Raw genomic sequence first — 56,055 nt, 5'->3', positions numbered from 1 at the left:
CGACGAGGCACGCACCTTCGGCATGGCCAACCTGTTCAAGCAGGTGGGCATCTACAGCAGCGTGGGCCAGCGTTATGCGCCCGAGGACATCGGCTCGGTGCTCTCGTACCGCGAGGCGCTCGATGGGCAAATTCTCGAGGAGGGCATCAGCGAGGCCGGTGCTATCGCCAGCTGGACGGCCGCCGCCACCAGCTACAGCGTGCACGGCCTGGCCATGCTGCCGTTCTACATCTACTACTCGATGTTCGGCTTTCAGCGCGTGGGCGACGCCATCTGGGCCGCCGCCGATCAGCGCGCGCGCGGCTTCCTGCTGGGCGCTACCTCGGGTCGTACCACGCTGGGCGGCGAGGGCCTGCAGCACCAGGACGGCTCCAGCCACCTCGTGGCCGCCACCATTCCCAACTGCAAGGCCTACGACCCGGCCTTCGCGGGCGAGTTGGCCGTGATCGTGGACGCCGGCATGCGCGAGATGGTCGCCGAGCAGCGCGACGTTTTCTATTACGTCACGCTCATGAACGAGAACTACGCCCAGCCGGACCTGCCGGCCGAGGCGCATGCAGGGGTGCTGAGCGGATGCTATGTATTTAATAGCTATCAGCGCTTGCTGGATGGGCGCGGTGGCTCAAATTCATCTCAAGAAAACGTGACCCTGCTGGGCTCCGGCGCCATCCTCACCGAGGTCATAAAGGCGGCGCAACGGCTGGCCGATGAGGGTATCGCGGCCACCGTGGTCAGCGTGACGAGCTGGAGCGAGCTGGCGCGCGACGGCATGGCCTGTGAGGCCGGGCGTGACAGGGGGGATGCAGGCGATGCCAAGCCCTGGCTTACGCAGGTACTGGAGGGAACGAGCGGCCCGGTCATTGCCGCCACGGACTATGTGCGGGCCGTGCCCGAATCGGTGCGCGCTTATGTGCCCGAGGGGCGCCGCTACCGCACGCTGGGCACGGATGGCTTTGGCCGCAGCGACACGCGGGCGGCGCTGCGTGCGTACTTTGGGGTCGATGCCGCCAGCATTGCGCAGGCGGCGCGGGCCGCGCTGACGGGCGGTTAAGGGGCGGTTGAGGGGCGGGAACGAAGCCGCCTCAGCCGGACAGGGGCCGGCCGAAGAACGCATCCAGCGCGGGCAGCAGGGTGGGGAATTCCTGCCCGAAACGTTCACGGTGCACGAAGTACGCCTCGCAGGCCACGGCGAAGAACTCCGCGGGCGCGGTGGCGCCGTACGCATCCAGCCACGGCCATGCGCCGCCGAAGCGCTCGGCGATGATGACCTGCTCGCGGAACTGCTCGTACGCGGGCTCCCAGGCGTCGCGCCAGGCCGCGTGCGCGGCGCGCGCGCCCCGCGTGCCCATGAATCCCGGAGGCAAAGGCGGGCAGCCGTCGGCCGGGCCGTTGCGCATGTCGATCTTGTGCACGAACTCGTGGATCACCACGCTGGTGGCGACCGGCTGCCCGTCCGATCCGCCCTGGCCAGCCCCGTCCACGGCGGGCCAGCTCAGCATGACGGGGCCGCGCTCCATGGCTTCGCCCAATAGCACCTCGTCGTAGTGGTGCACCACGCCGGCGGCATCCACGGCCTGGCGGCGCGCCACGGCCTCGGCCGGATGCACCACGATGCCCACGAAGTCGTCGTACCAGGCCAGCGCACGCTCGGGCGAGCCCCAGTGCAGCAGCGGCAGGCAGGCTTGGGCCGCAATCGAGACCGCCATGGCATCGGTCACCACCAGCCCATGGGCGCCGGTGAACTCCTTGCGGTCCAGGAACAGCGCACTCAGGGCGCGCAGCTTGCCTTGGTCATGCAGTGGCAGCGCCTGCAGGAATGGGTAGCGCCGCAGGGTCTGCAACCACAGTTGCGCGGAGATGTCGGGGAGGGGAGCCACGGTGGCGCGTATGCGCAGGGCCAGTTGGCGAAGGAAGTGCAGGGGTGCGCGGGTACGTGCCATGCCGCTACGTGGGGACGAGCGGCAGGCGCTGCAAGCCCTCGGCCGTCAGGCGCAGCACGCCGGCGCGCGGCGGGTGGGCGTCCAGGTCCCAGTCCGTGAGCACGTGGCGCGCCAGGCCGGGGGCCAGTACATGGTCTGCCGGCAGATGGGTGTGGCCGTGGATGAGCGCCTGGGCCCCCGCGGCGCGCAGCCACTCGATGGCGGCCGGGCTGTCCACATCGGCATAGACCGCGGCGCCGGCCTGCTTGCGCGCCTCGCTCTCGCTGCGGGCGCTGCGGCCCTGTGCGCGGCGCTCGTGCAGCGGGCGCGCCAGCAACTGGGCCTGCCATTGCGGGTTGCGTGCCAGGATGCGAAAGCGCTGGTATTCCACATCGTTCAGGCACAGCGCATCGCCATGCGACAGCAGCCAGCGTCGGCCAGCGAACGTGAGCACCGTGGGATCGTCCAGCACGGGTATACCGGTGTGGCGCGTGAAGCCCTCACCCACGAGGAAGTCGCGGTTGCCGTGCATGAAATACAGCGGCCTCGCGTGCGCGGCCTGGGCCAGCAGGGCGCAGCAGGCGCCTTCGAAGCTGCCCGGCTCGTCGATGGCGTCGTCGCCCACCCAGACCTCGAACAGATCGCCCAGCAGGAACACCGCGTCGGCGGGCGTGCTGTGCAGGTACTGCCGCAAGGCGCGCACCGTGGCGGGCTGGGCCGGCTCCAGGTGCAGGTCGGAGATGAAGTCCACCGTGCGCCACGCGGCTGGCGCGGCCAGCTCGTCCATCGGCGGCACGGATGGTGTCATCGCAGGGCTTACAGCGCCACAGCCTTGTCGATCACCACGGCGTCGAAGGGCACGTCGTCGTGGAAGCCCTTGCGCGTGGTGCGCACCTTCTTGATGGCGTCGACCACGTCCTCGCCCTTGACCACCTTGCCGAACACGGCGTAGCCCCAGCCCTGGGGTGTGGGGGAGGTGTGGTTCAGGAAGGCGTTATCCACCACGTTGATGAAGAACTGGGCCGTGGCGCTGTGCGGGTCGCCGGTGCGGGCCATGGCGATGGTGTACTTGTCGTTCTTCAGGCCGTTGGCAGCCTCGTTCTCGATGGGCGCATCGGTCGGCTTTTGCTTCATGTCGGCCGTGAAGCCGCCGCCCTGGGCCATGAAGTTCTTGATCACGCGGTGAAAGATCGTGCCGTCGTAGAAGCCCTTGTTCACGTAGTTCAGGAAGTTGGCGGTGGACTTTGGGGCGTTCACGGCGTCCAGTTCCAGCGTGATGACGCCTTGGGTGGCCGTTTCGGCAACGTTGATGGTGACGTGCAGTTCGACTTGCGGGTTGCTCATGGCGGGTGTCCTTTCAGGTTACTTGACCAGGGTTGCGGATTGGATGACCACGGGGGTCGTGGGCACGTTCTGGTGCATGCCGCGGTTGCCGGTGGCCACGGCCTTGATCTTGTCCACCACCTCGGTGCCGCTCACCACCTTGCCGAACACGGCGTAGCCGTGGCCGTCGGGTTGGGGCGCGTTGAGCATGGCGTTGTTCGCCACGTTGATGAAGAACTGGCTGGTCGCCGAATTGGGGTTGGCCGTGCGGGCCATGGCGATGGTGTACTTGTCGTTCTTCAGCCCGTTGGCGGCTTCCAGCGGGATCGGGGCCTTGGTGGGCTTTTGCTGCATATCGGCCGTGAAGCCGCCACCCTGGATCATGAAGCCATCGATCACGCGGTGAAAGACCGTGCCGTCATAGTGCTTGTCGGCCACGTAGGCCAGGAAGTTCTCCACCGTCTTGGGCGCCTTGGCCGGGTCCAGTTGCACCACGATGTCACCCAGGCTGGTGGCGAGCTTGACCTGGGGTGCTGCGGCACCGGCGGTCTGGGCATTTGCTACTGTAACAATAGCTGCTAGCGCACATCCAGCAAGCGTTTGAGTGATATTTCTTCTGGAAATCATGGTTGCTCCTTGATCGAAAGGGATAGGGGACCCGCGGCGCCCGGCTATGCGGGGCCGGGCAGGTGTGCAAGGCAGCGTGCCTTAGCGGCTGGCCGGGGTGGCGGCCTGGGCTGCTGCGGGCTTCGATTCGGTGGCGAACAGCTCGCGCAGCAGCTTGAGCTTGGGCGCCACCGAGGCGGCCGTGGCACGGTCCAGCTGTTGCGCGCGCAGATACGACTGGCTGGCCAGCTTGGCGTGGATGTCGCCCAGGTTCTCGTGGGCGGTGGCGTAGTCGGGCTTGGTGCGGATCGCCGTCTCCAGCGCTGCGCGGGCTTTTTCCAACTGGTTCTGGCTGGCGTAGAGCACGGCCAGGTTGTTGTAGGGCTCGGGCAGCTCGGGGTATTCCTCGGTCAGCTGCACGAAGGCATCGATGGCTTCGGCCTGCTTGCCGGAATCGGCCAGCGCCACGGCGCGCAGGAAGCGCAACTGCGGATCACGCGGGGTGGCGGCCAGGCGCTGGTCCAGCTTCACGATGGCTTCGGCGGGCTTGCCCAGCTGGAGCAGGCGGGAAATGTCGGCGTACTCGTCCGCCTGGGCCCATGAAGCTGCGAGCAGGGCCACAGTGGCGGCAAGCAGATGCAGGCAGCGGAGGGCGGGTCGGCGTGCAGGAGTCATGGAGGAGGGGCTGGAGAGACGGAGCAGCGCGGTCGGGCCGCGGTGCGGGCTTATACTGCGGCCGATTGTAGCGGAGGGGTTTTGTCATGCCGGTACGCTGTTGCCGCTCCTAATGGCGGGCCCGCCGCCCTTGCGGCAGACCGCCTGCACGCCCCGCGGCACCGCCCATCGCGCGCACCCGCCCTGAGTCGCGCGCCGCACCGGGCGCGCACCGCACCCATCCGCCCCCACCGATTCCCTGGACCCGTCATCCATGAGCTTGCGTATCTACAACACGCTGTCGCGTGCATTGGAGGAGTTTTCCCCGCTCGAACCCGGCCATGTGCGCATGTACGTGTGCGGCATGACCGTGTACGACCTGTGCCACCTGGGCCATGCGCGCTCCATGATCGCCTTCGACGTGGTGCAGCGCTGGCTGCGCGCATCCGGCCTGGCGGTGACCTACGTGCGCAACATCACCGACATCGACGACAAGATCATCAAGCGCGCGGTGGAGAACGGCGAGACCATTCGCAGCCTGACCGACCGCATGATCGACGCGCTGCACCAGGACGCCGACGCGCTGGGCATCGAGCGTCCCACGCACGAGCCCCGCGCCACCGCCTATGTGCCGCAGATGCTGGACATGATCGGCACGCTGCAGGGCAAGGGCCTGGCCTACCAGGCGGGCAACGGCGACGTGAACTATGCGGTGCGCAAGTTCCCCGGCTACGGCAAGCTGTCGGGCAAGTCGCTGGACGAGCTGAATGCCGGCGAGCGTGTGGCCGTGCAGGACGGCAAGCACGACCCGCTGGACTTCGTGCTGTGGAAGTCCGCCAAGCCCGAGGAGCCGGCCGATGTGAAGTGGCGCAGCCCCTTCGGCGAGGGGCGCCCGGGCTGGCATATCGAATGCTCCGCCATGGGCTGCGCGCTGCTGGGCGAGAGCTTCGACATCCACGGTGGTGGCGCCGATCTGCAGTTTCCGCACCACGAGAACGAGATCGCCCAGAGTGAGGGCGCCACGGGCAAACCGTTCGCGCGGCTGTGGATGCACAACGGCTTCATCAACGTGGACAACGAGAAGATGTCCAAGAGTCTGGGCAACTTCTTCACCATCCGCGATGTGCTCAAGGAATACGACGCGGAGACCGTGCGCTTCTTCGTGGTCCGCAGCCACTACCGCAGCCCGCTGAACTACAGCAACGTGCACCTGGACGATGCGCGTGCCGCGCTCAAACGCCTGTACACCGCGCTGAGCCTGGTGGCACCGGCCCCGGTCGAGGTGGACTGGGCCGAAGGCTACGCCGCCCGCTTCAAGGCGGCCATGGACGAGGACTTCGGCACCCCCGAAGCGGTGGCCGTGCTGTTCGACCTGGCCGGTGAGGTGAACCGCAGCAAGTCGCCCGCCGCGGCGGGCTTGCTGAAGGCGCTGGGCGGCCACCTGGGGCTGCTGCAGGCGGACCCGCAGGACTTTCTGAAAGCAGGCGCCGGGCTGGACGAGGCGGCCATCCAGGCGCAGATCGCCGCGCGCGCCGCCGCCAAGGCAGCCAAGAACTTCGCCGAGGCCGACCGCATCCGCAATGATCTGCTGGCGCAGGGTATCGTGCTCAAGGACTCCGCCACGGGCACGACCTGGGAGGCGGCTCAGTAAATGGGTTTCGATTCAAATTGGCATGTAGGGCTTGTGGGGTAAGCGGTGGCAGCTACTAAAAAAATAGCGGATGCACCTCCGTCCCTCACGCCCCCCAGCTATTGGGAAGAGGCCTGCCGACATCTGACGAAGAAGGACCGCGTGATGCGTCGCCTGATTCCCCAGGTGGGCAACGTGGCCCTGACCCAGCGCGGCGACGCCTTCACCACGCTGGCGCGCTCCATCGTGGGCCAGCAGGTGTCGGTGGCATCGGCGCAGCGCGTGTGGGACCAGTTCGCCGCGCTGTCGCGCAGCATGACGCCGCGCAGCGTGCTCAAGCTCAAGGTGGACGACATGCGTGCGGCCGGCCTGTCGGCACGCAAGGTGGAGTACCTGGTGGACCTGGCGCTGCACTTCGACAGCGGCCGGCTGCACGTGAAGCAGTGGGACGAGATGGACGACCAGGCCATCGTTGCCGAGCTGGTGGCGATCCGCGGCATCAGCCGCTGGACGGCGGATATGTTCCTCATCTTCCATCTGGCGCGGCCGAACGTGCTGCCGCTGGACGATGCCACGCTGATCCAGGGCATCAGCCAGCATTATTTTTCGGGCGACCCGGTCAGCCGCAGCGATGCGCGCGAAGTGGCTGATGCGTGGAAACCCTGGTGCAGCGTGGCGAGTTGGTATATTTGGCGGTCGCTCGCCCCCCTGCCGGTGGACTACTGAACAACGCAGGGCGGCCGGTACCGGGCACCGCCCCGAGGAGAAAACAAGTTGGCGAAAAAGACCTTTCTGGACTTCGAGCAGCCCATTGGCGAGCTGGAATCCAAAATCGAAGAACTGCGCTATGTGCAGAACGAGAGCGCGGTGGACATCTCCGAGGAGATTGACCAGCTCAGCAAGAAGAGCCTGCAGCTCACCAAGGACATCTACAGTGACCTGACCCCCTGGCAGATCACGAAGATCGCGCGCCATCCGGAGCGCCCGTACACCATGGACTACGTGCGCGAGATCTTCACGGATTTCGTGGAAATGCACGGCGACCGGCACTTCGCGGACGACCAGTCCATCGTGGGGGGCCTCGCGCGCTTCAACGGTCACGCCTGCATGGTGCTGGGCCACCAGAAGGGCCGCGACACCAAGGAGCGCACCGCGCGCAACTTCGGCATGAGCCGGCCCGAGGGCTACCGCAAGGCCCTTCGCCTGATGAAGACGGCCGAGAAGTTCAAGCTGCCCGTGTTCACTTTCGTCGATACGCCTGGTGCGTACCCCGGCATCGACGCCGAGGAGCGCGGCCAGTCCGAAGCCATCGGCCGCAACATCTACGAGATGGCCCAGCTGGAAGTGCCGATCATCACCACGGTGATCGGCGAAGGCGGATCCGGCGGTGCCCTCGCCATCAGCGTGGCCGACCAGGTCATCATGCTGCAGTACTCGATCTACTCCGTGATCAGCCCCGAGGGCTGCGCCTCCATCCTCTGGAAGACCAGCGACCGCGCGCAGGATGCCGCCGAGGCCATGGGCATCACGGCGCACCGCCTGAAGGCCCTGGGTCTGGTGGACAAGATCGTGAACGAGCCCGTGGGGGGCGCGCACCGCGACCACAAGCAGATGGCCGCTTTCCTCAAGCGTGCCCTGGGCGACGCCTACCGCCAGCTGTCGGACCTCAAGCCCAAGGAACTGCAGGACCGCCGCTACGAGCGCCTGCAGAGCTACGGCCGTTTCACGGACACCAAGGCGGACAGCCGCTAAGGCGTGAGGCGAACGCGCTCAGCGTCGCGCCGATCCTTGAAAAAAGGTGGGGGAATCCCCGCCTTTTTTTGTCACTTACTTGTATCAAAACGTATTATCTTTCCTCGTGCGGACGCGCATCGCCGCAGGAAGAAGGGTTACGTATGTCTCTGTGGAAGTCTCTCAAGGGCCAGATTCTGCTGGTATCGCTGGCCTGCCTGGTGGTGGCGTTGGTCGCGCTCTCGGCGGCGAATCTGTGGACCGCCCGCTCGCACGCTTATGCGTCGCTGGCGTCCGAAACGCAGCTGCTCGCGCACAGCCATGTGGAAACGCTGCGCGCCTGGGCCAACGCCAAGGCGGCCATCGTGGAAGCCGCAGGCGCGGCGCTGGATGACGAGCAGCCTCCCAAGGCGCTGCTGATGCTGTCCAAGGCGGGGGACTTCCTGGTCAGCTACTTTGGCTACGCCGACAAGCGGACGGCGTTTTCATCGCCCCAGAACCTGCCGCCCGATTACGACCCCACCACGCGGCCCTGGTACCAGCAAGCCGCCCAGGCCAGCGGGAGCGTTCTCACCGCCCCGTATGCGGACGCGGGCGGCAACGGCCTGGTGGTGACTTTCGCGCGCGCCGCCCGCGAAGGGGGCCGCGTCAAGGCCGTGATGGCCGGCGACGTTTCGCTGGCTGCGGTGATTGCCAACGTCACCTCCATCAAGCCCACGCCGTCCAGCTACGCCTTTCTCGTCGGAGGCGACGGCGCCATCATCGCCCACCCCGACGCCAAGCTGGCGCTGAAGCCGGCGACCGACATCGCCCCCGCGCTGTCGGCGCAGGGCCTGGCCGGCATTGCGCAAAGCGGCGCGCTGCAGGCCATGGAACTGCAGGGCCGGCCCATGCTGCTGCATGTCTCCAAGGTTCCGGACACCCCTTGGATGCTGGTGATTGCCCAGGACCGTGACGAGGCGCTGGCCGCCATCTCCAGCATGCTGCGCGTTTCGCTGGTGGCCGGCATTGCGGTACTGGTGATCGCCACCCTGCTGCTGGCCGGCGTATTGGCACGGCGCCTGCGCCAACTCACCCAGGTGCGCGACGCCATGCACCAGATTGGCGAGGGCGACGGCGACCTGTCGCGCCGCATCGACGCGCAGGGCGAGAACGAACTCGCGCAGATCGCGGGCAGTTTCAACAACTTTGCCACCAAGCTCTCGGGTGTGCTGGCGCAGATCCGGGATGCGAGCCAGTCGGTGCGTCTGGCGTCGGAAGAGATCGCCACGGGCAACCAGGACCTGTCCAGCCGTACCGAGCTGACGGCCTCCAGCCTGCAGCAGACAGCCGCCTCGATGCAGCAGCTCACCGAGACGGTGCGCCACAACGCCGACGCGGCCCGCCAGGCCAACCAACTGGTGGCGCAGGCGGCGGGGGTGGCCCAGCACGGCGGCACCGTGGTGGGCAACGTGGTCAGCACCATGGAGCAGATCAATGCGGCGTCGCGCAAGATCAACGACATCATTGGTGTGATCGATGGCATTGCCTTCCAGACCAACATCCTCGCGCTGAATGCGGCCGTCGAGGCAGCGCGCGCGGGCGAGCAGGGCCGGGGCTTCGCCGTGGTGGCGGGCGAGGTGCGCAACCTGGCGCAGCGCAGCGCCGAGGCCGCGCGCGAGATCAAAGCGCTGATCGGCTCGTCGGTGGCGCAGGTGGAAGAGGGCTCGCGGCTGGTCAACGATGCGGGCACCACCATGGCGGACATCGTGCAGTCGGTGCAGCGCGTCACGGACATCATGGCCGAGATCACCGCCTCCACGAACGAGCAAAGCACCAGCATTGGCGAGGTAGGCCAAGCCGTGGCGCAGTTGGATCAGATGACCCAGCAGAACGCGGCACTGGTGGAAGAAAGCGCCGCAGCGGCGGCCAGCCTCAAAGACCAGTCTGTGCGCCTGTCCGACGTGGTGGGTACCTTCCGGCTGCACGACGAGGCCGCAAGCGCCGGTCGGGCGGCGCCGCTGGCACTGCAGCGCTAGCGTGGCGGGGGGCGCTGGCGCGCGCCGATAATCGGGCCGTCATGCCTGCCCATACGCCACCGCGCCCGCACTGCCGCCGCAGGAGGGACGCTTGACCCAGTCGTTCGACGCCGCAGTCGCGGCCTTCCGGCCCCGTCTGCCCCTGGCCGTGGCCCTCAGCGGCGGCGCAGATTCGACGGCACTGCTGTTGGCCTGCGCAGCGCGCTGGCCGGGGCAGGTGGTGGCTTTCCACGTGCACCATGGGCTGCAGGCGGCGGCCGACGGGTTTGAGCAGCATTGCGTGGCCTTGTGTGAGCGGCTGGGCATACCGCTGTGGGTGCGCCGCGTGGATGCGCGCCACGCCGCCGGACAAAGCCCTGAAGACGCGGCGCGCCAGGCGCGTTACAAGGCTTTTGAGGCGTTGTCGCTTGACTGTCAATCGCTAGTAGCTATAAAAACAATAGCGTTGGCGCAGCATGCGGATGACCAGGTCGAGACATTGCTGCTCGCCCTATCGCGGGGCGCGGGCGTAGCCGGGCTTGCCGCCATGCCGGCGCAGTGGCAGCGCGCGGGCATGGACTGGTGCAGGCCGCTGCTGCGCGTGGCAGGCGCCGACGTGCGCGCCTGGCTGGTCGCGCGTGGCGAACGCTGGGTGGAAGACCCGACCAACGCCGACGAGCGCTTCACGCGCAACCGCATCCGCCGCCAGCTGCTGCCGGCGCTGCAGCAGGCGTTCCCGCAGTTTCGTGACACCTTTGCGCGCAGTTGCGAACACGCGGCGCAGGCCAGCGAGCTGCTGCAGGAACTGGCCGCCGCCGATGCAGCGGCCATCGGCCAGCCGCCCCGCATCGCGGCGCTGCGTGCGTTGGGAAGGGCGCGCCAGGCGAACGTGCTGCGCCACTGGCTGCGTGTGCACCACGCCACCACGCCTACGGCCGCACAGCTGAACGAATTGCTGGACCAGTTGGCCGCATGTGCCACGCGCGGGCACCGCATTCACCTGAAGGTGGGCGAGGGCTATGTGGTCCGCGAGGCGGAGGTGCTCGGTTGGTACAATCAACAGGTTTTGGTCCCCATTTCCGCACGGGACGGCGGCGCGCCAGAACAGCTTTTGCAATAGCGCCGCGCATCTGCGTCCCTGCCATTCCAGAAATTCCATGGCACTGATCGTTCATAAATACGGCGGCACCTCGATGGGCTCCACCGAGCGCATCCGCAATGTCGCCAAGCGCGTGGCCAAGTGGGCGCGGGCCGGCCACCAGATGGTGGTGGTACCCAGCGCCATGAGTGGCGAGACCAACCGCCTGCTGGGCCTGGCCAAGGAGCTCACGCCCTCGCGCATTACCTCCGCCTACCACCGCGAGCTCGACATGCTGGCCGCCACGGGTGAGCAAGCCTCGTCGGCCCTGCTGGCCATCGCGCTGCAGGCCGAAGGCATGGAGTCGGTGAGCTACGCCGGCTGGCAGGTGCCCGTGCGCACCGACAATAGCTATACCAAGGCGCGTATCGAGTCCATCGACGACAAGCGCGTGCGCGCCGACCTGGACGCGGGCAAGGTTGTTATCGTCACGGGCTTCCAGGGCATCGACGAGGGCGGCAACATCACCACGCTGGGCCGCGGCGGCTCCGACACCTCGGCCGTCGCCATCGCCGCCGCGATGAAGGCGCACGAATGCCTGATCTACACCGACGTGGATGGCGTGTACACCACCGACCCGCGCGTGGTGCCCGAGGCGCGGCGCCTGACGACGCTGAGCTTCGAGGAAATGCTGGAGATGGCCAGCCTGGGCAGCAAGGTGCTGCAGATCCGTTCGGTGGAATTTGCCGGCAAGTACAAGGTGCCGCTGCGCGTGCTCTCCAGCTTCACGTCCTGGGACATCGACATCAACGAGGAAGCCAAGTCCGGCACCCTGATCACCTTTGAGGAAGACGAACAAATGGAAAAAGCCGTCGTATCCGGCATCGCTTTCACCCGCGACGAAGCCAAGATCTCCGTGATCGGCGTGCCCGACACCCCCGGTATCGCCTACCAGATCCTGGGCGCGGTGGCCGACGCCAACATCGATGTGGATGTCATCATCCAGAACATGGGCAAGGAAGGGAAGACCGACTTCAGCTTCACGGTGAATCGGAATGACTACCAACGCACCATCGATCTGTTGAAAGACAAGGTGCTGCCCCAACTGGGCGCCGAGGAAATCGTGGGCGATGCCAAGATCGCCAAGGTCAGCATCGTTGGCATCGGCATGCGCAGCCATGTGGGCGTGGCCAGCAAGATGTTCCGCGCGCTGAGCGAAGAGGGCATCAACATCAAGATGATCTCCACGTCGGAAATCAAGACCTCCGTGGTGATCGACGAGAAGTACGTGGAACTGGCCGTGCGTACGCTGCACAAGGCGTTCGAGCTGGACCAGGCTGCCGCCTGAAGTTTCGCCGAAATGGCCTTGAAATGAGGCTACAATAGCGGGATTGGAAACGTGACCGAGTGGCCGAAGGTGCTCCCCTGCTAAGGGAGTATGGGGTGTAGAGCCTCATCGAGGGTTCGAATCCCTCCGTTTCCGCCAATGGGCCTTATAAATCAATAACTTACGAGAGTTTTTGAAATCTGTCCCACATAAAAGCCCACAAAAAACAAAGCCACCATGCACTAGCTCGGTGGCTTTTGTCTTTCTAGCTGGCGTAGTTTAGGCAATCGCCTTGCACATCAACACCAATTCCCGGTGCCCTGAACGCACGTCGATCACGCTCACGATGTTGTAGGTCTTGCCATCGTGGATCACGCGATCCTGCGCCGTCATCCAAGGGCGAAAGCGCATCCTTATCCGCGTCGTCACCTCAGACTGCAACGCCTGCGCCGCGATGTACTCCCGGCCTACCAGCGGCTCTACAGCGGCCCAGCAGGTGAACAGGGGGGCCCAGCTCTCGATAGGGGTTCCCCAGTCGTCCACTGTGCTGGTGAACCGCTCCACCGTCACGCGCTGGTCTAGCTTGCCCGCGTTCATGCGTACACCCGGTACGGTGCCAGCAGGCGTTCAAACGTCGGGTTCTTGGACAGCGGGCGCTCCACCAGGGCTTCCCTGTTGGCGTACAGGTCGCCCACCAGCAGCATGGCGGCGGCCTTCACCGGAGCGGGTGCGGTGGCGTCCAATGGCTCGGTGGCGTTGATGTAGTCGCCTACCGATGCCGTGGCGGCGTCGATCATGGATTGCAGCAGCGTATCTTCGTCGCCGTGGTCGATGCGGCAGTGCAGTTTCACTTCGGGCAGGGTCAGCATTTGAATCTTTCAAATGGTTTGAAAAAGGGGTGCCAGCGCCGTGGGCGAAAGGTCAGGGCCATGGTCGCATCGGGGAATCACTCACCTTTGCGCCCATGCCGTGCGCTCCCACTCGCTGGCTGTCGGGGTTTTTGCAATGCGCGGCACTCACCGACTAATCCGCGTCCGGGCCTTCCACTCGCGTGGCCCCCCCGGCAAGGGTTAAACAAACGTGAACTCTGTGAAGCCCACCGACTGGCCCTCTGTGGCCCTCGATGCCACGCCCATACTCATGGCCAGGGCCTGCAATCCGTCAATGCGGCCCGTGCTGCGCGATTTTTCTAACTTTCTATTGCCCGCTGGGTCTTTCACGATCACGGCGTTGGCGGCGCACATGGTCAGCACTGGGTGGCCACCGTGGGCAACCCGCCCATTCAGTAGCTCGGCTTCCAGCGCGTCGAGCGCAGGGGCCATTGATGCAAAGCCCTGGCCATGCTCCACCAGCGGCAGTTCTGCCCCCAGGCGGTCTAGCTCGCGTTGCAGTTCGGCAACTCGCCACCTATCGAAAGCGATCCCACGCACATCAAGGCCGTCGAGGATTTCCAGCATGTCGGCTGCTACGTGCGAGTAGTCCACGGTGGCCCCTGGCGTCGTCCGCAAAAAGCCCTGGCGGTGCCATACGTCATAGGGCGCACGGTCGCGGCGGGCGCGTTCCTCCAGGCCCTGCTCTGGCGTCCAGAAGTGGCTCTGCACCTGCCACACGCCATCCACTTGGCCGACGACGACAAGGGCGCTTAAATCCACACGCGCAGACAGATCAAGACCGCACCACACCGGGCCATCAAACGGCAGCACCGGGCCTGCGCAGGACTTCCACACCGATGGGCTGATGAATGGGCTTACCGTGGAAATTCGTTGGTTTAAAAGGAGGTTCCTTGCTGTCGCCTCCATGCTCGGCATGCGCTGGGCCTGCGTCATCTGTTCGCGCAGGTCGTCCAGGCTGCGGAACAGGCCCAGGGCGGGGTTTGCCGCCTTCCATGCCGCCTCGTCCATGAGGTCGCAGCCTTCGGGCGCGGCGTATAGGTGGCACACGATGCGCGGGTCTGCGCTGCGCTGGGCGTCGTCGATCCATGTGGAAAACAGGTCTGCGTCCCCGCTCGCTTGTGTACTGATGGCGATCAGTAGCGGTGCTTCATGTGCCCCCTGGCTGGTGGTGATAGCGTCGATGAAGTCGCTTTGCGGGCCACGCACCTGGCCCACCTCGTCCAAGATGGCCAGCACTGGAGACAGGCCGTGCGCCGTCTTGCCGTCAGCAGCAAGGGCGCGGAACTCCACGTTCAGCGGCAGGCCGATCAACCGTTTACCCGATGGAATGATCCGCACCAGGCTAGACAGCTTGGGCGACTGTTGCACCATCTTGCTGGCCAGATTGAACACCAGGGCGCTTTGCTCACGGCTCATGGCACCCGACACGATTTGGCTGTTTTGCTTCGCCTCCGGCCCCACCAGGTGCGCCAGCAGCAGGCCAGCGATAAGCCCGCTCTTGCCGTTCTTTCTGGCGCATCCCAAGATGGCGCGGCGCGTGCCTGCGGGGTTGTCGTACACGTCGCGCAGGAACTGCTTTTGGAACTCTGCCAGCACCAGCGGCTGGCCTACGTGGGCGCCCTCGGGCGTCACGCAGTAGCGCTCGATGAACTCGATGATGCGGGCGGCTCTGCTCATTCGGATTTCAAATCTGATTAGACAGCGCGCAGCCGTGGTATTAGGTCGTCGCCATCGTCCTGGCGTGCCTTGCGCTCCAGCTCGGCACCCTTGGCAATGTCCGCCGACCGTCCGACCGTGGCCACCGTGTTGACCGCGATAGCGCGGGTCAGTGCCAGGGCAAGGCGGGTAAGCTTGATGTGGTCGTCTGAGCCTACGGGCGCGGCCTCCAAGGCGCATTGCACGCGGGCAAGGTTCGCAGCCGATGCCAGATCAACCGGGTTCCATGTGTCCCTTGGCCTGGCCTGCACGATGGCATCCCAAAACGGGCGGGCCTCGGGTGGCACCAGCACATGGGCGGGCGGCTCCAAGGGCGGCAGGGCTGCGGCTTGGGTGGCGGCGATGGCTGCGGCGGCGCTGTCGGAGCGTTTGCGCTTGGGGGTCAGCTTCATGGTTGCCTATTTTTTAAGCAGTGAGCATTAAAAGAAGGGGAACCGGTCGGTGTTGCGTCCTCGGTTGCTGGTGATTTCTGAGAGTCGCCTACAACGTCCCCAGCAAGGCCCTTAGCAGCCTCTACAGTCGATTGATTCCAATGGTGCGCAGGGTTGATAGGGTTGCCGCTCTCATCGCAACCCATGCGCGCCGGTCTGCCATACAGGTCGGCCATCGTCTTGATGCTGTGACAGGGCTTGCACAGTGCCTGTAGCGCGTCCCGGCTGTTATCGGCAGCTCCCCGCATGTGATCCACTTCGGTGGCTGGCACCGTCAACCCTTGGGCGGCGCAGTGCCTGCAAAGTGGTTCTTCAGCCAGCACCTGTTTTCTGAGCTTGCGCCATGCTGCGGAGTTGAGCGGCAGCACCCGCCCGTTGCTGTCCTTTGTCCAACGCATTGGCGGCTTCACCAGGTAGCCATTGACGCGGCGCGGCTCGGCCTCGGGCAGTGGGTTGCCGTTGCTGTCCAGGCCCTTGGGCGGCTGTTGCCTGGCGTCACGAAAGAACGTGGGCGAACGTGTCACGCCATGGCCTCCTGTTGCTTGCTCGGGTACGGCAGCGGCGCCGGGGTGGGTACTGAGTGCCCACCCTCTTTTTCGTCGTCCAGGCCCTCGATGGCGGGCAGGTTCTCCAGCTTGCGGGCTTCGCTCTTGAGCATCCATCCGTCGCTGATGCCGGAGCTGTAGAACGCTGCCCGCTCGGTGCTGGCACCGCGCAGCAACCCTTCCAGGCTGAACTCTGCGTACATGGTGCGGGCTGCGGCTGGCGTCAGCAGTTGGCGGTTGATAGCGCCTTCAATGGCCGATAAGTGCCTGCCCAAAGTGTGCTTGGCAAAGAACATATCCATGGCCACGCTGTTGGAATATGTCGAGTGAGACAGATCACCGATCAGGACGGGCGGCACCTTGAATATGCGGGCCACTTCTTCCACGCTGAACCGGCGTGAAGCAACCCACTCGCTATCGGCAAGGGACAAGCTGATGGGCACGAACGAGGAACCCTCTTCCATGATCGGCACCTTGCCCGCATTGCTTCCACCGGCATACTGGCTTTGCCAGCTTTGCGCGATGGCTTGGCGTTGCTCAGGCTTCAAACGTCCGGGCATGGTGATGATGCCGCTGGCCTTGGTGCCGTTGTCGAAGGTGCTTTGCCCATGTTGCGCTTCAGCTTGTGCGAGCTGGATCACGGCGCGGGCGGCGGCGATAGGACTGACGCCCACCAATGGATCATTGCCAGCACGGTGGCGAAGGTGGAACACCTCGGCAGGCAATAGGCGCTCCCTCACGCCGTCCCTGTTGGTGTACTCATACCCGGCGATGGTTTCGCCCTTGCGCATGATGGTCACGCGATCCGTCACCATGGGGTCAAGGCTGCGCACCTGGCCATCAAAGCCTCGGGTAACTTTGGCGTAGGCGTTGCCCGTCAGCAGCATGGATGAAACCATCCACTCCCAGAACTCGGTGGCCGATTGCTGGCCATTTGGTGCACGGTGAAGAACGGTATGCAATGGATGCTCGGTGGCGGCTTTGCGGTCGTCGCCGTCCTGCCGATACAGCTTCAAGGGCAAAGAACCGATAGCCTCGGCAATCAAGGCCACGGCGGCATAACAGGCTCCAACACCTTGGGCGCTTTCAGGCGTCACGGCGGTGGCAGACAGCGGCACAGGCCAGCCGTTGACGCCGATGGTGCTGCGCTTTTCCAGGCCGATGGCCGACAAGATGCGGTTCAGCATTTGACTGTCTCCATCCATGCGCGGTTGCAGTCCCAGAAAGAGCGCTCAGGCGGGCGGCTGCGCAGGTTGATTTCGGTGCTCTGGTACGCTGGCCAGGACTGCACCACGCTGATTTCGTGTAGCTCTACCTGGCGTAGCTCGCGGGTGTTCCCGTCCCAGGCTTCATCAATGGCGACAAAGCCAAACGACATGCCGCCCAGGTCGCCACGCTCGGCAAGGGCGATCACATCGCGGGCGGCGGCGGTGTCGGGCAAGCTCAATTCAAAGCGCAGGCCCTTTGCATCCTCGGACAGTTTCAAAGAGCCTGAGCGGGTACGCCCCAGCAGAACATCAGCGCGATGGTCTAGCAGGGCCAGAACGTCCCTCCCACTTGCCAGCGACTTGGTGAATGCACCGGGCGCGATGCGCTCGGTAAATCCGCCGATGGCCGTTGGGTCGTTGTAGCTTGCGGCGTACCCGCTCAGAGTGCGGCCGCTGGCAGTAACACCAGCGACAGCACCCCGGCGCTCAATGTCCGGGGTGCTCATGGACTTACAAGGCCACGTCAGAAGCCACAACAAAGCTCTCGGGATGCCGCACAGCCACATCAACCGTCGCCATCGCACGCACCAGCACATTGCCCTTGCTGTAGGCGGTTTCGCTGTACGGGTTCACCAACAGATCAATCTCGCTCCAAATTCCCAGCAGGGCCTGGCTCCAATCGCCCGCGATCAGGTGGCCAGTGTTGGGAGTGCCGGTCTTTTCGGGAACTTGGTTGCTGAAAAACGCGGGCAAGTCGGCAACCCGCCCGTTTTCCATCAAGTAGCCCGCAATGCCTGCGGCCTTCAAGGTGCCTTGCAGCTTGGCTTTCACCTTCATGGATGCCACGATGTTGGCGGCGCTGGTGTTGCTGATATCCAGCTTTTGCAGCATGGCCAGAATGTTCTGCCAGCTCAAAGTTGCCAAATTTGCGGTTTGAATGCCCACCGTCGACAGAACGCCTTTCGGCTCATTGGTGCCGCCTCCCTTGATAAGCGCAGAGTCAATCGCCTGAGCCAGCAGTGCAGACAGGTCATTGCGCACCAACGCTTCAATGTCAGGAGAGCTTTGTTGCAGCAGTTGACGGCTCATCTCTTGGATGCCGCCCGCGTGCTTCGGTGCCATGGGCACGCTGTCAAAGCTCATATCACCAGTGGGCAGTGCCGCATTCTCTGCAACCCAGCCAGTCGTGCCGCCCGTCGCGTGCTTCGGAATGGACAGATTCCCGGAAAGGCCGGATAGCACCTGAACACCCAGGCGGCGCGCCAGCAGGTTGTTGCGGAACGGCTGGATATAGAGGTCTGCGCGGTGGGTCGTCGGCACGATTTCCGGCGCGGTCACGGTGGTGTTGACGGCGCGAGATTCCAGCGCAGCCAGCGGGACAAACACGCCCTGAGCCTTGCGGCCCGTCCGGCGTTCGCTTTCTTGCGCGAACTCGGCAGCGGCACCCGTAAGGCTGCGGCCCTCCATCTGAGCGCGCATCACTTCCACCACGCTAACGCGGCCTTCCAGCTCGTTGCGGGCCTTGTCCGCCGGCTGGCCCAGGCTGCGGCGCTCCCAGTCCTCCACGAGTTGGGCGCGGGCTTCCTGGCCTTCCAGGCTCACGATTTCGGCCTTGATGGCGTCGAATTTCGTCTGAGCTTCAGGCGTCAGGGTTGGCATGGATGCCAGCAGGGCGCGGGCCTCGTTCACTTTTTGGCTGCGGGCTTCTCGGATGGCGTGCAAGGTTTGCATTTGTGGGCTTTCTTGAAAAAGTGCCCATGCAATCGCCGGGCGGGTTGTCTCCACATTTCATAATGCGGAATGTGCCTATTATCACATTTCACAATATGAAATCAAGTGGGCATGAAAAAACCCGCTCGGGGCGGGTCGGTGGTTCATTTCAAGCTACCGGGATCACTGAGAAAGTAATCCAGCAAGTCCGGGCGCAAGTGCGGCGGTGTCCCTAATATCTCCTCCCGCATGTCCTGGCGGGCCTTGTCGCTGTCGGGTCGCTCGTCGCAACGGCGCATGGCGGCTTCCAGTAGCAGCGCGGTGACGCGGGCCGATTCCAAGATGCACGCGATCAGCGCGGGCTTGTGGCCCAGGACGGCGGCGCGCTGCGCTTCCGTCAGCTTCCCGGCTGGCACCACGATGCCGGTTTTGTCCGGCGTCACGCTGGGTTCAATGCCGCACAGGATCAGGTCGGCAAGGATGGCTTCGGGCGTCATAGAACCTCCGTGCTTTGGGCAACTTGCTCATCAACTTGCTCAACTTGCTCATCGTTTAAAGGTTGAGCATCTTGAGCAACTTGATTGAGCAACTTGGGTCGGAACCAGTACCAAGCGTCGTTCATCTTGCGCTTCGTCACGCCGATGGTGTCCGCTGCGCGGCGCACTGTCGCCCATGAAACGCCTGCCGCCCTGGCCTCTGTCTCCACATACTTGGACGGTGCGGAACCGTCTTTCAGGATCTCCACCAGGAAATCAATGGCGGCATCTTTGGCGCTGGCGTCCGACTGCTCCTGTTGCGGCTCGTCCGGGTCGGTCAGCAGCTCGCGTGCCGTGCCTTCCACCGCCTTACCCCATGCGATGTGTGACGCATGAATGCCGGGTATGGGTTCGGACTGTTCAAGGTGGTACTGAAACCCGCCATCGTCCGGTCCGACGTTGCTTTTGCTGCGGGCGAGGATGCGAGTGTCCTGGCCTTCTTCGTCGCCCTTCACCTTTGCTGCCACCATTACCACGCGGGCCACAGCAGTGAATGCCACGCTGCCCACCACGCGCTGCGACGGGTCGGTGCCCTGGCCACCTTTGGCAAAGTGGGTGATGCCCAGCACCGCGCAGTCGCACTTTGCAGCCAGATCAACCAGGGGTTGCAATGCGCGTCGAACCTCGCCGTTCTTGTGAGTGTCGCCAGTGACGGCGCTCACCACAGGATCAATCACCAGCAGACTGATGCCGCCGATTTTCTCGATGGCCTCCAGCAGTTGCCCCAGGTCGCGGGCCGGGTCGAATGGCACCACTTCGCCGCCCCGGCGTGCGCCCTCGATGAAATAACACCGGGCACGATCCGCACCAGCCGCCATGAGGCGCGGCACCAGCGTATCGGCGGGGTCATCTTCACCGCTCCAGATCAGCACGTTGCCGGGTGCGCAGCGAGAACCATCTGGCCAGCGTCCGCCGATGGTGATGGTTGCCGCCATTGCCAGCGCGATGGTGGTTTTGCCCTGCCCAGGTGCGCCAGCGAGGATATGCAGCTTCCCCATGGCCAGCCAGTATTGCCACAGCCAGCGGTATGGCTCGGGCGTCAGGTCTGAGCCGCATGTCAGGATCACCTTGTCGCGCGGCCCCAGGCCCGATATATCCGGCGAATCTGGCAGTTCGGGAAAGATTGGCCCGCGCTCGCGGTCGTCCAGCACCGATGCCATGGCGTTGTGCTCTGCAATGCCGCGCTTCATGCGAACACCTCCACCAAGCGAGTGATGCGGCCCGATGCAGTCAGCACGCGGGACAAATCCACCTGCGACAGCACCACGCCGTGCGCCACGTTCGCGGCGGCGATGGCCACAAGGTTGGCTTCCACTGCCAGCACTTCCAGCGCCTGGCGCGGAGACAGTGGCGAGGGCTTGTGCTGGGTGGCGGGGCGTCCGTCATCAATCCACGCGCCCAGGGCCTTTGCGGCCTCCACGAACTCCAGGCCATGCTGGGCCATGTGGTAGGCCAGTACATCGCCGCCACGGGCGCCGCAACCGGCCATGCACACGAATGCGCCGCTGTCGGTGTTGATGCGCAGGCTGTCGGTGCCGCCGTGGAAGTTGCAGGCCGTGGTGCGCCACTTACCCCTGCGCTCCTTAAACGCCAGGCCCAGGCCCTCGTAGTAGCTCACCGGCTCGGGAAGTCGGGTACGGTCGAAGCTCATGCTGAACCGCCTTTCTTCGCCAGGTGCTCCCGCAGCTCTTCGTTGATGTAGTCCGCAATCCATTCGCGGGTGTCTGCCCAGGCGGTGCCGTGCTTTGCCGCGTAGTAGTCCATGCGGCGCTGGAACCAGGCGCGGGCCTTGGGCAGCAGTTCGGGCGGGATGTTGTTTTCGTTCAGCCCCCATGCGAAAATTGGGGTGGAGTCTTTGGAAGTCGCCGCGGTGGTCTGGTAGCCCCCGGCGACTTTTGTTTTTTCGGGCACGCTTGCGCCCACCTTGGTGGTGTTGGTGCTGTGCATGTGGCCCCCTTACTTGCCAAGGTTGGCAATGAGGGCGTCGATATCGCTGGATTTCCAGACGGTCACACGGGGGGACAGCTTGATCCCAGGCGGGAACTTGCCATCCTTCACGCCCTTCCACCAGCCGCTGCGGCTGATGCCCATGCGGTCGGTGATGTGGGGGACTACGCGAAGCAAGGTGTCCGGCTGGTGTTGGTGATGCTGAGTAACTTTTGCTGGCATGGTTGGTCTTTCGTAGCTGTTGTTACGGAAAACCAAAACCCGGCTGTACACGTTGCTAATGCCGCCTGCTCCAAAGAATAGGTCGGTCGTGTTACCCTTCAAGTCCCGTCGCTGGGAGACTTTCAAGGCCCTCGGGTTTTGGCAGTCTAGAAGGCTCCTTGGTTGCACCCTTGGGGCCTTCGCCTTTTATGGACTCTCTCGTTCGTCCATGCATTAAATGTAGCGAGTATTTTTTGAGCATCAATCCAGCAACTCGATTAGCAAGCTGTGGATAACTTGTTGACAGCTTGTGCGCGGCACTGCGCAAACTGCTTTCCGAGTTCTTGATAAATGGTGAATTGATGCAAGTCGTTGATTCATAAGGGGTTAGCCAGCGTTTTGAGCTGGTCGAAGCGGTTTTGGTAGTAGTCGTGCTGTACATGTCGGTCACGCCATAGAAAAAGGCCCCGAAGGGCCTCTTTAGTTGGTGGTCGGCGTCAATATGAACTTGCTCCACTCCTGCATCATTTCCCGGCGCTTTTCTAGGGCGTCGCTGCGTCGATAGGCTTCCTCCACCTTGTTCTCCAGCTTGTGCGCCAGCGCAGCTTCGGCCATGTCTCGCGGGTAGTTTGTGCGGTCGCCTGCCCAGTCCCGAAAGGTTGAGCGGAACCCATGAGGCACAGCATCAACCTCCATGCGCCGCATTACTGCCGTCAGGCTCATGTCTGACAGTGGTTGTCCCTTGGTGCCCGGAAATACAAGGTCTGTCCCTTCCATGCGGGGCATGGCCTCCAGCAGCTTGATGGCGGCGTCAGGCAGCGGGACGCGATGCTCCTTGCCCATCTTCATGCGCTCCTTGGGAACAGTCCACACTTTCGCCTCCAGATCAATCTCTCCCCAGGTTGCCCCACGCACTTCTCCAGAACGGGCGGCAGTCAGGACGGCAAACTCCAGGGCACGAGCTGCAATACCATCCCGCTGGCGCAAATCGGCCATGAAGGCGGGCATCCCGTCGATAGGCAGGGCGCGGTGGTGCTCAGTCTCGGCAACTTTCTTGGGGGATGGCAGCACCTTATCCAAGTGGCCCTTCCAGCGGGCCGGGTTGTCGCCGCTGCGGTACTTGCGCACGGCGGCCCAATCCAGCACCGACTCGATACGTCCGCGCACGCGGGTTGCTGTCTCCGTCTTGCTGCGCCAAATTGGCTCTAGGCAGGCCAATACATGCGGCAGATCAATGGCATCTACCGACAAGCTGCCCATATGCGGGAAGGCGTATTGCTCCAGCGTGTTTTCCCATTGCTGGCGGTGCTTCGGGTTTTTCCATTCGCCCGACTTGTCGCCCATGAAGGCCTCTGCGCACTGCTTGAACGTCTTGCGAACTGGTTGCTGCACCAGCGCCTCCATGCGCTGCTTTGTTGGAGTGGCGGGCACGATGCCGTTGCGCAAGCTGGCGTGTATCTCCCTGGCCTTCTCCCTGGCCTCTGCCAGTCCGACTTCGGGGTAAGGCCCCAGGCCCATATCCCGGCGCGCTTCACCCACCTTCACGCGCAGCACCCAGCCCCTATGCCCGGTGTCTGTCACGCGAATGTGAAGGCCGGGAACTCCGCCCACCGGGTGCCTGCCCTCCGCCTTGATAGCGGCCACGGCACGATCAGAAAGTTGCTTTGCAATCTTGGGCATAAAGTCTCCGCCAAATGTTTCTTGTCCCACATCCTGCCCACATAAAACAATGGCTGTTAGTGGACTATCTTGGATGATGTGGGACAAACTGGCGGGAATTATGCGTTATGAATCAATGCTTTAGTGGACTAATTAGGATTAATATGAACTAGAACTTAGCGGACTCCGTTTCCGCCAAACAAAAAACGCGCCTTCACGGCGCGTTTTTTTATGCCGGCGGCGTTGTGGTGCCGCCGCGCGTCTCACATCAGCAGCGTCAGCACCACAATCACTACGCCGATGAGCAGGTTCACGCCAACCCACGTGCGGATGCTTGCCAGCGCCAAGCCGCCTGCAGGCCAGTCGGAGGCGGCGACGGCCTGCTCCAGGCGGCTGAGCAGCGCGAAGTAGATGTAGGCGAAGATGCCCATCATCACGATGCCGAGGGTCGCCATGATGGTCCAGTCCAGCGGCATCGAGAAGGCGCCGCCCGCGCCGATGCTCACCGCGCCGATCATGCCCAGCCCGCTGGTCAGCACGGCCACGATGGCGATGGCGACCGCGCCCAGGAAGCGTTGCAGCACGCCGTGCATCAGCGCCACGCGCTGCGGCGGCTCCAGCATCTGTACGGCGGGGCGCAGGAAGAAATGGGCGAAGACCATGCCGCCGATCCAGACGATGATCGACAGCACGTGGGTGAGCTTAAGGGCGTTATAGAGCATGGCGGCGCATTGTGCCGCCATGCCGGTCGATGCGGGCCATGCACTGACGCGGCGCAGGGTTGATGGTTGCCCACCGTCAAGCGGAGGCCATGGCGGAGCGCAGTGCCCGCGCGGCCTGCACCATGTGGCGCAGCGCGGCCTCGGTCTCGGGCCAGCTGCGGGTCTTGAGGCCGCAGTCAGGATTGACCCAGAGGTTGCGTGCGGGCACCACCTCGGCCGCCTTGCGCAGCAGGCGCGCCATCTCCTGCGAGCCGGGTATGCGTGGCGAATGGATGTCGTAGACGCCGGGGCCGATCTCGTTGGGGTATTTGAAACTGCCGAAGCCCCGCAGCAGTTCCATGTCGGAGCGGCTGGTCTCGATGGTGATGACGTCGGCGTCCATGGCGGCGATCTCGGGCAGGATGTCGTTGAACTCGCTGTAGCACATGTGGGTGTGGATCTGCGTCGTGTCCTGCACGCCGCAGGCGCTGATGCGGAAGGCCCGCGTGGCCCAGTCCAGGTACGGCTTCCAGCCTGTGCGGCGCAACGGCAGGCCTTCGCGGATGGCGGGCTCGTCGATCTGCACGATGGCGATCCCGGCCGCCTCCAGATCCACCACCTCGTCACGAATGGCCCAGGCAATCTGCTCGCAGGTGCGGCTGCGCGGCTGGTCGTCGCGCACGAAGGACCACTGCAGGATGGTCACCGGCCCCGTGAGCATGCCTTTCAGGGGTTTGTCCGTGAGGCTTTGGGCGTAGACGGTCCAGTCGACCGTCATGGCATGCGGGCGGGCCACGTCGCCGAAAAGCACAGGGGGCTTGACGCAGCGCGAGCCGTAGCTCTGCACCCAGCCATTGGCCGTGAAGGCGAAGCCGTCCAGCTGCTCGCCGAAGTACTCCACCATGTCGTTGCGCTCGGCCTCGCCGTGCACCAGCACGTCCAGGCCCAGTTCCTCCTGCTTGCGCACGGCGTGTTCGATCTCGGCGCGCATCTGTGCCTGGTATGCGGCCTCACCCAGTACGCCACGGCGGTGGGCCGCACGTGCGGCGCGGATGGCCGGGGTCTGCGGGAAGGATCCGATGGTGGTGGTGGGCAGCGGCGGCAGACGCAGGCGCGCGCGCTGCGCCTGCTGGCGTGTGGGGTGGGGCGAGCGGCGCCGGTCGCAGCCCTCGGGTGCCGCCTCCAGGCGGGCGGCCACGGCGGGGCGGTGCACGCGCGGGCTGGCGCGGCGGCTGGCGATGGCGGCGCGCGCGGCGGCCAGGCGCGGGTCGCTGTCGGCTACGCGGCCGTCCAGCAGGCCGGCGATCAGGGCCACCTCGTCCAGCTTCTCGGTGGCGAAGGCGAGCCAGCCGCGCAGCTCGGGGTCCAGCGCATCCTCGCCCGCCAGGCTGACGGGCACATGCAGCAGCGAACACGAGGGCGCCACCCACAGCGGTCCGGTGTGTTTGGCGGCCACGGGGCGCAGCAGGGCCAGGGCCGCGTCGGGGTCGGTACGCCAGATGTTGCGACCGTCCACCACGCCCACCGACAGCACCTTGTAGGCCGGCAACCAGTCGGCCACGCCCGTCAGCTCCTGCGGGGCGCGCACGGCGTCCACGTGCAGGCCGGCCACGGGCAACTGGCAGGCCAGGCGCAGATGGTTCTCCAGGGGCGAGAAGTAGGTGGCCAGCAGCACCTGTGGGCCGGCCTTGCCGAGCTGCCAGTAAGCGGGCTCGAAGGACTGCGTCCAGGTGGCGGGCAGGTCCAGGCCCAGGATGGGCTCGTCGATCTGCACCCACTCCACGCCCTCGGCCTTCAGGCGCGCGAGTATCTGCGCGTACACGGGCAGCAGGCGGTCCAGCAGGTCCAACCGGTCGAATGGGGCTTCGCCTTTCTCCTTGGACAGCCAGAGGAAAGTGAGCGGCCCCACAAGCTGCGCCTTTACGCGGTGGCCCAGCGCCTGGGCTTCGGCCACTTCCGCGAACAGGCGCTCGCTGCCCAGGCGGAACGCAGTGTCGGCGTGCAGTTCGGGCACGAGGTAGTGGTAGTTGGTGTCGAACCACTTCGTCATCTCCAGTGCGGGCTGGCCTTCGCCGGGATGCGGCGCGTGCGCACAGCCTGCGCCGCAGGTGCCACCGGGGGCGTGGTCGCCATGGCCCGACAGCGTCTGCACGCCCCGCGCCATGGTGAAGTAGCGCGCCAGCTCCGGCGTGCCGGGGGTGAAGCCAAACCGCGGGCTTTCGCAACCCAGCAGTTGGATGTGGTGGGCCATGTGGTCGTAGTAGGCGAAGTCGCCCACGGTCGCGAAGGCCAGGCCTGCGTCGCGCTGGGCCTGCCAGTGGCGTGCGCGCAGTTGGGCGCCCACGGCTTCGAGCGCGGCGGCGTCGATCTCACCGCGCCAATGGCGCTCCAGCGCCAGTTTCAGTTCGCGCTGCGCGCCCATGCGGGGAAAGCCCAGCGTATGGGTGAGGATGGGGGAAGCGGCCATGGTGCGGAAGTCCTTGTGCAAGAGAAAACCGCGATGGTCGGCTAAGCGCGTTTATGATTCAAACGAAAGTTTTGTCTTTTCAACATGAATAGTTTTAATGATGCAATCCATCCTGGAGATCCGCCATCTGCGCACGCTGCAGGCCCTGCGTGATAGCGGCAGCCTGGTGCGGGCGGCGCAGCTGCTCAACCTCACGCAATCGGCGCTGTCGCACCAAATCAAGCTGCTGGAGGACCGCTACGGCACGCCGCTGTTTGAGCGCAAGTCCGTGCCGCCGCAGTTCAGCGCCACCGGCGCGCGGCTGCTGCAACTGGCCGATGCCGTGCTGCCGCAGGTGGAAACGGCTGAGCGTGACGTGGCGCGCCTGTCCCAAGGGCAGGGCGGGCAGATGCGCATCGCCGTGGAGTGCCATACCTGTTTCGACTGGCTGATGCCCGCCATGGACGCCTTCCGCGCACGCTGGCCCGAGGTGGAACTGGACATCGTGAGCGGCTTCCACGCCGACCCCGTGGGCCTGCTGCACCAGGGCCGGGCGGACCTGGCCATCGTCTCCGAGCTGGACGCTGGGGAGGCGGGCGCCGTGGACTACCACCCCCTGTTCGGCTTCGAGATCCGCGCGTTGCTGGCCCACGGCCACCCATTGCTGGACAAGCCCTTTCTGCAGGCGCAGGACTTCGCGGACCAGACCCTCATCACCTATCCGGTACCCGACGAGATGCTGGACCTCGTGCGCCAGGTGCTGGAGCCCGCCGGCGTGCGCCCGCCCCGGCGCACCACCGAGCTGACGGTGGCCATGCTGCAGCTCGTGGCCAGCGGCCGGGGCGTGGCCGCACTGCCACTGTGGGCGGTGCAAGGCTACCTGGACCGGGGCTACGTGGCCGCGCGCCCCATCGGCGCGCGGGGCCTGCGCGGCGAACTGCACGCGGCCTGCCTGCCGCAGCTCTCGCCCAGGCCCTTCCTGCAGGACTTCGTGCGGGTGACGCGCGAGACGAGTTTCGTCACGCTCAAGGGGGTGGAGTTGCTGTAGTTTTGATAGCTGCTTGCGCTTGTCAGGTAAGCGCTAGCGCCTGATTTCATGCGTATTTCTTTTCAAGCGCATCCCAGAATGGTTTGCCCACCAGCCGCTGGCGTTCGGCGAACGGGGCGACCAGCGTGGGGTCTTCGCGCACCTCGCGCGCGTCGCGCAACTGGGCCAGCACTTTTTGCATGCCGGCCACGGCGCCTTGCAGCGCGGCGTTGGCGTACAGCACGAAGCCGTAGCCGAGCCGGCCCAGTTCGTCCGCGCCCACGATGGGCGTCTTGCCGCCGATCACCATGTTCATGAGCTGGGGCACTTGCAGGCGCTGGGGCAGGGTGCGCACTTCGTCGGCGGTGGTGACGGCCTCGACGAACAGGATGTCGGCGCCCGCCTCGGCGTACGCCTGCGCGCGCTCCACGGCGGCGTCGAAGCCGTGCACGGCGGCGGCGTCGGTGCGCGCCATGACCAGCAGGCCGTCGCGCCGCGCATCCACAGCGGCGCGGATCTTGCCCACCATCTCGCTGGTCTCGATCACGGCCTTGCCGCTGAAGTGGCCGCAGCGCTTGGGGCTCACCTGGTCTTCGAGCTGGATGCAGTCGGCGCCGGCGCGCTCCAGGGTGCGCACGGCGTGGTAGGTGTTGAGGGCGTTGCCGAAGCCCGTGTCCGCGTCCACGATCAGCGGTAGCTCCACCGCGTCGCGGATGCGGGCCGTGTGGTCGGCGATATCGGTCAGGCCCACGAAGCCCTGGTCGGGCAGGCCGAACCCCATGTTGGTGACGCCCGCGCCGGTGATGTAGAGGGCCTCGTAGCCCAGATCTTCGATGACCTTGGCCGACAGTGCGTTGAACGCGCCCGGCACGATGACGCCGCGCCGGGCTTCGGCCAGGGCCTTGAGTTGTTGCTTGGTGGACTGCATGGCTGTTTCCTTCAGGGAGGGTGCTCTGCGCGCGCATGGAACGCATTGCTGAAATCGGGTGCGCCCCCGGCCGGGGCTAGCGGCCGCGGTGCGGGGGCCTGTGCCGGCCGCGCCGCGCTGCCGCGCTGGCGGCGTCCCCCTTGCCGCGCGAAGCGTGGGAGAAGGGGGACATGACGAAGTTGCTCACGGGGTTGGCGGCACTCTCACCCAGCCTTCCATCAGGGTGCGGGCGCTGCGGCTCATGAGGGCCTTGGTGACGCGCCACTGGCCGTTCACCAGCGCGGCCTCGGCCCCCACGCGCAGCGTGCCCGAGGGGTGGCCGAACCGCACCGATCCCGGCACGGCGGTGCGCGGGCCCCCGCCGGCCGCCTGGTGGACCAGCGTGCCGGGGACGGCGGCAGCGGCGCCGATGGCCACGGCCGCCGTGCCCATCATGGCGTGGTGCAGCTTGCCCATGGACAGTGCGCGCACCAGCAGGTCGATGTCGGCCGCGCGCACCGCCTTGCCGCTGGAGGCGACGTAGTCCGCCGGCGGCGCGACGAAGGCGAGTTTGGGCGTGTGCTGGCGCGTGGCGGCCTCTGCCACGTCGTGGACCAGGCCCATCTTGACTGCGCCCCAGGCGCGGATGGCCTCGAAGCGGGCCAGGGCCGCGGCATCGCCATTGATCGCGTCCTGCAGCTCGGTGCCGGTGCAGCCGACGTCCCTGGCGTTCAGGAAGATGGTCGGGATGCCCGCGTTGATGAGCGTGGCCTGCAAGCGGCCCACGCCTGGCACGTCCAGCGTATCGACCAGCTGTCCGGTGGGGAACAGGGCACGGCCGCCGCCTTCGCCTCCTTCACCGCCATCGGCGGGGTCGAGGAATTCGAGCAACACCTCGGCGGCGGGGAAGGCCACGCCGTCCAGCGCAAAGTCGCCCGTCTCCTGCACCTGGCCACCTGCGACGGGTACGTGGGCCACGATGGTCTTGCCGATGTTGGCCTGCCAGATGCGCACGGTGCACACGCCGTCGTGCGGAATGCGCCCGGGCGCGACCAGGCCGCTGGCGATGGCGAACGGCCCCACGGCGGCCGACAGGTTGCCGCAGTTGCCGCTCCAGTCCACGAAGGGGCTGTCGATGGCGACCTGGCCGAACAGATAGTCCACGTCATGCCCGGGCCGGGTGGAGGGTGAGACGATCACCGCCTTGGACGTGGACGAGGTGGCGCCGCCCATGCCGTCGATCTGTTTGCCGTAGGGGTCGGGGCTGCCGGTCACGCGCAGTAGCAGCGCGTCGCGCGCTGCGCCGGGCTGCTGCGCCGCCGCGGGCAAATCCTGCAGGCGAAAGAACACGCCCTTGCTGGTGCCGCCGCGCAGGTAGGTGGCGGGGATCCTGATCTGTGGTGCCATGTTTGCTCTTGTTTCAATAGCTGGTTGCGCTTGTCAGACGGGCGCTGGAGGCTGATTGGGCCAGGAAGTCCTGGGCGAAGCGCTGCAGCACGCCCCCCGCTTCATAGACCGAGACTTCCTCGGCCGTGTCCAGCCGGCAGGTGACGGGCACCTGCTGCGTCTCGCCCTGCGCGCGGCGGATGACAAGGATGACGGTGGCGCGCGGCGTGAGGGCACCGGCCACGTCGTAGGTTTCGGTGCCGTCCAACTGCAGCGTGTGGCGGTTGGTGCCGGGCAGGAACTCCAGCGGCAGCACCCCCATGCCGATGAGGTTGGTGCGGTGGATGCGCTCGAAGCCCTCGGCCACCACCGCCTCCACCCCCGCCAGCCGCACGCCCTTGGCGGCCCAGTCGCGGCTCGACCCCTGGCCGTAGTCGGCCCCGGCAATGATGACCAGCGGCTGGCGGCGGTGCAGGTAGGTCTCGATGGCCTCCCACATGCGCGTCACGCGGCCCTCGGGCTCGATGCGGGCGAGCGAGCCCTTTTGCACCTGGCCGTTCACCACCGCCATCTCGTTGACGAGTTGCGGGTTGGCGAACGTGGCGCGCATGGCCGTGAGGTGGTCGCCCCGGTGCGTGGCGTAGGAGTTGAAGTCCTCCTCGGGCACGCCCATGCGGGCCAGGTATTCGCCCGCCGCGCTGGCGGGCAGGATGGCGTTGGACGGCGAGAGGTGATCGGTGGTGATGTTGTCGCCCAGCAGCGCCAGCGGGCGCATGCCCTGGAGGGTGCGCGGGTAGGCGGCCAGCGCGCCCACGCCTTCGGCGTCCCAGTAGGGCGGGCGGCGGATGTAGGTGGACTGCGGGCGCCAGTCGTACTGCGGCGCGGCGCGCTCGCCATCGCCCTTGCGCAGGGCAAACATGGGTTGGTACACGGCGCGGAACTGTGCGGGCTTCACGGCGCGGGCGACGATGGCGTCGATCTCCTCGTCGCTGGGCCACAGGTCGTTCAGGCGGATTTCGCGGCCCTCCACCACGGCCAGCACGTCGCGCTCGATGTCGAAGCGCACCGTGCCCGCGATCGCGTAGGCCACCACCAGCGGCGGCGATGCCAGGAAGGCTTGGCTCGCATAGGGGTGGATGCGCCCGTCGAAGTTGCGGTTGCCCGAGAGCACGGCGGTGGCGTAGAGCTTGCCGTCAAGGATCTCCTGCTGGATGCGCGGGTCCAGCGCGCCGCTCATGCCGTTGCAGGTGGTGCAGGCAAAGCCCACGATGCCAAAGCCCAGCGCCTGCAGATCAGAGAGCAGGCCGGCCTCCTGCAGGTACAGCTCCACCGCCTTGGAGCCGGGCGCGAGCGAGGTCTTGACCCAGGGCTTGCGCCGCAGGCCCAGGCGGCGGGCGTTGCGCGCCAGCAGGCCGGCGGCGATCACGTTGCGCGGGTTGCTGGTGTTGGTGCAACTGGTGATGGCGGCGATGACGACGGCACCGTCGGGCAGCAGGCCCCTGGCTTCCTCGGCGCGGGCCCTCTCCAGCATGCTGGCATCGGCAATGCCGCGCTCCACCAGCGCGGTGGTGGGCAGGCGCCGGTGCGGGTTGCTGGGGCCGGCCATGTTGCGCACCACGCTGGACAGGTCGAAGTGCAGCGTGCGCTCGTACCGCACCTCGCGCAGGGTATCGGCCCACAGGCCGGCGGCTTTGGCGTAGGTTTCCACCAGCCGCACCTGGTCTTGCGCGCGGTCCGTCAGGCGCAGGTAATCGCTGGTCTGCGCGTCGATGTAGAACAGCGCGGCGGTGGCGCCGTATTCGGGGCACATGTTGCTGATGGTGGCGCGGTCGCCGATCGAGAGGCTGTCCGCGCCCTCGCCGAAGAATTCCACATAGGCGCCCACCACCTTTTGCTGGCGCAGGAACTCGGTCAGCGCCAGCGCGATGTCGGTCGCGGTAATCCCCGGCTGGCGTTTGCCGCGCAGTTGCACGCCTACGATGTCGGGCAGGCGCATCCAGCTCGCGCGGCCCAGCATCACGGCCTCGGCCTCCAGCCCGCCCACGCCCACGGCGATCACGCCCAGCGCGTCCACATGGGGGGTGTGGCTGTCGGTGCCCACGCAGGTGTCGGGAAAGGCGACCTTGCCCTGTTCATCGTCCTGCACATGCACGACGGGCGACATTTTTTCCAGATTGATCTGGTGCATGATCCCGTTGCCCGCCGGGATGACCTGCACGTTGGCGAAGGCCTTCTTCGTCCACTCGATGAAGTGAAAGCGGTCCTCGTTGCGGCGGTCCTCGATGGCGCGGTTCTTGGTGAACGCCTCGGGGTCATGGCCGCCGCACTCCACGGCCAGCGAGTGGTCCACGATGAGCTGTACCGGCACCACCGGGTTCACGGCGGCGGGGTCGCCGCCCTGCTGGGCGATGGCGTCGCGCAGGCCCGCCAGATCGACCAGCGCGGTCTGGCCCAGGATGTCGTGGCACACCACGCGCACGGGGTACCAGGGAAAGTCCAGGTCGTGCCGGCGTTCGATCAGCTGGCGCAGGTAGTCCGGCAACTGCGCCGGGTCGGCGCGGCGCACCAGGTTCTCGGCGTGCACGCGGGCGGTGTAAGGCAGCGTGGCCCAGGCGCCGGGGCTGAGCTGCTCGACGGCCTCGCGCGCGTCGTAGAACTGCAGCGCCGTGCCGGGCAGGGGTTTGCGGTGGGCGGTGTTCGTGGTCATCGTGGTGCTCTTGTTGTGATAGCTGCTGGCGCTTGCCTGTCAACAGATTTCATGCAAAAAGTGCTGGGAATCCAGTAACGGCAAGCGCTGCCAGCTATGGTTTTTGTCAAACGCGTTCCTCGATGGGCACGAACTTCTGGTCGTCGGGGCCGGTGTAGTGGGCGCTGGGGCGGATGATCTTGTTGTCCGCGCGCTGCTCGATCACGTGCGCCGCCCAGCCGCTGGTGCGGGCAATGACGAACAGCGGCGTGAACATGGCGGTGGGCACCTGCATCATGTGGTAGCTCACGGCGCTGAACCAGTCCAGGTTGGGGAACATCTGCTTTTCCTGCCACATCACGCGCTCCAGCCGCTCGGCGATGTCGTACATCTTGGTCGAGCCGGCGGCATCCGACAGGCGCTTGGCCACGGCCTTGATGACCCCGTTGCGCGGGTCGCTCACGGTGTAGACCGGGTGGCCGAAGCCGATCACCACCTCCTTGGCCTGCACGCGGCGGCGGATGTCGGCCTCGGCCGCATCGGGCGTGTCGTAGCGCTTCTGGATCTCGAAGGCCACTTCGTTCGCGCCGCCGTGCTTGGGCCCGCGCAACGCACCGATGGCGCCGGCGATGCAGGAGTACAGGTCGCTGCCCGTGCCGGCGATCACGCGCGCGGCGAAGGTGCTGGCGTTGAACTCGTGCTCGGCATACAGGTTCAGCGACGTGTGCATGGCGCGCACCCAGCCGTCCGAGGGCTTGTCGCCGTGCAGCAGGTGCAGGAAATGCCCGCCGATGGAGTCGTCCTGTGTCTCCACCGCGATGCGCCGGCCCGAGTTGCTGAAGTGGTACCAGTACAGCAGCATGCTGCCCAGCGATGCCAGCAGCCGGTCCGCGATGTCGCGGCTGCCGGCCAGGCTGTGGTCGTCTTTCTCGGGCAGGGCGCAGCCCAGGGCGGATACGCCGGTGCGCATCACGTCCATGGGGTGGCTGGCCGCGGGCAGTTGCTCCAGAGCGGCCTTCACGCTGCCGGGCAGGCCGCGCAGCGCACGCAGCCGGGCCTTGTAGGCGCGCAGTTCGGCGCGCGTGGGCAGCTTGCCGTGCACCAGCAGGTGGGCGATCTCCTCGAACTCGCAGACCTCGGCGATGTCCAGGATGTCGTAGCCGCGGTAGTGCAGATCGTTGCCGCTCCTGCCCACGGTGCACAGCGCGGTGTTGCCGGCGGCCACGCCCGAGAGGGCGACGGATTTCTTGGCCCGCGGGAGGGCGGTTGCGGTGTCGGTGGTGCTCATGGAGTCTCCTGTCGGAAGGGGTGTGGCGGGGTGTTCAGGTAGGTATGCGCGATGGCCGTGGGCCGCCCGTGGGCGTTCACGGCCACCATCTCGAAGACGCCTTGCAGGGCCAGCTCGTCGGGGCAGCCCGGTGCCTGGGCCAGGCCGTGCACGCACACGGTGAGCGAGCTGCGCCCCACGCGGCTGACCCAGGCGCGCAGCGCCAGCGCCCGCCCCACGGGCACGGGGGCGCAGAACTGCACGCCGGTGACGGCGGCCATCACCACGTCGCAGCCGGCGGTGTCGCGCGCGGCCAGGAAGGCGGCGCGCGCCATGCGCTCCAGCCCCTGGCCGGCGAACAGCGTGCCGTGGTGGTTGGCATGGGCGGGGAAGACCATGTCGCGGGTTTCGAGGGTGCCTGCGGGGCTTGTCATGCTTCGCAATCTACGCACAATGGATGCCCCCCGTAAGCCCTGAATTGGCGAACGATTGCGAAGGCTTGCGGGGTGTTTTGCAAAGTTTGCGAAAGATTGGAATGAAAAAAACCTTCATGGGTGTGCGCTTGCGCCGCCTGCGCGAGGAGAGGGGCCTGACCCAGGTGGCGCTGGCGCGGGCGCTGGAGATTTCCGCCAGCTACCTGAACCAGATCGAGCAGAACCAGCGCCCGCTGACGGTGCCGGTGCTGCTCAAGATCAACGCCGTGTTCGGCGTGGACGTGCAGCACTTTTCTGAGGGCGACGAGGCGCGCCTGATCGCCGGCCTGCGCGACGTGCTGGCCGATCTGCCGCCCGGCGCGCCGGCCGATGCCGTCTCGCTGGCCGAGGTGCGCGAACTGGCCGCCAACATGCCCGCCGTGGCGCGCGTGCTGCTGGCGCTGCACCGCGGCCGCGCCGAGGCGCGCGAGCGCCTGGAGGCGCTGGCCGCGCACTACGGCGACGAGCGCGGCGGCGCGGCCAGCACGGCGCAGACCCCGCCCATGGCGTATGAGGAGGTGCGCGACTTCTTCTTCGCGCGCCACAACCACATCGCCGAGCTGGATGACGCTGCCGAGCACCTGGCCGCCCAGTGGCGGCTGGTGCCTGGCGCGGCCGGCGCCGCGCTGCAGGCGCGGCTGGAGCAGGCCCACGGTGTGCGTGTCGCGCTGCTGCAGGGCGGCGACGGCGATGAGGCAGGCGAGGGCGCCGCCGTGCAGCGGCGCTTCGATGCCGCCGCACGCGTGCTGTACCTGTCGCCCACGCTGCAGGGCGCGCAGCGCGCTTTCCAGATGGCGACGCAACTGGCCTTTCTGGAAGTGCCGCACCTGCTGCAGCACAGCGTGCAGGGAGCGGCGCTGTCGGGCGAGGCGGCGCGCACGCTGGCGCGCATCGGCCTGGCCAACTACTTAGCGGGCGCGCTGCTGCTGCCCTACGGCGCCTTCTTGCGGACGGCCGAGGCGCTGCACTACGACATCGAGCGCCTGGGCCAGCACTGGGGCGTGGGCTTCGAGACGGTGTGCCACCGCCTGTCCACCCTGCAGCGCCCCGGCGCGCGCGGCGTGCCGTTCTTCTTCATCCGCGTGGACCGGGCGGGCAACATCAGCAAGCGCCAGTCGGCCACGCACTTTCACTTCAGCAAGATCGGCGGCACCTGCCCGCTGTGGAACGTGTACGAGGCCTTTGCCCAGCCCGGGCGCATCGTGCGGCAGCTGGCGCGCATGCCCGACGGGCGCGTGTACCTGTGGATCGCGCGCACCGTCACGCGCAGCACCGGCGGTTGGGGCGCGCCGGGCAAGACCTTCTCGGTGGCGCTGGGCTGCGACGTGCAGCACGCGGGCCAACTGGTCTATGCGCGCGGGCTGGACCTGGCCGACCCCGAGGCGCCGGTGCCCATCGGCATGGGCTGCAAGGTGTGCGAGCGCACCGCGTGCCCGCAGCGCGCGTTTCCGCCGGTGGGCCGGCCGCTGGAGGTGAACGAGGATATGGCGGGCTTTACGCCGTACCGGGTCAGCGGGGCGGCCAAGGGCGCCTGACAGCGCGGAAGCAGGCGCCGGCACAACGCCGTCAGGCCGGCTGTGTCCTACACCGTGATGCGCCCCTGGCGAACCGCCCCGCCGCAGCGGGCGTGTCTACCATGCGTGCATCTTTTTTCGGCAAACGAGGTGGGATGTGAGCCATTGGTACACGCTGCAACTGGGCAACGAACAACAGGCCTTCGAGCCCCTGCGGCAGATTCAACAGGTTTTCATGGCGAGGTTCCTCATGGCGCAGCCCGGCACGGGGCGGGCGCTGTTCTCGCACTTCGATGCGGCCGAGGACCGCGTGGTGCTGTTCTTCTCGCCCGCGGCCGCGGACATTGCCGTGCGCTTTCGCGCATCGCCGTGTGACCGGCCCGCGCAGGACCTGGTGCTGCTGGCGGGAGAGGGTGACGCATGGCATGACGCGGCGCAGGATGAACGCCTGGCGGCCTGATCTTTGGGCATAGCGCTTTGGGCATAGCTTCGGGCATAGCGCACACGGCCCGTGTGGGCGCGCTGTGCTTTCGCGTCGTGGGGCTTTGGCGGCTGGCTGCCACAGGCTGCGGTGCTGTGCCCAAGCCCTGCCCATCTCAGTCGTCGATGGAGGCGCTCCAGCGGTCGTCCCAGTCATGGCGCAGGTGGTCCATGGAGCGGCGGTCGCGCTTGGTGGGGCGGCCCTCGCGCAGCGCGGCGGCCGGCTCGGGCGCCAGGCGGCGCGCTTCGGCGGCCTGGGCGCGCGCGGCGAGGCTCTCGGGCGTTTCCTCATAGAGCTGCTGCGCCACGGGCGCCGGGCCGCGGAAGTTGCTCAAGGCGCGCACTACGACCGTGCGGGCGACCGCGCCCTGGCGCAGCGCGACGGTGTCGCCCGCGCGCAGTTCACGCGCGGCTTTGGCCGCCTGGCCGTTGACGGTTACGCGGCCTTTGCCGATCTCTTCCACGGCGAGGCTGCGGGTCTTGTAAAAGCGCGCGCACCACAGCCATTTGTCCAGGCGCATTGCATCGGGTGGTGTCGTCATCGGCGTGATTTTGCCTGGGGCGGCGTGCGTGAAAAACGGTTCAGGCGTCGGCCAGTGGCAGCCGCACCACGGCGTCCAGGCCCAGCACGCGGCCGTCCGCCTGGCGATTGGCGAGGGTGATGCTGCCGCCCAGCGCGTGCACGATCTCCTGGCAAATCGCCAAGCCCAGGCCCGAACCCGTGCGCACGTCGCCGGCCGAAAACGGTTGGAACAGCCGCGCCGCCAGTTCGTCGTCGATGCCGGGGCCGGCGTCGGCCAGGGTGAGGACCGCCTCACCGTCCTCGCGGTGCAGCGTGACGGCGAGTTCGGTGCCGGGCGGCGCATGGCGTATGGCGTTGTGCAGCAAGTTGCGGCACAGCTCGCGCAGCATCCACTCGTGCGCGTGGATGGGCGCGGCGTCGGTGGTGATGCCGAAGTCCAGGTCGCCCTGTGCGATCAGCGGCGACAGTTCCAGCGCCATCTCGCGCAGCACTGTGTCCAGCCGCGTCACGGGCACCTCGCCCTGCTGGCGCAGCTGCTCCACTTTGGCCAGCGCCAGCATCTGGTTGGCCAGCTGCGTGGCGCGGTCCACGGTGTCTCCAATCTCCCGCAGTGCCTGCGTGGGCGGCAGGTCGCCGCGCAGGGCGGACTGCACCTGCGTCTTGAGCACGGCCAGCGGTGTGCGCAGCTGGTGTGACGCGTCGCGCACAAAGCGCTGCTGGTGGGCGAGCAGGCGCGACAGGCGCTGCATGACCGCGTTGGTGGCGTCGATCAGCGGCTGCAACTCGCGCGGCGCGGTGGGGGCGGCAAGGGGGGCCAGGTCGCCTTCGGTACGGGCCTGCAGGTCGCTGCTCAGCTGGCGCACCGGTTGCGTGGCGCGCTGCACCACCAGCACCACGATGCCCGCAATCAGCGCCAGCAGCAGCGCCTGGCGTGCCAGCGTGGTGTGCAGGATCTGCAGGGCCGCCGCCTCGCGCAGCTCCAGCGTTTCCGCCACCTGGATCACGGCCATGCCGCGCCCCTCGCTGCTGGCCACGGGCTGCAGCAGCACGGCCACGCGCACGGGCTGATCGCGAAAACGGTCGTCATAGAAGTCCACGAGCGCCGCATAGGGCGGGCGCTGCGGGATGGTGCCGTGCCAGGCGGGTAGTTCGGCAAAGCCGGAAATCAAGTCGCCGCGCAGGTTGGACACGCGGTAAAACATGCGGCTCTGGTTGTCGGCCTCGAAGGCCTCCAGCGCCGCGTAGGGCACGATGGCGCGCAGCTCGGCCATGTCGTCCCAGCCGCGCACGTCCAGCTGCTCGCTGATGGTCTTGGCCGAAGCCAGCAGCGTGCGGTCGTAGGCAGTGTGCAGCGCGGCCAGCGCCTGGCGGTGCAGGCTGTAGGTGTTCACGCCCACGAAGAGCAGCGTGGGCAGCAGGATGCCCACGAGCAATTGGCGGCGCAGCGACTGCGGGCGCGTCATGCCGCCACCCGGCTGCGTTGCGCGTGGTGGGGAGCCTGGCGCACAGGCGCGCTCGCTCTTGTCCGGCGGCGGTGGCGCAAACCATGCCAGCGCGCGCCGCGCAGCGGGCCCGGCCGGGCCTGCGGCATCGCCCGCCTGGGGGGGGAAGGCGCGCAGCGACTCGCGGGCTGTTTCATGTCTCTGGCTTGAGCAGATAGCCCAGGCCGCGCAGCGTCATCAGGGCCACGCCGGTGCCTGCGAGTTTTTTGCGCACGCGGTACACCACCACTTCGATGGCCTCGTACTGCACCTCGCTCTGGCCGGGGAAGACCAGTTCATACAGCCGCTCCTTGGCGACTGCGCGCCCCGGCTGGGCCAGCAGGGTGCGCAGCAGCGCCAACTCCCGCGGGGTGAGGTCCATGGGCGCATCGTGCAGATAGATGGCACCGCTTTCTTTTTCATAGCGCAAGGCGCCCATCACCAAGGCGTTGGAGGCCTGTTTGTCATCTGCCGCATCGCCGCTGCGGCGCAGCAGGGCGCGCAGCCGGGCCTCCAGCTCGTCCAGGTCAAAAGGTTTGGGCAGGTAGTCGTCGGCCCCCGCGTTCAGGCCCAGCACACGGTCGCCCACGGTGCCGCGCGCGGTCAGCAGCAGCACGGGGGTGCGCAGGCCGCCGGCGCGTGCCTGTTGCAGTACCTGCAGGCCGTCCAGGCCGGGCAGGGTGAGGTCCAGCACCACGGCGTCGGGCGGGTGCGCGCGCCATTCGGCCAGCGCGGCGCGCCCGTCCGCAAGGGCGGTGACAGCCATGCCGCGGCGCGCCAGCGAGCGCTGCAGCGTAGCCTGCATGGTGGCGTCGTCTTCGACGAGAAGCAGTTGCATCCGCGGATTAGAACGCGTTTGCGGCGGGTGGCGGTTGGCGCGCGGATCTCGGTGTTAACCCTGGTGCCGTGGACAGCCGTTTGACAGCTTGCGCGCGCATCATCGCGCCGGTCAGCGTTCCCTTTTTCTAACAAGCAAGGAGACAACATGCGTCGCGATACCTTTCTGAAGTCGCTGGCGGCACTGGCCGCCGCGGGCAGCCTGCCGCTGTCGGCCCAGGCCGCCGTGGCCGTCAAGATGATGCTGCCCGCCAACCCCGGCGGCGGTTGGGACACCACGGGCCGCGCCCTGGGCAAGGCCCTGCAGGATGCGGGCGTGGCCTCCAGCGTGACCTATGACAACAAGGGCGGCGCGGCCGGCGCCATCGGCCTGGCGCAGTTCGTGAACGGCTCCAAGGGCGACCCGAACGCGCTGATGGTGATGGGCGCCGTGATGCTGGGCGGCATCATCACCGGCAAGCCGCCGGTCAACCTGAGCCAGGCCACGCCGATCGCGCGGCTGACCAGCGAATACAACGTCTTCGTGCTGCCCGCCAACTCGCCCTTCAAGAGCATGGCCGAGGTGGTGGCGCAGCTCAAGAAGGACCCCGGCAGCGTGAAGTGGGGCGGCGGCTCGCGCGGCTCCACCGAGCACATCGCGGCGGCCATGATCGCCCGTGAAGTGGGGGTGGACCCGGCGCGCATCAACTATGTGGCTTTCCGTGGGGGCGGGGAGGCGACGGCGGCCATCCTGGGCGGCAACGTCACCGTGGGCGGCAGCGGCTACAGCGAGTTCTCCGAGTACATCGCCGCGGGCAAGATGAAGCCCATCGGCGTGACCTCGGGCCAGCGCCTGAAGGGCGTGAACGTGCCCACGCTCAAGGAGCAGGGTATCAACGTCGAGATCGGCAACTGGCGCGGTGTGTACGGCGCGCCCGGCATCACGGCCGAGCAGCGCAAGGCGCTGGTGGCAATGGTGGAGAAGGCCGTCAAGAGCAAGGCGTGGGCCGAGGCGCTGGAGAAGAACGGCTGGACGCCCGCGTGGCTGGCCGGCGACGACTTCGCCAACTTCGTGGACAGCGAGTTCGCCAGCCTGCGCGCCACCATGGTGAAGTCGGGCATGGTCTAAGCCCGGCGGCGCCGCAGTGTGCTGCGGCGCTCCTCTTTTGAGAGCTGTCAGCGCTTGATGGATAAGCGCTAGGGCCGTTTTTTGTTTGAAACCTGCGCCGCCGCGGTGCGGCGCCTTCCCGGAGGCCGCAGCCATGTCTGAGCTTTCCTCTTCCCCTCCCTCCATTCCACCCACAAGCGCCGTGCCTTCACCCGGCTGGCAGGCCGCCGTGGGCGCCGGCGTCATCCTGGTGGCCGCGGCGATGGCCTGGGGCGCGCTGGAGATCCCCGGCAACGCCGGTTATGGCGGCGTGGGGCCCAACTTTCTACCGTGGGCCTGCGCCCTGGTGTTGGCCGTGTGCGGCGGCTGGCTGATCTGGGAGGCTGCCACGGGCGGCTACCGCCAAGCGGCCGACCCGGGCGGCGCGCCGCGCGCGGCGTGGGGGCCCTTTGCATGGGTGTCGGCGGGGCTTCTGCTGAATGCGGCGCTGATCGTGGAGCTGGGCTTCATCGTGGGCTGCACGCTGTGCTATGCGCTGGCCGTGCAGGGGCTGCGCCGCGCGGGCGGGCAGACGGGCCTGCTGTCGCCGCGCGTGCTGGCCGTGGATGTAGCGACCGGGCTGGCCATCGCCGCGCCGGTGTTCTGGCTGTTCACGCAGTTCCTGGCGATCAACCTGCCGGGCCTGACCGCCAGCGGGTGGCTGTAGGCCAGGGCGCGGGAGAGTGCACATGCATGCTGACTTTGGCTGCTTCGATGGCGCCGGCGCAGGCCGCGTTCCAAACAGGGATTGAGTGCTATGGAAATCTTTGACGCATTGCTCGCAGGCTTTGCCACGGCGATCACGCCGGCAAACCTGCTGTGGGCCCTGGTGGGCTGCGCGCTGGGAACGGCCGTGGGTGTGCTGCCGGGCATCGGGCCGGCGGTGGCGGTGGCCATGCTGCTGCCCATCACGGCCAAGGTGGACATGACCGCCTCGATGATCTTCTTCGCGGGCATCTATTACGGCGCCATGTATGGCGGCTCCACGGCGTCCATCCTGCTGAACACGCCGGGCGAGACCGCCAGCATGGTCACGGCCATGGAAGGCAACAAGATGGCCAAGAGCGGGCGCGCGGGCGCGGCGCTGGCCACGTCGGCCATCGGCTCGTTCGTCGCCGGCACCATCGCCACGGTGGTGGTGACGCTGTTCGCGCCGGGCGTGGCCGAGTTCGCGGTCAAGCTCGGCCCGCCCGAATACTTCATGCTGATGGTGCTGGCCTTCACCACGGTGAGCGCGGTGCTGGGCCAGAGCAGTCTGCGCGGCATGACGGCGCTGTTCCTGGGCCTGGCGCTGGGCTGCGTGGGCATGGACCAGATCTCGGGGGCCGCCCGCTACACCGTGGGCAAGATGGAGCTGCTGGACGGCATCGACATCGTGCTGGTGGCCGTGGGCCTGTTCGCCGTGGCCGAGGTGCTGTATGCGGCGCTGTACGAGGGCCGGGTGGAAGAGTCGCAGAACCAGATGGGCCGTGTGCACATGACGCGGCGCGACTGGCGCCGGTCCATTCCCGCATGGCTGCGCGGTACCGTGATCGGCACGCCCTTCGGCTGCATCCCGGCAGGGGGGACGGAGATTCCCACCTTCTTGAGCTACGCGACCGAAAAGCGTCTGGCCAAGGGCGAGGACAAGGCCGAGTTCGGCACCCGTGGCGCCATCGAGGGGGTTGCGGGCCCCGAGGCGGCCAACAACGCCACGGTGACCGCGGCGCTCATCCCGCTGCTGACACTGGGCATCCCGACCAGCAACACCACGGCCGTGCTGCTGGGGGCCTTCCAGAACTATGGGCTGAACCCCGGCCCGCAGCTGTTCACCACATCGGCCACGCTGGTGTGGGCGCTGATCGCGTCGCTGTACATCGGCAACATCATGCTGCTGGTGCTGAACCTGCCCATGGTGGGGCTGTGGGTGAAGCTGCTCAAGATTCCGCGTCCACAGCTCTACGCCGGCATCCTGATCTTTGCCACGGTGGGCGCCTACGGCATGCGCCAGAGCACGTTCGACCTGTTCCTGCTGTACGGCATCGGCTTGCTGGGCGTGCTGATGCGGCGCTTCGACTTCCCTACGGCGCCCGTGGTGGTGGGCATGATCCTCGGACCGCTGGCCGAGGCGCAGCTGCGCAACGCGATTTCCATCGGCGAGGGCAGCTGGATGATCTTCCTGCAGCGCCCCATGGCCGTGACGCTGCTGGTGATCGTGCTGGCCGTGCTCATCGTGCCGCGCGTGCTGCGCCGCTGGGCCGAGCGCAACCTGGCCCATGCGCGCCAGAGCGTGGACGATGTGAGTTGATGGAGCGCTGCGCGTCGGCGCTACGCACGCCGGCGCGCGCGCGGCCCTAGCGCAGCACCCGGGCCGCCACCGGGCCTGGCCGGGGTGCAGGCCCGCTGCCGGGGCCTTCCTGCCGGGCCGCAGCGGCCGCGCCCTGCGGCTGCGTGCGGCGCCGCGCCACCCACAGGTACAGGCCGCTGCCCAGCACGATGATGGTGGCGATGTCGAGCACGGCCCAGAGGATCTGCATGGGCATGCCCGCGTAGTCGCCAAAGTGCAGCGGCTGGGACACCAGCAGGGCCGTCAGGTACCACGGTAGCTCCGGCGCGGCGGTGACCTTGGCGGTGCGCGCGTCGACCAGCACGGGCTCGAGCAGGCGCGAGGTGAGCGGCGCATCACCGCGCAGGAAGAAGGTGTTGTGGTGCGGGCTGGAGAACGCCGTGCCCGGGAACGCAATGAACGACAGCCGCGTGCCCGGCGCCTGGGCCAGCGCTGCGTCCAGTGACTGCTGCAGGGAGCCGCGCTCGGCGACGGGCGTCAGCGGCTGGCCCTGGTAGGGCGCCAGCAGCGCGGTCAGCTCGTCGTGCTGCCAGTACTTGACGATCAGGTCGGCCCAGGTGTTGACCACACCCGTGGCGCCGACCACGCAGGCCCACACCAGCGTCACGATGCCCAGCAGGTTGTGCAGGTCCAGCCATTTCACGCGCGTGGAGCGGTCGCGGCGCACCTGGCCAAACTGCAGCTTGCGCATGAAGGGCGCGTAGAGCACCACGCCGCTGATGATGGCGACCACCAGCAACAGGCCCATGAACCCGAGGAACAGCTTGCCTGGCAGGCCCGCGAACAGGTCTACGTGGAGCTTGAGCATGACCCACATGAAGCCCTCGTCGAAGCGCGGCTGGGCCAGCACTTCGGCCGTGCGCGCGTCCACGGCCACGGAGCGGAAGTCGTCCGTGGGAGCCGGCGTGGGCGTGAGCGTCACAAACCACAGGTCGGTGCTGTCATCGGGCTGCGAGGCGTACTGCACCACGCGGTCCGGGTGCTGCGCCTGGGCCACCGCCAGGATGCGGTCCAGGCTGGCGCGGGGCGTGTCCGCCGGCATGGCGGGGGCCTCCACCTCGGTGCCGAGCAGGTGCCCGATCTCGTGGTGAAAGATCAGCGGCAGGCCGGTCAGGCACAGCAGCAGCATGAAGACCGTGCAGACGAGGCTGCTCCACTTGTGCAGCCAGGTCCAGGTCTTGAGGGTGTTGGGTGTCAGCATGGCGTTGGTGCGTCCGTAGGGGGTCAGAAATCCACGCTGGCGCTTAGCGTGAAGGTGCGCGGTGCGCCTACCACCAGGTAGCCTGATCCGGGGTAGCCGCCCGCAGAGGCCCAGTAGTTGCGGTTGGTGGCGTTGTCCACGCGGGCGCGCAGTGTCAGCAGCCGGCCGCCGACCTCGGTCAGATAGCGCACGCCCAGGTCCAGGCGCGTCCAGGCGGGCAGGCGCAGGGTGTTGGCATCGTCGGCGTAGCTCGCGCCGGTGTGGACCACGCGCGTATCCAGGGCGAGGCCGCGCACGCCCGGCACATCCCATTCCACTCCGGCATTGGCCTGCAGGCGCGGTACGCCGATCACGCGGTTGCCATCCAGCGCGGCGGTGCCCGTGGCGCGCTGCTTGGCCTGCAGCCAGGTGGCGCCACCCAGCAGGCGCAGGCCGCGCGCGGCTTCGCCATAGACGTTGAACTCCACACCCTGGTGGCGGTCTTCGCCGGCGGCGGTGAAGACGTTGTCGGCATTCACCAGCGCACGCGGGCGCGTGGTGCTGAAGAGTGCCACCGAGCCGCCGATGCGGCCCGCGTCGTACTTGACGCCGATTTCCTTCTGTTTGGAAACGTAGGGCGCGAGCTGCTGCCCGTGGTTGATGACCGGAACGCCGTTGGCCGTGGCCGGGGCCGTTTCGCCCTGGCTCAGGCTCTCGATGTAGTTGGCGTACAGCGACAGGCGGGAGCTGGCCTTGAACACCACCCCGGCCGCGGGGCTGATGCGGCTCTTGTCGTAGCTGCCCAGCGGTGCCGAGGTTCCGTAGGCGTAGTCCTGGACCTTAATGCTCTGGTGGCGCGCGCCCACGGTGAGCAGCAGCGTGTCGTCCATGAAAGCCAGCGTGTCGCCCAAGGCAAAGCTGACCAGGCGCGTGTGCCCCGTGAGGTTGGGGTTTGCCAGGTCGCCGCCATGCAGCGCGCCGGCGCTGAATGCGGGAGCGGCATAGGGGGTGTAGCCATACAGGTTGGCGGGCAGCGTGTTGGCATAGTCCATGGCATACGCGTTGTCCTTCTCGAAGTCGAAATACGAGGCGGACGCCACCCATTCGTGTCCCACGCTGCCGGTGTGCAGCTTGCCGCGCACGCCCAGCTCGCCCGTGTTCACGCGGTCTTTGCGGGTGTTGTCGAAGCGGTAGACGCTGCCCGCGCCGGTGTCGGAGTTGGTTACCCTCAGGTTCGCCAGCGAATTGGCCTCTTTGCTGCGGCGCATGCCCCAGGCACCCCAGGCGGTGATGTCGGGAGTGAGGTCGACTTCGCCGCGCAGCGTACCGAAGAGGTCGCGCTCGTTGGAATACGACCAGGGCTGGGAGAAGTTGGCCTTGGCATCGGGCGCGGCGGGGATGCTGGTGGCCAGGGGGCCTAGTGTCACGTTGCTGCGCGTACCCTTGAGCTTGTTGTCCTGCCAGCCGATGTCCCCCGACAGGCGTACGTTACGGTTGCGCCAGTCCAGCCCCACCGAAAGCAGGCCCAGGCGGCTTTCCTCGTGATCAATGGCGGTATCGCCATCGCGCAGCGCGGCATTCACGCGGATGCCGGTGCTGTCCTCGGGGCCGAAGCGGCGCGCCAGGTCGAGCGCAGCGTGTCCGTAACCTCCCGACCCGGTGCCCAGCGTCACGCGGGACAGGGGCTCGTTCGGCGCGCGCTTGGGCAGCAGGTTGATGGTGCCCCCCGCGCCGCCCCCGAAGGGCGCCGCTCCCGTGAGGAAGGTGGCGGCGCCCCGCAGGACCTCGACACGCTCGAACAGTTCCGTGGCGATGTACTGGCGCGGCAGCAGGCTGTACAGGCCGTTGTAGGCCACGTCGTCGGAGCCGACCACGAAGCCGCGGATGAAATACGCCTCCTGGAAGTTGCCGAAGCCCCGCGCCATGCGCACGCCTGAGTCGTTTTGCAGCACTTCGCCCACGCTGCGGGCCTGCTTGTCCTGGATGAGTTCGTTGGTGTACGCGGTGATGCTGAAGGGCGTCTCCTGTGGGTCGCGAGTCCCCAGGATGCCGACGCGCCCGCCGCGCGCCACCTGGCCGCCCGCATAGGCTGGCGACAGGCCCTGGGCCGACGCGTCGGCGCTGGCGTTGACCTCAACGGTGGGGAGTTCGGGCGCGGATGGCGTGCCCTGCGCATGCGCCATGGACTGCAGCGCGACAAAGATGGCAAGGGCTAAAGGGGTGGGGCGGTTCATGGTTGTGATGGGCGGGAGGAAACAGAGTCAAGGGCGGCGCAGGGCTTGGCGCGCGGGACCAGCGCGCACCAGGTCATCACGGCAACGGGCAGGCCAAGCGCGAACCATGACCAGCGGTCGCCCCAGTGGTCGGACACCAGTGCGCTCAGCAAGCCGCTGGCGGTGAGCACGCCCAGCACGCACGGCCAGAGCCAGAGGGAGGGCCGCGATGGCGCGGGAGGCCGCGGGGTGGACGGGGAAAGGCGGGTGTCGTTCATGGTTGGGCCGGTCAACAGCGGTGGGCGTTAAGGGCGTGCAGAAGCTGTGCGCTGACAGTAAAGGGCATAAGAACGAGAGTGATTGGTGTTTATGTTTCTTGACGCATCGCTGCCTCGTTCATCGCCCTAGACAGAGTGCGCCGGGTACCGCCGCGCAAGCGCAGCGCGGCCAGCGCCCGGGGGACGGCCGCCCCCGGGACCTCCCCACCAGAGAGCACGCTTGCACAGGCGCGGAGTATAGCTCTATGTTGAGAATGGTTCTTATTAATTTGCAATGCGCGTCGAACGCCGGCGTTACCATCCGACCATGCCCCTGCATACCGACGCCTCGCCCTTGCCGCTGGATGCGCAGGGCATCCTGGAACTGGCTGCGCGCTCCATGTTCCAGCTCTTTTCCACCATGAGCCAGGGCATGTTCCTCGTGGACCTGAGCGGGCGCATCGTGTGGGTCAACGAGGGCTACCGCCGCTTCCTGCCCGACCTGGGCGTGCATTCGGTCCATGACTTCGTGGGCCGCATGGTGGAGGAGGTGATTCCCAACACCCAGATGCGCCAGGTACTCGAGACGGGCCAGCCCGTCCTGGTGGACCTGCTGACCAACAAGGCCGGCACGTTCGTGGTCAGCCGCATTCCCCTGCATGGGGATGATGGGCGCGTGATCGGCGCCATTGGCATCGTGTTGTTCGACCATCCGGAAACCACGCTGCAGCCGCTGATTGCCAAGTTTGCTCAACTCCAGCGCGAGTTGGACGATGCGCGGCGCGAACTGGCCGCGCAGCGCAGCCGGCTGCCCGTGGCTGGCCCGGGGGTGCGTCGTGCCAAGCACACGTTCGCCAGCTTCGTGGGTGCCAGCCCCGCAGCCACCGAGGTGAAGCGCCAGGCGCGCCGCGCGGCCCAGTCCCAGAGTCCGGTGTTGCTGTTGGGCGAAACCGGCACGGGCAAGGAGCTGCTGGCCCATGCCATCCACGCGGCTTCCACGCGGTCACAAGGTCCCTTCGTGAGCGTCAATATCGCCGCCGTGCCCGACACATTGCTGGAGGCAGAGTTCTTCGGTGTAGCCCCCGGTGCCTACACCGGTGCCAGCGTGCGGGGTCGGGAGGGCAAATTCAAGCTGGCCGACGGGGGCACGTTGTTCCTCGACGAGATCGGTGACATGCCCTCCAATCTGCAGGCCAAGCTGCTGCGCGCCCTGCAGGAAGGTGAAATCGAGCCCCTGGGTTCCAACCAGCTCGTGCCGTTCGACGTGCGCGTGGTAGCCGCCACTTCGCGCGACTTGGCCGCGCTGGTGCGCGACGGCCTGTTCCGCGAAGACCTCTTCTATCGCCTGCATGTGCTGCCCATCCGCGTGCCACCGCTGCGGGAGCGGCGTGCCGACATTCCGGCCCTGGTGGAGGCACTGGCCGACGACTTGGCTCTGCGCAATGGCATCGCCCCGCCCGAGCTGCTGCCCGATGCACTGGCCCTGCTGGGCGCGCAGGCATGGCGCGGAAACATCCGCGAACTGCGCAACGTACTGGAGCAGGCTGCCATGCGCAGCGAAACGCTGACCGTCGATGCGGAGCAATTGCGTCAGGTGCTGCGCGAAAGCGGCGTCGAACCCGCAGCGCCCACACCCGATGCGGGCGGGGCTTCTACCGGCGACGATGGCGCGGCGCTGCTGCGCCCATTGGCCGTGCAGGTGGCAGAGTTGGAGCGCCGCGCCATAGCTGCAGCGCTGTCATTGCATGGGGGCAACAAGCTCGCCACGGCGCGGCACCTGGGCATCTCCCGTGCCACGCTCTACGAACGGATGGGGCAGCCCCTGGCTAACACTGATAAATAAATAGACAAATGCCTGAAATTAAGGCATTTAATTTGTCTGTAAATTAGTCAAAAGAGCCGTGATGGCTGGATATTCGCGAAAAAATGTCGCCGAAGTGACGTCCGGTGATCTGTCTGGCGACCATGTCGAGCCACTTGCGCCCTGGCATGGTGCGTGCAATGTGTTTGTCATACCCAAAAGAGGAGACACGCATGCACCATCGCAGCCTCGCGGCGCGGGCCGGCGGCCTGGCCGCAGCCCTGGCGGCCGGTCTGACCGCGCCGTTGGCACTGGCCCAGTCCGAGATTCGCATCGCCCATGTCTATAGCAAGACCGGGCCGCTCGAAGCCTATGGCAAGCAAACGCAGGCAGGGTTGATGATGGGGCTGGATTACGCCACTGGTGGGACCATGGCGGTGGCGGGCAAGAAGCTCGTGGTGATCGAGAAGGATGACCAAGGCAAGCCAGACCTGGGCAAGAGCCAGCTGGCCACGGCGTATTCCGACGACAAGGCGGACCTGGCGGTGGGCCCCAGCGCCTCGGGTGTGGCGCTGGCCATGCTGCCGGTGGCGGAGGAATACAAGAAGATCCTGCTGGTCGAGCCCGCGGTGGCGGACTCGATCACCGGTGACAAGTGGAACAAGTACATCTTCCGCACGGGCCGCAATTCCAGCCAGGACGCGATCGGCAACGCCGTCGCCATCGACAAGCCCGGCACCCTCATCGCCACCCTGGCGCAGGACAACGCCTTTGGCCGCGACGGTGTCAAGGCCTTCAAGGATGCCATCAAGACAGCCAAGCTGGTGCATGAGGAATACCTGCCCGCGGCCACCACCGACTTCACCGCGGGCGCGCAGCGCCTGATAGACCGGCTCAAGGACCAGCCGGGCAAGAAGGTGATCTGGGTGCTGTGGGCCGGGGCGGGCAACCCGTTCAAGATCAACGATATGGATCTCAAGCGCTACGGCATCGAGATTGCCACGGGCGGCAACATCCTGCCCGCGATGGCGGCGTTCAAGGGCATGCCGGGCATGGAAGGCGCCACGTATTACTACTTCGGCATCCCGAAGAACCCGGTGAACGAGGCATTGGTGTCCATGCACTACAAGCAGTTCAAGACGCCGCCAGACTTCTTCACGGCCGGTGGTTTCTCGGCCGCCATGGCGATCGTGACGGCGCTGAAGAAGACCGGTGGCGACACGAAGACCAATACGCTCATCAAGGCGATGGAGGGCATGAGCTTCGATACGCCGAAGGGCACCATGACCTTCCGCAAGGAAGACCACCAAGCCATGCAGAGCATGTACCACTTCCGCATCAAGAACGACCCGGCGTTTGCGTGGGGCGTACCCGAACTGGTGCGCGAGATCAAGCCGCAAGAGATGCAGGTACCGATCCGCAACAAGCGCTGATTGCCCAGTGTGCAGGGCGCGCCGGCGAAGCCTCGCCCGGCCGTCCACACGTCGTTTGTATTCCTCGATGAACCCCGGGCCACACGGGGCGGACTTGCGCACACCGCGCCCCTTTGACAGGAGACAAAAGCATGCCATTCCATCGTTTTCTGCTCGCTGCTGCGTTGGCATCCGCCGGCATGGCGCAGGCGGCGGCGCCGCTGGGCCAGTACAACATCGACACGGGCAAGATCAGCGTTTCAGGGCTGTCCTCAGGCGGCTTCATGGCCACCCAGCTTGGCAATGCGTACTCGTCCACCTTCATGGGCGTGGGCATCTTTGCCGCGGGGCCGTACATGTGCGCGGGCCACAACAACTACACGGCCTGCATGTACAACGCCAGCATCAGCGCCAGCCAGCAGGGCGCGATGCAGGGCAGCATCGACAGCTACAGCGCCAACGGCACCATTGATGGCAAGTCCGGCATTGCCGCTCAGAAGATCTACATCTTCACGGGCACCAGCGACTACACCGTGGGGCCCAACCTGACCGATGCGCTGCAGACCCAGTACCTCAACAATGGGGTGCCCGCGGGCAACATCACGTACGTCAAGCGCAGCGGGACCGCGCATGTGCTGCCCACCGACTTTGACAGCACGGGCAACAACGCATGCAGCAGCAGCACCTCGCCCTTCATCAGCAACTGCGGTTATGACGGCGCCGGAGCGGTGCTCTCACATTTCTATGGCGCGCTGAATGCGCGCAACAACGCCCCTGCGGCAGCCAACTACATCGAGTTCGATCAAAGCGCCTATACCGCCGGCAACCCGGGCATGGCCGCCAACGCCTGGCTGTACTTGCCCGCAAGCTGCGCCAGCGGCGCGCAGTGCAAGCTGCACGTCGTGCTGCACGGTTGCCAGCAGAGCACCGACAAGATCGGCGACAAGTTCGTCAAGAACACCGGCTATAGCCGCTGGGCCGACACCAACCAGATCATCCTGCTGTTCCCGCAGACCCGGATCGACAACACCAGCCGCAGCACCGCCAAGAGCGGATCGCTGGCCAACCCGAACGCCTGCTGGGACTGGATCGGCTGGTACGGCGGCAATTTCGCGCAGAAGAGCGGCGCGCAGATGGCCGCGATCAAGGCCATGGTGGATCGCATCGCTTCCGGTGCAGGTTCGGGCGACGGCGGCGGCACCCCACCGCCCACCGATCCGCTCCTGCCAGCGCCCACCGGTCTCAGCGCGTCGGGCGCCACCGCCACAAGCATGAACCTGGCCTGGAATGCCGTGGCTGGCGCCAGCGGCTACAACGTCTACCGCAACGGCAACAAAGCCAACGCCCTTACCGTCTACGCCACCAGCTATACCGACTCGGCGCTGACCGCTTCCACCACCTACAGCTGGGCGGTGCGTGCGGTGGACGCCAACGGCGCAGAGGGTGATGCGTCGAACGCCGTGAGCGGCACCACGCTCGCGCCCACGCAGTCCCCTGGGACCTGCACCACAGCCAGCAACTATGCGCACACACAAGCGGGGCGCGCCTACCAGCAGGGCGGCTACACCTACGCCAATGGCTCCGGCCAGAGCATGGGGCTGTGGAACGTGTTCGTGACCACCACGCTCAAGCAGACAGCCACCAATTACTACGTGATCGGCACCTGCCCCTGACGCGCACCGACCGCGGCATCGGCACACAAGTACGCACCCATGAGCGCCTTGGCCACCCAGGACCTGACCATCCGCTTCGGCGGGCATGTGGCGGTGAACGCCGTGACCTGTGCCTTCGCGCAGGGCACGCTCACGGCCATCGTGGGGCCCAATGGCGCGGGCAAGACCACGTACTTCAACCTGATCTCGGGCCAGCTCAAGGCGACGGCAGGTCGCGTGTCGCTCCATGGCCAGGACCTCACGGGCCTGCCGCCTTCTGCGCGCACGCGCGCCGGCCTGGGCAGGGCGTTCCAGCTCACCAATCTGTTTCCGCACCTGTCGGTGCTGGAGAACGTGCGCCTGGCCGTGCAGGCCGCGCAGCCGGGGCGGCACCGGCGCGGCCTCAACCTGTGGAGCATCTGGAGCGACCACGCCGCACTCACCGCCCGTGCGCAGGGCATCCTGCATGCCGTGGCCTTGGCCGACCGCCAGGACATGCCGGTCGCCAGCCTGCCGCATGGGGACCAGCGCAAGCTGGAGGTGGCGCTGCTCATGGCGCTGGACCCGCAGATCTACATGTTCGACGAGCCCACGGCTGGCATGGGCCATGACGAGGCCCCCGTGATCCTGGACCTGATACGCGCGCTCAAGAAAGACAAGACCAAGACCATCCTACTGGTCGAGCACAAGATGGACGTGGTGCGCGAGCTGGCCGACCGCATCATCGTGCTGCACAACGGCGTGCTCGTCGCGGACGGCGAGCCCGCCGCAGTGATCGCGTCGCCGATCGTGCAGCAGGCCTACCTGGGCACGGCGGCGTCGGCTGCGGAGGCTGAGGCATGAGCGCACCGCTGCTGAAGCTGTCCGGCGTGCACACGCACATCGGGGCATATCACATCCTGCATGGCGTTGATTTGGCCGTGCCCCGCGGGCAGCTCACGCTGCTGCTGGGGCGCAACGGCGCGGGCAAGACGACGACCCTGCGCACCATCATGGGTCTGTGGCGCGCCAGTGCCGGGACTATCACCTTCGGCGGCCAGGGCATCGCGGCCTGGGAGACGCCGCGCATTGCCCAGCAGGGCATTGCCTACGTACCCGAGAACATGGGCATCTTTGCCGACCTGACGGTGAAGGAAAACCTGCTGCTGGCCGCGCGTGGCGCGCGCACCGCGGCGCAGATGGACGGCGCGCGGCTGGAGTGGATCTTCCGGCTCTTTCCCGCCGTGGAAAAGTTCTGGAATCACCCCACAGGCAAGCTCAGCGGCGGGCAAAAACAGATGGTGGCCGTGGCACGCGCCATCGTGGAGCCGCGCGAGTTGCTCATCGTGGATGAACCCAGCAAGGGACTGGCGCCCGCCATCGTCAACAACATGATCGACGCCTTCGCCCAGCTCAAGGCCAGCGGCACCACCATCCTGCTGGTAGAGCAGAACCTGCACTTCGCCCAGCGCCTGGGTGACCAGGTGGCGGTGATGGACAACGGTGTAGTGGTGCATGCCGGCCCCATGGCCGCATTGTCAGAGGACGAGGCGTTGCAGCAGTCGCTGCTGGGGCTGTCGTTATGAACAGGTTTGAACAAAATCGGCCTGTAGCGCCCATGCAGCAAGCGCGAGTAGCTATTAAAAGTGAAGCGACCGGGCGGGGCGCAATAGCCATCGACTGGACACCCCTGGCGCTGGTACCGCTGCTGGCGATCGCGGTGCTGCCCTTCATCGGATCGGCCAGCACCTGGCTCACCCTCACGGTTGCGGGGCTGGCCATGGGCATGATCATCTTCATCATCGCCTCCGGCCTCACGCTGGTGTTCGGGCTCATGGACGTGCTGAATTTCGGCCATGGCGTGTTCATCGCGCTGGGCGCGTTTGTCGCCACCAGCGTGCTGGGCTCGATGAGCGACTGGACCGGGTCGGCCGCGCTGTGGCGCAACCTGGTGGCCGTGCTGCCCGCCATGGCCGTCGCCATGCTGGTGGCCGGCGCGGTGGGACTGGCATTCGAGCGCCTGATCGTGCGCCCCGTGTACGGCCAGCATCTCAAGCAGATCCTCATCACCATGGGTGGGATGATCATCGGCGAGGAACTGATCAAGGTCATCTGGGGACCACAGCAGATTCCGCTGCCGTTGCCCGAGGCCATGCGGGGCGCGTGGCTCGTCGGCGAGGCGGCCGTGGAAAAGTACCGCGTGCTGGCCGTTGGCGTGGGGCTGGCGGTGTTCGCGCTGCTGGCGTGGACGCTTGCGCGCACCAAGCTGGGCCTGTTGATCCGCGCCGGCGTGCAGGACCGCGAGATGGTCGAGAGCCTGGGCTACGGCGTGCGGCGGCTGTTCGTGGGCGTGTTCGTGGCCGGTAGCGCGCTGGCGGGGCTGGGCGGCGTGATGTGGGGGCTGTACCAGCAGAACGTGGTGCCGCAGATGGGGGCCCAGGTGAACGTGCTGATCTTCATCGTGATCATCATTGGGGGACTGGGCAGCACGGGTGGTGCGCTGATCGGTGCGCTGCTCGTGGGCCTGATGGCCAACTACACGGGCTTCCTGCTGCCGAAGGTGGCGCTGTTCTCCAACATCGCGCTCATGGTCGCCATCCTGCTGTGGCGGCCGCAGGGCGTGTACCCGGTGGCCAACCGTTGAGGAGCGCGTCGATGCTGAACCGGCTCCTCTCGGGCGACTATCCCCGCAGCAAGGTGCTGGCTGTGCTGCTCATGGCCTGCCTGCTGGGGCTCGCCGTGGCGCCGTTCGCCTTTGCGGGCGTGAAGGCGCTCAACGTGGCGGCCAAGGTACTGGTGTTCGTGGTGCTGGTCGCCAGCTTCGACCTGCTGCTGGGCTACACGGGTATCGTGAGCTTCGCGCACACCATGTTCTTCGGCATCGGCGCCTACGGCATCGCCATCGCCACCAGCCGCCTGGGTGCTACATGGGGCGCGCTGGCCGTGGGGCTGGGGTGCGCGCTGCTGCTGTCATTGCTGCTGGCGCTGGCGATCGGATTGTTCTCGCTGCGCGTGCGCGCCATCTTTTTCGCCATGATCACGCTGGCCGTGGCGGCGGCGTTCCAGACGCTGGCTTCGCAGCTCTCGGGCTGGACGGGCGGCGAGGACGGCCTGACCTTCAAGCTGCCCGAGTGGCTGTCGCCCAGCTTCGAGCCCTTCGAGGAGGAGGTGCTGGGGGTGCTGATCGACGGGCGCCTCATCACCTACTACCTGCTGTTCGTCACGGCTGTGGTGCTGGTGCTGGCGCTGTTGCGCATCGTGAACTCGCCCTTTGGCCGTGTGCTGCAGGCCATCCGCGAGAACGAGTTCCGTGCCGAGGCCATCGGCTATCGCGTGGTGGTGTACCGCACGCTCTCCAGCGTGCTGTCCGCGCTGTTCGCCTGTGCGGCGGGTGCCATGCTGGCCCTCTGGCTGCGCTACAACGGGCCGGACACGTCGCTCAGCTTCGAGATCATGATGGACTGCCTGCTCATCGTCGTGATCGGCGGCATGGGCACGATCTATGGTGCCGTGGTCGGCTCCGTGCTCTTCGTGGTGGCGCAAAGCTACCTGCAGGACCTGTTGGGCGTTGCCCATGAGGCTGCCTCTGGTCTTCCCTGGCTGGCCGCACTCCTGTCGCCCGACCGCTGGCTGCTGTGGCTGGGCCTGCTGTTCGTGCTCTCGGTCTATTACTTCCCCACCGGTGTGGTGGGGCGCCTGCGTTCCCTGCGTGCCCCGCCTTGATGGGTGCGCTTTTTTTCTCGTACTGCCATTACCACAACCTTAGGAGACAACATGCGAGTGAATGAACGAGTAACGGTGCGTTGGGCGCTGACGGCGCTGGCGGGGGCCACGCTGGTGGCCTGTGGCGGCGGATCGGATCCGTCCAACGATCTGCCCCAAGGCATCAAAGAAATCAGCGCCACGGTGTACCCGGCCACGACCGTAGGCACGGGCGCCACTGCTGCTACCCAGGACCTGCTGACGGGCGGTATTGGCAAAACGGGCCTGGGCGCCGCGGCCGCGCCCGCCTATGCCGACCCGGCCAACCCCACGGCGGCGGAACTGCGCCGCAATGCGCTGTTTTCCAACTACCGCGGCATCCTGGACTACACGGCCAAGGGCGGCTATGGCACGCTGTACGGCCCCAACATCACGGCCGAAGGCCAGGTGACCGCCAGTGAAGGTCTGATCCCAGGCCGTGAATACCTCGCTGTGCTGGACGATGGCTCCGGCCGCAAGCAAACCGTGATCGCCGTGCAGGTGCCCGACAGTTTCAACACCAGCAACCCCTGCATCGTGCTCGGCCCTTCGTCCGGTTCGCGCGGCGTGTACGGTGCCATCGGCACGGCGGGGGAGTGGGGCCTGAAGAAGGGCTGCGCCGTCGCGCTGACGGATGCCGGCAAGGGCGTGGGCCTGCACAACCTGGCCGACGACACGGTCAACAAGGTCGACGGCACGCGCGCCACGCGCACGGCGGCGGGGGCGCTGAGCTTCTTTGCTGCCAATCTGACGGATGCGGTGCGCTCGGCGTACAACGCGGCCTTCCCCAATCGCATTGCCATCAAGCACGCGCACTCGCAGCAAAACCCCGAAAAGGATTGGGGTGCGGACACGTTGGCGGCAGGCCGCTATGCGCTGTATGTGCTGAATGCGCGCTATGGCACGGCAGACAACCCGGTACCGTTCACCAAAGGCAACACGCTGGTGATCGCGGGCTCCGCCTCCAATGGCGGTGCCGCCTCGCTGCGCGCAGCCGAGCAGGACGGCGAGGGCCTGATCGACGGCGTGGTGGCTTCCGAGCCCGTGACCGAAATGCCCACCGCCGCCGGCTATGGCATCCAGTTCGACGGCGCGGCGGTCGCTGGCTACGGCAAGACCCTGGCCGAGTACACCACCTGGGGCAACATCTACCAGCCCTGCGCCGCGCTGGCGGCCGACGCGGCCATCAACGAGACATCGATCTACAACTACATCGCCCTCACTGCCATGACTGCGCGCGCCACGGCACGCTGCGACGGCCTGGCGGCCAAAGGCCTGGTGAGTGGCGCCACCACGCAGGAGCGTGCGGCCGACGCCCTGGCCAAGCTGCGTGCCTATGGCTGGAACGCCGAGAACAACACCATGCACAACGCCCACTATGCGCTGGGCAACGGACCCATCCTGTCGGCCATGTACACCATGGCCTATGGCCGCTTTGGCGCGGATGCCAACCTGTGCGGGTCCAGCTTTGCCGCTGCCAATGCCACGGGCGACGTGATTGCCGCCGCGCCCACGGCGCTGGCCCAAAG

At 66.7% G+C, this 56,055-nt stretch carries 53 protein-coding genes and 1 tRNA gene (2 of these 54 running past the window's edge); 22 read left to right on the top strand and 32 right to left on the bottom strand.

The window, feature by feature from the left end; all coding sequences use genetic code 11:
• A protein-coding gene (gene mdeB / locus QY917_RS07390) for an alpha-ketoglutarate dehydrogenase (RefSeq protein WP_123675639.1) crosses the window boundary here: on the top strand, nt 1–1,051 show its 3' end. The gene continues 1,622 nt to the left of window position 1, outside the view; 1,051 of the gene's 2,673 nt are visible here — the last part of the coding sequence; the start codon falls outside the window, past its left edge; the stop codon is at nt 1,049–1,051.
• Nucleotides 1,052–1,082: 31 nt separating this feature from the next.
• On the opposite strand, the gene QY917_RS07385 is transcribed toward mdeB, so the two are convergent.
• From QY917_RS07385 to QY917_RS07365, 5 genes are all read right to left on the bottom strand, one after another.
• Complete coding sequence (locus tag QY917_RS07385) at nt 1,083–1,940, bottom strand: zinc-dependent peptidase (protein WP_123675640.1); 858 nt, start codon at nt 1,938–1,940, stop codon at nt 1,083–1,085.
• A gap of 4 nt (nt 1,941–1,944) precedes the next feature.
• Nucleotides 1,945–2,727, bottom strand: a complete 783-nt coding sequence (locus tag QY917_RS07380; RefSeq protein WP_123675641.1) for a UDP-2,3-diacylglucosamine diphosphatase — start codon at nt 2,725–2,727, stop codon at nt 1,945–1,947.
• An 8-nt stretch (nt 2,728–2,735) separates the two neighbouring features.
• Nucleotides 2,736–3,263, bottom strand: a complete 528-nt coding sequence (locus QY917_RS07375; protein WP_015913573.1) for a peptidylprolyl isomerase — start codon at nt 3,261–3,263, stop codon at nt 2,736–2,738.
• An 18-nt stretch (nt 3,264–3,281) separates the two neighbouring features.
• Nucleotides 3,282–3,869 (bottom strand): peptidylprolyl isomerase, encoded by a 588-nt coding sequence (locus QY917_RS07370; protein WP_123675642.1) that lies wholly within the window; start codon nt 3,867–3,869, stop codon nt 3,282–3,284.
• Between the two features lie 81 nt (nt 3,870–3,950).
• Nucleotides 3,951–4,523, bottom strand: coding sequence for a tetratricopeptide repeat protein (locus QY917_RS07365; protein WP_123675643.1), 573 nt, complete (start codon nt 4,521–4,523; stop codon nt 3,951–3,953).
• A gap of 253 nt (nt 4,524–4,776) precedes the next feature.
• Between QY917_RS07365 and cysS the strand changes: the two genes are divergently transcribed.
• From cysS to QY917_RS07330, 7 genes are all read left to right on the top strand, one after another.
• Nucleotides 4,777–6,153, top strand: coding sequence for a cysteine--tRNA ligase (cysS, locus tag QY917_RS07360; protein ID WP_123675644.1), 1,377 nt, complete (start codon nt 4,777–4,779; stop codon nt 6,151–6,153).
• Between the two features lie 45 nt (nt 6,154–6,198).
• The gene (locus QY917_RS07355; protein WP_123675645.1) at nt 6,199–6,858 is read left to right on the top strand and encodes a DNA-3-methyladenine glycosylase; all 660 of its coding nucleotides are present in this window, start codon (nt 6,199–6,201) and stop codon (nt 6,856–6,858) included.
• A gap of 48 nt (nt 6,859–6,906) precedes the next feature.
• On the top strand, nt 6,907–7,884 hold the full coding sequence (locus tag QY917_RS07350; RefSeq protein ID WP_011804898.1) for an acetyl-CoA carboxylase carboxyltransferase subunit alpha: 978 nt from the start codon (nt 6,907–6,909) through the stop codon (nt 7,882–7,884).
• 143 nt (nt 7,885–8,027) lie between these two features.
• Nucleotides 8,028–9,881 carry a methyl-accepting chemotaxis protein gene (locus QY917_RS07345; protein WP_123675646.1) on the top strand — a complete coding sequence of 618 codons (1,854 nt, stop codon included), beginning with the start codon at nt 8,028–8,030 and terminating at the stop codon, nt 9,879–9,881.
• A gap of 91 nt (nt 9,882–9,972) precedes the next feature.
• Complete coding sequence (gene tilS / locus QY917_RS07340; RefSeq protein ID WP_123675647.1) at nt 9,973–10,980, top strand: tRNA lysidine(34) synthetase TilS; 1,008 nt, start codon at nt 9,973–9,975, stop codon at nt 10,978–10,980.
• Between the two features lie 37 nt (nt 10,981–11,017).
• Nucleotides 11,018–12,286 carry an aspartate kinase gene (locus tag QY917_RS07335; protein ID WP_047351420.1) on the top strand — a complete coding sequence of 423 codons (1,269 nt, stop codon included), beginning with the start codon at nt 11,018–11,020 and terminating at the stop codon, nt 12,284–12,286.
• A gap of 45 nt (nt 12,287–12,331) precedes the next feature.
• Nucleotides 12,332–12,424 (top strand) — tRNA-Ser (locus QY917_RS07330).
• Nucleotides 12,425–12,544: 120 nt separating this feature from the next.
• Here QY917_RS07330 and QY917_RS07325 read toward each other — a convergent pair.
• The 16 genes from QY917_RS07325 to metE form a co-directional block, all read right to left on the bottom strand.
• Nucleotides 12,545–12,862: a phage head closure protein gene (locus QY917_RS07325; RefSeq protein ID WP_123675648.1), complete on the bottom strand. Its 318-nt coding sequence runs from the start codon at nt 12,860–12,862 to the stop codon at nt 12,545–12,547.
• Nucleotides 12,859–13,134: a head-tail connector protein gene (locus QY917_RS07320; RefSeq protein WP_123675649.1), complete on the bottom strand. Its 276-nt coding sequence runs from the start codon at nt 13,132–13,134 to the stop codon at nt 12,859–12,861. The genes QY917_RS07325 and QY917_RS07320 overlap by 4 nt, the downstream gene beginning before the upstream one ends.
• A 201-nt stretch (nt 13,135–13,335) precedes the next feature.
• Complete coding sequence (locus tag QY917_RS07315) at nt 13,336–14,835, bottom strand: terminase large subunit (RefSeq protein WP_123675650.1); 1,500 nt, start codon at nt 14,833–14,835, stop codon at nt 13,336–13,338.
• 17 nt (nt 14,836–14,852) lie between these two features.
• On the bottom strand, nt 14,853–15,266 hold the full coding sequence (locus QY917_RS07310) for a terminase (protein WP_123675651.1): 414 nt from the start codon (nt 15,264–15,266) through the stop codon (nt 14,853–14,855).
• Nucleotides 15,263–15,829, bottom strand: a complete 567-nt coding sequence (locus tag QY917_RS07305) for an HNH endonuclease (RefSeq protein ID WP_302079175.1) — start codon at nt 15,827–15,829, stop codon at nt 15,263–15,265. The genes QY917_RS07310 and QY917_RS07305 overlap by 4 nt, the downstream gene beginning before the upstream one ends.
• Nucleotides 15,826–17,037, bottom strand: coding sequence for a phage portal protein (locus tag QY917_RS07300; protein ID WP_123675653.1), 1,212 nt, complete (start codon nt 17,035–17,037; stop codon nt 15,826–15,828). The genes QY917_RS07305 and QY917_RS07300 overlap by 4 nt, the downstream gene beginning before the upstream one ends.
• On the bottom strand, nt 17,031–17,564 hold the full coding sequence (locus QY917_RS07295) for an HK97 family phage prohead protease (protein ID WP_123675654.1): 534 nt from the start codon (nt 17,562–17,564) through the stop codon (nt 17,031–17,033). Before QY917_RS07295 ends, QY917_RS07300 begins: the two co-directional genes overlap by 7 nt.
• A gap of 4 nt (nt 17,565–17,568) precedes the next feature.
• Nucleotides 17,569–18,789, bottom strand: a complete 1,221-nt coding sequence (locus QY917_RS07290) for a phage major capsid protein (protein WP_123675655.1) — start codon at nt 18,787–18,789, stop codon at nt 17,569–17,571.
• Nucleotides 18,790–18,932: 143 nt separating this feature from the next.
• On the bottom strand, nt 18,933–19,265 hold the full coding sequence (locus QY917_RS07285; protein ID WP_123675656.1) for a hypothetical protein: 333 nt from the start codon (nt 19,263–19,265) through the stop codon (nt 18,933–18,935).
• Nucleotides 19,262–20,494, bottom strand: coding sequence for an AAA family ATPase (locus QY917_RS07280; protein WP_123675657.1), 1,233 nt, complete (start codon nt 20,492–20,494; stop codon nt 19,262–19,264). The genes QY917_RS07285 and QY917_RS07280 overlap by 4 nt, the downstream gene beginning before the upstream one ends.
• Entirely contained in the window at nt 20,491–20,955 is a 465-nt protein-coding gene (locus tag QY917_RS07275; protein WP_123675658.1) for a CHC2 zinc finger domain-containing protein, read from the bottom strand. The genes QY917_RS07280 and QY917_RS07275 overlap by 4 nt, the downstream gene beginning before the upstream one ends.
• Nucleotides 20,952–21,251 carry a hypothetical protein gene (locus QY917_RS07270; RefSeq protein ID WP_123675659.1) on the bottom strand — a complete coding sequence of 100 codons (300 nt, stop codon included), beginning with the start codon at nt 21,249–21,251 and terminating at the stop codon, nt 20,952–20,954. The genes QY917_RS07275 and QY917_RS07270 overlap by 4 nt, the downstream gene beginning before the upstream one ends.
• 9 nt (nt 21,252–21,260) lie before the next feature.
• A complete protein-coding gene (locus QY917_RS07265; protein WP_302079170.1) occupies nt 21,261–21,428 on the bottom strand; it encodes an AlpA family transcriptional regulator in 168 nt (55 codons plus the stop codon).
• 504 nt (nt 21,429–21,932) lie between these two features.
• Entirely contained in the window at nt 21,933–23,132 is a 1,200-nt protein-coding gene (locus QY917_RS07260) for a site-specific integrase (RefSeq protein WP_123675661.1), read from the bottom strand.
• A 242-nt stretch (nt 23,133–23,374) separates the two neighbouring features.
• Nucleotides 23,375–23,854, bottom strand: coding sequence for a CopD family protein (locus QY917_RS07255; RefSeq protein WP_015913565.1), 480 nt, complete (start codon nt 23,852–23,854; stop codon nt 23,375–23,377).
• A 55-nt stretch (nt 23,855–23,909) separates the two neighbouring features.
• Entirely contained in the window at nt 23,910–26,279 is a 2,370-nt protein-coding gene (gene metE, locus QY917_RS07250) for a 5-methyltetrahydropteroyltriglutamate--homocysteine S-methyltransferase (protein WP_123675828.1), read from the bottom strand.
• A gap of 97 nt (nt 26,280–26,376) precedes the next feature.
• On the opposite strand from metE, the gene QY917_RS07245 reads away from it, so the two are divergent.
• Nucleotides 26,377–27,306: a LysR family transcriptional regulator gene (locus tag QY917_RS07245; protein WP_011804903.1), complete on the top strand. Its 930-nt coding sequence runs from the start codon at nt 26,377–26,379 to the stop codon at nt 27,304–27,306.
• Nucleotides 27,307–27,352: 46 nt separating this feature from the next.
• Here QY917_RS07245 and QY917_RS07240 read toward each other — a convergent pair whose 3' ends face one another.
• From QY917_RS07240 to QY917_RS07220, 5 genes are all read right to left on the bottom strand, one after another.
• Nucleotides 27,353–28,213, bottom strand: coding sequence for an oxaloacetate decarboxylase (locus QY917_RS07240; RefSeq protein ID WP_123675662.1), 861 nt, complete (start codon nt 28,211–28,213; stop codon nt 27,353–27,355).
• 183 nt (nt 28,214–28,396) lie between these two features.
• Entirely contained in the window at nt 28,397–29,599 is a 1,203-nt protein-coding gene (gene prpF / locus QY917_RS07235) for a 2-methylaconitate cis-trans isomerase PrpF (RefSeq protein ID WP_123675663.1), read from the bottom strand.
• 13 nt (nt 29,600–29,612) lie between these two features.
• On the bottom strand, nt 29,613–32,285 hold the full coding sequence (acnD, locus tag QY917_RS07230) for a Fe/S-dependent 2-methylisocitrate dehydratase AcnD (RefSeq protein WP_123675664.1): 2,673 nt from the start codon (nt 32,283–32,285) through the stop codon (nt 29,613–29,615).
• Nucleotides 32,286–32,391: 106 nt separating this feature from the next.
• Entirely contained in the window at nt 32,392–33,552 is a 1,161-nt protein-coding gene (gene prpC, locus QY917_RS07225) for a 2-methylcitrate synthase (protein ID WP_103737979.1), read from the bottom strand.
• Nucleotides 33,549–33,965: an acyl-CoA thioesterase gene (locus QY917_RS07220; RefSeq protein WP_123675665.1), complete on the bottom strand. Its 417-nt coding sequence runs from the start codon at nt 33,963–33,965 to the stop codon at nt 33,549–33,551. The genes prpC and QY917_RS07220 overlap by 4 nt, the downstream gene beginning before the upstream one ends.
• A 101-nt stretch (nt 33,966–34,066) precedes the next feature.
• Here QY917_RS07220 and QY917_RS07215 point away from each other — a divergent pair, with 101 nt between their 5' ends.
• Both QY917_RS07215 and QY917_RS07210 read left to right on the top strand, forming a co-directional pair.
• Entirely contained in the window at nt 34,067–35,539 is a 1,473-nt protein-coding gene (locus QY917_RS07215) for a short-chain fatty acyl-CoA regulator family protein (RefSeq protein WP_123675666.1), read from the top strand.
• A 136-nt stretch (nt 35,540–35,675) separates the two neighbouring features.
• Entirely contained in the window at nt 35,676–35,978 is a 303-nt protein-coding gene (locus QY917_RS07210; protein ID WP_011804910.1) for a hypothetical protein, read from the top strand.
• Nucleotides 35,979–36,114: 136 nt separating this feature from the next.
• On the opposite strand, the gene QY917_RS07205 is transcribed toward QY917_RS07210, so the two are convergent.
• The 3 genes from QY917_RS07205 to QY917_RS07195 form a co-directional block, all read right to left on the bottom strand.
• Nucleotides 36,115–36,540 (bottom strand): RNA-binding S4 domain-containing protein, encoded by a 426-nt coding sequence (locus tag QY917_RS07205; protein WP_047351412.1) that lies wholly within the window; start codon nt 36,538–36,540, stop codon nt 36,115–36,117.
• Nucleotides 36,541–36,580: 40 nt separating this feature from the next.
• The gene (locus tag QY917_RS07200) at nt 36,581–37,984 is read right to left on the bottom strand and encodes a sensor histidine kinase (protein WP_123675667.1); all 1,404 of its coding nucleotides are present in this window, start codon (nt 37,982–37,984) and stop codon (nt 36,581–36,583) included.
• Nucleotides 37,985–38,156: 172 nt separating this feature from the next.
• Entirely contained in the window at nt 38,157–38,840 is a 684-nt protein-coding gene (locus QY917_RS07195) for a response regulator (protein ID WP_123675668.1), read from the bottom strand.
• A gap of 147 nt (nt 38,841–38,987) precedes the next feature.
• On the opposite strand from QY917_RS07195, the gene QY917_RS07190 reads away from it, so the two are divergent.
• From QY917_RS07190 to QY917_RS07180, 3 genes are all read left to right on the top strand, one after another.
• Entirely contained in the window at nt 38,988–39,947 is a 960-nt protein-coding gene (locus tag QY917_RS07190; protein WP_011804914.1) for a tripartite tricarboxylate transporter substrate binding protein, read from the top strand.
• Between the two features lie 133 nt (nt 39,948–40,080).
• Entirely contained in the window at nt 40,081–40,632 is a 552-nt protein-coding gene (locus QY917_RS07185) for a tripartite tricarboxylate transporter TctB family protein (protein WP_123675669.1), read from the top strand.
• Between the two features lie 90 nt (nt 40,633–40,722).
• Nucleotides 40,723–42,252, top strand: coding sequence for a tripartite tricarboxylate transporter permease (locus QY917_RS07180; RefSeq protein WP_011804916.1), 1,530 nt, complete (start codon nt 40,723–40,725; stop codon nt 42,250–42,252).
• Nucleotides 42,253–42,298: 46 nt separating this feature from the next.
• On the opposite strand, the gene QY917_RS07175 is transcribed toward QY917_RS07180, so the two are convergent.
• The 3 genes from QY917_RS07175 to QY917_RS07165 are packed head-to-tail and all read right to left on the bottom strand — an operon-like array spanning nt 42,299 to nt 45,962.
• Nucleotides 42,299–43,492, bottom strand: coding sequence for a PepSY domain-containing protein (locus tag QY917_RS07175; protein ID WP_123675670.1), 1,194 nt, complete (start codon nt 43,490–43,492; stop codon nt 42,299–42,301).
• Between the two features lie 23 nt (nt 43,493–43,515).
• Nucleotides 43,516–45,705, bottom strand: coding sequence for a TonB-dependent siderophore receptor (locus QY917_RS07170; protein ID WP_123675671.1), 2,190 nt, complete (start codon nt 45,703–45,705; stop codon nt 43,516–43,518).
• On the bottom strand, nt 45,702–45,962 hold the full coding sequence (locus QY917_RS07165; RefSeq protein ID WP_088886504.1) for a hypothetical protein: 261 nt from the start codon (nt 45,960–45,962) through the stop codon (nt 45,702–45,704). Before QY917_RS07165 ends, QY917_RS07170 begins: the two co-directional genes overlap by 4 nt.
• A 307-nt stretch (nt 45,963–46,269) precedes the next feature.
• Between QY917_RS07165 and QY917_RS07160 the strand changes: the two genes are divergently transcribed.
• From QY917_RS07160 to QY917_RS07125, 8 genes are all read left to right on the top strand, one after another.
• Nucleotides 46,270–47,784, top strand: a complete 1,515-nt coding sequence (locus QY917_RS07160) for a sigma-54-dependent Fis family transcriptional regulator (protein ID WP_123675829.1) — start codon at nt 46,270–46,272, stop codon at nt 47,782–47,784.
• 191 nt (nt 47,785–47,975) lie between these two features.
• On the top strand, nt 47,976–49,175 hold the full coding sequence (locus QY917_RS07155; protein WP_123675672.1) for a substrate-binding domain-containing protein: 1,200 nt from the start codon (nt 47,976–47,978) through the stop codon (nt 49,173–49,175).
• Between the two features lie 131 nt (nt 49,176–49,306).
• On the top strand, nt 49,307–50,827 hold the full coding sequence (locus QY917_RS07150; protein ID WP_123675673.1) for a PHB depolymerase family esterase: 1,521 nt from the start codon (nt 49,307–49,309) through the stop codon (nt 50,825–50,827).
• 39 nt (nt 50,828–50,866) lie between these two features.
• Nucleotides 50,867–51,649, top strand: a complete 783-nt coding sequence (locus QY917_RS07145) for an ABC transporter ATP-binding protein (protein ID WP_123675674.1) — start codon at nt 50,867–50,869, stop codon at nt 51,647–51,649.
• Nucleotides 51,646–52,371, top strand: a complete 726-nt coding sequence (locus QY917_RS07140) for an ABC transporter ATP-binding protein (RefSeq protein WP_123675675.1) — start codon at nt 51,646–51,648, stop codon at nt 52,369–52,371. The genes QY917_RS07145 and QY917_RS07140 overlap by 4 nt, the downstream gene beginning before the upstream one ends.
• 32 nt (nt 52,372–52,403) lie before the next feature.
• The gene (locus tag QY917_RS07135; protein ID WP_123675676.1) at nt 52,404–53,429 is read left to right on the top strand and encodes a branched-chain amino acid ABC transporter permease; all 1,026 of its coding nucleotides are present in this window, start codon (nt 52,404–52,406) and stop codon (nt 53,427–53,429) included.
• Between the two features lie 11 nt (nt 53,430–53,440).
• A complete protein-coding gene (locus QY917_RS07130) occupies nt 53,441–54,508 on the top strand; it encodes a branched-chain amino acid ABC transporter permease (protein WP_123675677.1) in 1,068 nt (355 codons plus the stop codon).
• A 51-nt stretch (nt 54,509–54,559) separates the two neighbouring features.
• Nucleotides 54,560–56,055, top strand: the 5' portion of a protein-coding gene (locus tag QY917_RS07125) for a 3-hydroxybutyrate oligomer hydrolase family protein (RefSeq protein WP_123675678.1). Its footprint extends 685 nt past the window's final position; 1,496 of the gene's 2,181 nt are visible here — the first part of the coding sequence; its start codon is at nt 54,560–54,562; the stop codon falls past the right edge of the window.

Origin of the sequence: Diaphorobacter sp. C33 (genome assembly GCF_030503915.1) — a bacterium.
Taxonomy (GTDB): domain Bacteria; phylum Pseudomonadota; class Gammaproteobacteria; order Burkholderiales; family Burkholderiaceae_C; genus Diaphorobacter; species Diaphorobacter nitroreducens.
Note: the sequence above shows the minus strand (reverse complement) of the source record. Positions and strands in the feature narration are given on the sequence as shown.

What these genes read in the sequence shown, in the direction of transcription:
- QY917_RS07385 (WP_123675640.1), bottom strand. Translation starts at nt 1,940, where the DNA reads ATGGCACGTACCCGCGCACCCCTGCACTTCCTTCGCCAACTGGCCCTG.
- QY917_RS07380 (WP_123675641.1), bottom strand. Translation starts at nt 2,727, where the DNA reads ATGACACCATCCGTGCCGCCGATGGACGAGCTGGCCGCGCCAGCCGCG.
- QY917_RS07375 (WP_015913573.1), bottom strand. Translation starts at nt 3,263, where the DNA reads ATGAGCAACCCGCAAGTCGAACTGCACGTCACCATCAACGTTGCCGAA.
- QY917_RS07370 (WP_123675642.1), bottom strand. Translation starts at nt 3,869, where the DNA reads ATGATTTCCAGAAGAAATATCACTCAAACGCTTGCTGGATGTGCGCTA.
- QY917_RS07365 (WP_123675643.1), bottom strand. Translation starts at nt 4,523, where the DNA reads ATGACTCCTGCACGCCGACCCGCCCTCCGCTGCCTGCATCTGCTTGCC.
- cysS (WP_123675644.1), top strand. Translation starts at nt 4,777, where the DNA reads ATGAGCTTGCGTATCTACAACACGCTGTCGCGTGCATTGGAGGAGTTT.
- QY917_RS07345 (WP_123675646.1), top strand. Translation starts at nt 8,028, where the DNA reads ATGTCTCTGTGGAAGTCTCTCAAGGGCCAGATTCTGCTGGTATCGCTG.
- QY917_RS07335 (WP_047351420.1), top strand. Translation starts at nt 11,018, where the DNA reads ATGGCACTGATCGTTCATAAATACGGCGGCACCTCGATGGGCTCCACC.
- QY917_RS07325 (WP_123675648.1), bottom strand. Translation starts at nt 12,862, where the DNA reads ATGAACGCGGGCAAGCTAGACCAGCGCGTGACGGTGGAGCGGTTCACC.
- QY917_RS07320 (WP_123675649.1), bottom strand. Translation starts at nt 13,134, where the DNA reads ATGCTGACCCTGCCCGAAGTGAAACTGCACTGCCGCATCGACCACGGC.
- QY917_RS07315 (WP_123675650.1), bottom strand. Translation starts at nt 14,835, where the DNA reads ATGAGCAGAGCCGCCCGCATCATCGAGTTCATCGAGCGCTACTGCGTG.
- QY917_RS07310 (WP_123675651.1), bottom strand. Translation starts at nt 15,266, where the DNA reads ATGAAGCTGACCCCCAAGCGCAAACGCTCCGACAGCGCCGCCGCAGCC.
- QY917_RS07300 (WP_123675653.1), bottom strand. Translation starts at nt 17,037, where the DNA reads ATGCTGAACCGCATCTTGTCGGCCATCGGCCTGGAAAAGCGCAGCACC.
- QY917_RS07295 (WP_123675654.1), bottom strand. Translation starts at nt 17,564, where the DNA reads ATGAGCACCCCGGACATTGAGCGCCGGGGTGCTGTCGCTGGTGTTACT.
- QY917_RS07290 (WP_123675655.1), bottom strand. Translation starts at nt 18,789, where the DNA reads ATGCAAACCTTGCACGCCATCCGAGAAGCCCGCAGCCAAAAAGTGAAC.
- QY917_RS07285 (WP_123675656.1), bottom strand. Translation starts at nt 19,265, where the DNA reads ATGACGCCCGAAGCCATCCTTGCCGACCTGATCCTGTGCGGCATTGAA.
- QY917_RS07280 (WP_123675657.1), bottom strand. Translation starts at nt 20,494, where the DNA reads ATGAAGCGCGGCATTGCAGAGCACAACGCCATGGCATCGGTGCTGGAC.
- QY917_RS07275 (WP_123675658.1), bottom strand. Translation starts at nt 20,955, where the DNA reads ATGAGCTTCGACCGTACCCGACTTCCCGAGCCGGTGAGCTACTACGAG.
- QY917_RS07270 (WP_123675659.1), bottom strand. Translation starts at nt 21,251, where the DNA reads ATGCACAGCACCAACACCACCAAGGTGGGCGCAAGCGTGCCCGAAAAA.
- QY917_RS07260 (WP_123675661.1), bottom strand. Translation starts at nt 23,132, where the DNA reads ATGCCCAAGATTGCAAAGCAACTTTCTGATCGTGCCGTGGCCGCTATC.
- QY917_RS07255 (WP_015913565.1), bottom strand. Translation starts at nt 23,854, where the DNA reads ATGGCGGCACAATGCGCCGCCATGCTCTATAACGCCCTTAAGCTCACC.
- metE (WP_123675828.1), bottom strand. Translation starts at nt 26,279, where the DNA reads ATGGCCGCTTCCCCCATCCTCACCCATACGCTGGGCTTTCCCCGCATG.
- QY917_RS07245 (WP_011804903.1), top strand. Translation starts at nt 26,377, where the DNA reads ATGATGCAATCCATCCTGGAGATCCGCCATCTGCGCACGCTGCAGGCC.
- QY917_RS07240 (WP_123675662.1), bottom strand. Translation starts at nt 28,213, where the DNA reads ATGCAGTCCACCAAGCAACAACTCAAGGCCCTGGCCGAAGCCCGGCGC.
- prpF (WP_123675663.1), bottom strand. Translation starts at nt 29,599, where the DNA reads ATGGCACCACAGATCAGGATCCCCGCCACCTACCTGCGCGGCGGCACC.
- acnD (WP_123675664.1), bottom strand. Translation starts at nt 32,285, where the DNA reads ATGACCACGAACACCGCCCACCGCAAACCCCTGCCCGGCACGGCGCTG.
- prpC (WP_103737979.1), bottom strand. Translation starts at nt 33,552, where the DNA reads ATGAGCACCACCGACACCGCAACCGCCCTCCCGCGGGCCAAGAAATCC.
- QY917_RS07220 (WP_123675665.1), bottom strand. Translation starts at nt 33,965, where the DNA reads ATGACAAGCCCCGCAGGCACCCTCGAAACCCGCGACATGGTCTTCCCC.
- QY917_RS07215 (WP_123675666.1), top strand. Translation starts at nt 34,067, where the DNA reads ATGAAAAAAACCTTCATGGGTGTGCGCTTGCGCCGCCTGCGCGAGGAG.
- QY917_RS07205 (WP_047351412.1), bottom strand. Translation starts at nt 36,540, where the DNA reads ATGACGACACCACCCGATGCAATGCGCCTGGACAAATGGCTGTGGTGC.
- QY917_RS07200 (WP_123675667.1), bottom strand. Translation starts at nt 37,984, where the DNA reads ATGACGCGCCCGCAGTCGCTGCGCCGCCAATTGCTCGTGGGCATCCTG.
- QY917_RS07195 (WP_123675668.1), bottom strand. Translation starts at nt 38,840, where the DNA reads ATGCAACTGCTTCTCGTCGAAGACGACGCCACCATGCAGGCTACGCTG.
- QY917_RS07190 (WP_011804914.1), top strand. Translation starts at nt 38,988, where the DNA reads ATGCGTCGCGATACCTTTCTGAAGTCGCTGGCGGCACTGGCCGCCGCG.
- QY917_RS07185 (WP_123675669.1), top strand. Translation starts at nt 40,081, where the DNA reads ATGTCTGAGCTTTCCTCTTCCCCTCCCTCCATTCCACCCACAAGCGCC.
- QY917_RS07180 (WP_011804916.1), top strand. Translation starts at nt 40,723, where the DNA reads ATGGAAATCTTTGACGCATTGCTCGCAGGCTTTGCCACGGCGATCACG.
- QY917_RS07175 (WP_123675670.1), bottom strand. Translation starts at nt 43,492, where the DNA reads ATGCTGACACCCAACACCCTCAAGACCTGGACCTGGCTGCACAAGTGG.
- QY917_RS07170 (WP_123675671.1), bottom strand. Translation starts at nt 45,705, where the DNA reads ATGAACCGCCCCACCCCTTTAGCCCTTGCCATCTTTGTCGCGCTGCAG.
- QY917_RS07165 (WP_088886504.1), bottom strand. Translation starts at nt 45,962, where the DNA reads ATGAACGACACCCGCCTTTCCCCGTCCACCCCGCGGCCTCCCGCGCCA.
- QY917_RS07160 (WP_123675829.1), top strand. Translation starts at nt 46,270, where the DNA reads ATGCCCCTGCATACCGACGCCTCGCCCTTGCCGCTGGATGCGCAGGGC.
- QY917_RS07155 (WP_123675672.1), top strand. Translation starts at nt 47,976, where the DNA reads ATGCACCATCGCAGCCTCGCGGCGCGGGCCGGCGGCCTGGCCGCAGCC.
- QY917_RS07150 (WP_123675673.1), top strand. Translation starts at nt 49,307, where the DNA reads ATGCCATTCCATCGTTTTCTGCTCGCTGCTGCGTTGGCATCCGCCGGC.
- QY917_RS07145 (WP_123675674.1), top strand. Translation starts at nt 50,867, where the DNA reads ATGAGCGCCTTGGCCACCCAGGACCTGACCATCCGCTTCGGCGGGCAT.
- QY917_RS07140 (WP_123675675.1), top strand. Translation starts at nt 51,646, where the DNA reads ATGAGCGCACCGCTGCTGAAGCTGTCCGGCGTGCACACGCACATCGGG.
- QY917_RS07135 (WP_123675676.1), top strand. Translation starts at nt 52,404, where the DNA reads ATGCAGCAAGCGCGAGTAGCTATTAAAAGTGAAGCGACCGGGCGGGGC.
- QY917_RS07130 (WP_123675677.1), top strand. Translation starts at nt 53,441, where the DNA reads ATGCTGAACCGGCTCCTCTCGGGCGACTATCCCCGCAGCAAGGTGCTG.